Genomic DNA, 57,671 nt, shown 5'->3' with positions numbered 1-57,671 from the left:
GCCCATGGCACCCATGACGGCACCGTAGTCGACGGTCTTGTCGCCGCGAATGAAGACCTGGGTGCGTTTGCCGTTACTGTTACCGGCGTTGATGATCTTTGTCACCGCATCGGTCATCTGCGGCAAGGTCATGGCGCGGTCCTGCTGCTTCTCGGTATCGACTTCGCTGCCAAGGTTCCAGTAATAGGTCTTGTCAGCCTTGATCGAAATGGTCAGTACCTGGGTGTTGTTGTCCTGCGGCAAGGCTTCGCTGGAAACCTTGGGCAGATCAACCTTCACGCCCTGATTGAGCATCGGCGCGGTCACCATGAAGATGACCAGCAGCACCAACATCACGTCGATGTAGGGCACTACGTTCATCTCGGCGACCGGCTTGCGCTTTTTTCGGGCTCGAGCGATTAAAGCCATTGGGAAATACCTGCTTATTCTTCGCTGGTGTGCACTTTGCGGTGCAGGATCGCCTGGAATTCATCGGCGAAGGTGTAGTAGCGGCTGGTCAGCGTTTCGCTGCGGGCAGCGAAGCGGTTGTAGGCAATAACGGCCGGGATCGCCGCGAACAGGCCGATGGCCGTGGCGATCAGCGCCTCGGCGATGCCTGGGGCCACGGTGGCCAGGGTTGCCTGCTGGGCGGATGCCAGGCCACGGAAGGAGTTCATGATCCCCCACACGGTACCGAACAGGCCGATGTACGGGCTGACCGAACCGACGGTCGCCAGGAACGGCAGGCCCTGTTCGAGTTTTTCTTCTTCGCGGGAGATGGCGACTCGCATGGCACGGGCCACACCTTCCATCACCGCTTCAGGATCGACGCCCGGTTGCTGGCGCAGACGGGAAAACTCCTTGAAGCCGGCACGGAAGATCTGTTCGACACCCGAATCAGGGTCCGGGTTGCTGCCGGCCTGGCGATACAGCTTGGACAGGTCGATGCCGGACCAGAAGCGCTCCTCGAAGCTCTCCAGGGCACGGCGACCGGCGCGCAGCATGTTGCTGCGCTGAAAGATCATGATCCATGAGGTCACCGATGCGGCTACCAGGATCAGCATTACCAGTTGCACCACGACACTGGCATTGCTGACCAGGCTCCACATGGAGGAATGGTCGACGACGTTAGCTTCCACGCTTTATCTCCTGCTCTGAGTGTGTACCCGCGCCGCTCACGCCGGCAAAGGCCGCGCGTAGAGCTTCGGGAATGGCCCGGGGTTTCAAACTATGGGTGCGCACACAGGCCACCAAAAACTGCCCTTCGCAGAGCAGCACATTATCCGCAGCCCGCCTGACCTGCTGCTTGAAGCGCAGGCTGACGCGGTTCAATTCGATGACATCGGCACTTACCAGCAGCTCGTCGTCCAGTCGCGCCGGCGCGTGGTAGCGCGCTTCGCTGGAATGCACGACGAATAACAGGTCCTCCCCTGCCAGCGCGGATTGGGCGAAACCCAGTTCCCGCAGCCGTTCGGTTCGAGCCCGTTCCATAAACTTGAGGTAATTGACGTAGTAAACGATGCCGCCGGCATCGGTGTCCTCGTAATAAACGCGACAGCGATGTGCGAACGACTCCAGCCCGTTTTGCGCGCGCATACTCTAGTGCTTACTCCTCGGGTTGCCAATCCGGCCAGGCAACTGTTTTTTCATTCTCGAATGCATTGACGCTCCAGGCGTGGTCTGGGACAGCACGAACCGGAAAAAAGTCGGGATAAAGAACGCGCTCAATCGTCCACCGCATCGAGGAATTCGTCTACCACCGGCATCTCACCCATTCGTGTCGGGATGTTTAAGCCAAAGTGCAGATAGGCGTGACGCGTCACCACGCGCCCGCGCGGGGTGCGCATGATATAGCCCTGTTGGATCAGGTACGGCTCCAGCACATCTTCGATGGTATGGCGCTCTTCGCTGATGGCCGCGGCCAGGCTGTCGACGCCCACCGGGCCACCGTCGAACTTCTCGATCATGGTCAGCAGCAGACGCCGGTCCTGGTGATCGAAGCCGCGCTCGTCGATGTCCAGCAGGTTCAAGGCCAGGTCGGCAATCGGCTTGGTGATGTGGCCCTTGGCGCGAACCTCGGCAAAGTCGCGGACGCGGCGCAACAGTCGGTTGGCGATCCGCGGCGTGCCCCGGGCCCGACGGGCGATCTCGTAGGCACCGTCCGGGTCCAGCGGCAAACCGAGGATGCTGGCCGAGCGGCTGACGATGGTCGCCAGGTCGGCGTTGTTATAGAACTCCAGGCGCTGGACGATACCGAAGCGGTCTCGCAGCGGGTTGGTCAGCATGCCGGCGCGGGTGGTGGCACCCACCAGGGTGAAGGGCGGCAGGTCGAGCTTGATGGAACGCGCCGCCGGCCCCTCGCCGATCATGATGTCGAGCTGGAAATCTTCCATGGCCGGATACAGCACTTCCTCGACGATCGGCGACAGCCTGTGTATTTCGTCGATGAACAGCACGTCGTGAGGTTCTAGATTGGTCAGCAGCGCCGCCAAGTCACCCGGGCGCTCGAGGACTGGTCCGGAGGTGCTTTTGATCGACACGCCCATTTCCTGGGCGATGATATTGGCCAGGGTGGTCTTGCCCAGGCCCGGCGGACCGAAGATCAACGTGTGATCCAGGGACTCGCCGCGCCCACGGGCGGCCTGGATGAACAGCTCCATCTGCTCGCGCACGGTCGGCTGGCCGATGTAGTCGGCCAGGCTGACGGGGCGGATCGCGCGGTCCTGGATTTCCTCGCGGTCACGGGGCGCGCCCGTGGCGGCGATGAGACGGTCAGCTTCAATCACTTAAATCATTCCCTTCAGGGCACGGCGAATCATATCTTCAGTGCTCAGGCCTTTTTCCTTGATGGCGGAAATCGCCTTGCTGGCTTCCTGCGGCTTGTAGCCCAGGGAGATCAGGGCAGTGACCGCATCGCTCTCGGCGCTGACCGCTGGCGTAAGCGCGTCCGGCTCGTTCGGCTGATTCGGCACCAGGGCGAACATCGCCGGTACCGCCTCCCAGGCCTTGAAGCGGTCCTTGAGCTCGACCAACAAGCGCTCGGCGGTTTTCTTGCCCACTCCCGGCACCTTGGTCAGCGCCGAGGTGTCCTGGGATTGCACGCAACGGATCAACTCATCGACTTCCAGACTCGACATCAAGGCCAGGGCCAGCTTCGGGCCGACGCCATTGAGGCGGATCAGCTCGCGAAAGAAATCCCGCTCGCGCTTGCCGAAGAAGCCATAGAGTAACTGGGCATCTTCGCGCACGACCAAATGGGTGTGCAGGGTCAGCGGCTCGCCGACCGACGGCAAGCGATACAGCGTGGTCATGGGCACTTCCAGCTCATAGCCCAGGCCGTTTACATCCAGAATCAGGTGCGGCGGCTGTTTTTCAGCCAGGGTGCCGCGCAAGCGTCCAATCACGTTTCAGATCCTTGGGCGTTGGCCAGCCGCTGGCTGGCGAGTAACAACACGAGCATCAAGGCCGACGATACAGGCGCAATTTGCTCGGGCTCATGAATGAATGCGCTGATGCTATCAGAGACGCAGGCGCCCGCCACGACTGCGTGCGGTTCCCAGGCCATGGGGCAACAGGCTGGAACGGGTGTGGGCATGGCAAATGGCGATGGCCAGGGCGTCGGAGGCGTCGATCTGCGGCTTGCTGACCAGTTTCAGCAAATGCATGACCATCATCTGCACCTGTTCCTTGTTCGCCGCCCCGGTACCGACGACCGCCTGCTTGACCTGGGTCGCGGTGTATTCGGCGATCTCCAGGTTTTCCTCGGCACCCGCCACAATGGCCGCACCCCGGGCCTGCCCCAGCTTCAGGGCCGAATCGGCGTTGCGCGCCATGAAGACCCGTTCGATACCCATGGTCACCGGGCCGTAGGTCTGGATGACTTCGCGCACGCCGCGATAAACAATCTGCAAGCGCTCGTGCAGTTCGCCCGCCCCGGTGCGGATGCAGCCAGACGCAACGTACACACAGCCGCGCCCGGTATCGCGAACCACACCGTAGCCGGTGATGCGCGAACCGGGGTCGATACCAAGGATTAAAGTCATAACGCCTGCGAAAGGTAGTGCGGTTGCAAGAGAATACAGCTCACCGAAGGCTTGCAGTGAATCCGTGGCGAGGGAGCTTGCTCCCGCTGGGCTGCGCAGCAGACCTTTTTTGGGAGCGCTTCGCACTCCAGCGGGAGCAAGCTCCCTCGCCACAATGATTTCAAATCAAACCCGGCATTGAGCCTGTCAGCCCAGCTGTTCAGCCACCGACTCCGGGATGTCAGCGTTGGAGTAGACGTTCTGCACATCGTCCAGGTCTTCCAGCATGTCGATCAACTTGATCACTTTCTCGGCGCCTTCCAGATCCAATTCGGCACTGGTGGTTGGCTGCATGACGATTTCCGCGTCGGCCGGCGCAAAACCCGCAGCTTCCAAGGCGTTGCGCACGGCATAGAAACTGGCGAACGAGGTGAACACGTCGAACGAACCGTCCTCATGGCTGACCACGTCATCGGCGTCGGCTTCCAAGGCCGCTTCTGTCAACGCATCCTCATCGATACCCGGCGCGAAGCTGATCTGCCCCTTGCGCTCGAACAGGTAAGCCACCGAGCCATCGGTGCCCAGGTTGCCACCGCATTTGCTGAACGCATGACGCACGGCGGCAGCGGTACGGTTGCGGTTGTCGGTCATGCATTCGACCATCACCGCCACGCCGCCCGGGCCATACCCTTCGTAGGTCAGCTCTTCAACGTTGTCGGCCTCGGTCGCACCGGCGCCACGGGCGATGGCCCGGTCGATGATGTCGCGGCTCATGTTGGCACCCAAGGCCTTGTCCAGGGCCAGGCGCAGGCGCGGGTTGGAACCCGGATCGCCGCCACCCTGGCGGGCCGCGACCGTCAGCTCACGGATCCACTTGGTGAAGATCTTGCCTCTCTTGGCATCCTGACGTTCTTTGCGGTGCTTGATGTTCGCCCACTTGGAATGACCTGCCATAACTCGCTCCGTTTCTCTTTGGAACATTGCCCGCCCTGCGCTCGCGCAGCGGCCGGCAATCAGAAATATCGACCCCAATGAAAAGGCGCATCCGAAGATGCGCCCTCTCAGGTGTCAGCCTTACTCAGCCTTTGGCTGTTCACGCAGACGAATATGCAACTCGCGCAGTGCCTTGGCATCCACGACACCCGGCGCCTGGGTCATGACATCGGCCGCGCTCTGGGTTTTCGGGAACGCGATCACTTCACGGATCGACTGGGCGCCGGTCATCAGCATCACCAGGCGGTCCAGGCCGAAGGCCAGGCCACCGTGGGGTGGCGCGCCGTACTTCAGCGCATCCAGCAGGAAGCCGAATTTCTCTTCCTGCTCGGCTTCATTGATGCCCAGCAGGCGGAACACCGCCTGTTGCATTTCCTTGCGATGGATACGGATCGAACCGCCACCCAGCTCGGTGCCGTTCAGGACCATGTCGTAGGCGCGCGACAGAGCGGTGGCCGGGTTGGCCTCCAATTCTTCAGGCGAGCACTTCGGCGCGGTGAACGGGTGGTGCAACGCGGAGAAGCTGCCGTCGTCGTTTTCTTCGAACATCGGGAAGTCGACGACCCACATCGGTGCCCATTCGCAGGTCAGCAGCTTCAGGTCGTGGCCCAGCTTGATGCGCAACGCGCCCAGGGCTTCGCTGACGATCTTGGCCTTGTCGGCGCCGAAGAACACGATGTCGCCATCAACCGCGCCCACGCGATCGAGGATCACATTGAGGTTGGCTTCAGGAATGTTCTTCACGATCGGCGATTGCAGGCCTTCAACACCCGCGGCGCGCTCGTTGACCTTGATGTACGCCAGGCCCTTGGCACCGTAGATGCCGACGAACTTGGTGTAGTCGTCGATCTGCTTGCGCGGCATGCTCGCCCCGCCTGGAACACGCAGGGCCGCGATACGGCATTTAGGGTCGTTGGCCGGGCCGCTGAACACCTTGAAATCGACGTCCTTGAGCTGGTCGGCCACGTCCACCAGTTCCAGCGGGTTACGCAGGTCTGGCTTGTCGGAACCGTAGCGGCGCATGGCCTCTTCGAAGGTCATGTGCGGGAACTCGCCGAATTCCAGGCCCAGCACTTCCTTGAACAGGTTGCGGATCATGCCTTCGGTCAGGCCCATGATGTCTTTTTCGTCGAGGAAGCTGGTCTCGATGTCGATCTGAGTGAACTCAGGCTGACGGTCGGCACGCAGGTCTTCGTCGCGGAAGCACTTGGCGATCTGGTAGTAGCGATCGAACCCGGCCACCATCAGCAGTTGCTTGAACAGCTGTGGCGATTGCGGCAAGGCGAAGAAGCTGCCGGGGTGGGTACGGCTCGGGACCAGGTAGTCGCGGGCGCCTTCCGGCGTGGCGCGGGTCAGGATCGGCGTCTCGACGTCGAGGAAGCCGTTCTCGTCCAGGTAGCGACGGATGCTGGTGGTCATGCGCGAACGCAGGCGCAGCTTCTCGGCCATTTCCGGACGACGCAGGTCGATGAAGCGGTAGCGCAGACGGGTTTCCTCGCCCACGTCGGAGTATTCGTTGAGCGGGAACGGCGGGGTTTCCGACTCGTTGAGCACTTCCAACTCATAGCCCAGCACTTCGATCATACCCGACGCCATGTTGGCGTTACCGGCGCCGGCCGGACGCAGGCGCACCTTGCCGGTGATCTTGACGACGTATTCGCTGCGCACGCGGTCGGCGGTGGCGAAGGTTTCAGCGCGGTCCGGATCGAACACCACCTGGGCCAGGCCTTCACGATCACGGATATCGAGGAAAATCACCCCGCCATGGTCACGACGACGATGGACCCATCCGCAAAGAGTAACTTCCTGACCTTCCAGGCTTTCGTTCAGTTGGCCGCAATAATGGCTGCGCATCATGGTAGTGGTTTCACTTCTCGTAATTCGACATTCGGTTGGAGGCCCTGCCTGTGCAAGAACTCGCGCGTATTCAGTTCAATCGGCTTTGTCGCCACCGGCCAGGTTTTTCTTGGCGCCGGTCTTGAAGTCGGTTTCATACCAGCCGGTACCACCGAGGCGGAAACCTGGCATGGACAGCATCTTCTTCAGCTCCGGCGCCTGGCAGGCAGGGCAGTCGACCAGCGGTGCCGCGCTGATCTTTTGAATGGCTTCCATCTGATGACCACAGGAAGCACATTGATAGTCGTACATCGGCATGGGGTTGTCTCGGCGATCAGGTTATTACGCAAAGCGCGGCTTTGCGGCAAAGAGCGGGATTATATCCATTAAATGCAGCCTGTGCAGCCGTAAGACCGCACAGTCATTGCCGGCAATGTCGTTCATTCGAGGCAGGCGTACCCCACCTTGGCGAGGGGACCAGACATACACTGATCAATTTCAGCTTCCTTCAAGCTGTGCACAACGCAGACAACACGCACCAAGCCGCTGAAATTGCGCACGCCGCCGTGACGCAGATGCACTTCCCGGTCCACATGGGACAGCAAGGTGCTGACGGAGCAGCTGTTGAGCTGAGCCATGTCGCCGAGGATGTCCCAATAGATTTGTTCCAGCCGCAGACAGGTGGCGAACCCGTTGAGCCGGATAGAGCGGGCCAAGGGCCGGGCCAGTTGCATGTCAAACCCACTGACGAACGGGTCGGTGCTTACGGACAGCAAACGTCCGCGCGCACTTCCCCTGGGTTCTTTTCCTTGAATCATACCGTTGACACTCCTTTGCCATACGAGCCTCAGTCGGAACAACCGATCTGTGGCCCTATGGAAGCTCAACTGGATCGCCAGTTCCAGATGACTTTTTGACCATCGACGTAGGACAAGCCAACGGGGAGTTGGCGACAAATCATGTCTTCCTACACGCGACGGCAAGCGATGGCGCCAACGGCAGCGCCATCACCTGTACAGACTTATTGATCTTCCAGCAGCGAACGCAGCATCCAGGCGGTTTTTTCGTGGACCTGCATACGCTGGGTCAAAAGGTCGGCGGTGGGCTCGTCGCTGACCTTGTCCAGCAAAGGAAAGATGCCACGGGCGGTACGCGTCACCGCCTCCTGGCCCTCGACCAATTGTCGAATCATGTCCTCGGCACCAGGCACGCCCTCTTCTTCCTTAATAGAAGACAAGCGTGCGTACACCGAATAAGCACCGGGTGCCGGAAAGCCGAGCGCACGGATTCTTTCGGCGATCAGGTCCACCGCCAACGCCAGTTCGTTGTATTGCTCCTCGAACATCAGGTGCAGGGTTCGAAACATCGGCCCGGTGACGTTCCAGTGGAAGTTGTGGGTCTTGAGGTACAGCACGTAGGTGTCCGACAACAGGCGCGAAAGCCCGTCGACGATGGATTTGCGATCTTCTTCGCTGATACCGATATCAATTGCCATGTGGGTTGATCTCCTGACGGTGATGAATTCGACAGCGGCCATTGCACTCTAGCGGGTCTCTCTCCCTGTAGCCTGCGACAAATCGCCAGCCGTCCTGAACCGACAAGCCGGGACGCCGAGGGGTTCCGACAAACCTGGAAAATTCAACACGCATCGCCTGGCACGCTCAAGAGCCCCGCCACCCCTCCGACCGACGAACAGCGTCCCGCGCGCCCGTAACGAGTTTGAGAAGGCCCGGGCTTTGCTGTTAAATAGGCAGTGTGTCGCTACGCCTCTTTTCCCGGGCACGGCGCATAGGCTGATTCGGGTACGTGTTCCTACGCCTCTCATTGTTCTGGAGCGAACCGCCCCCGACCAGCTCTTCCTTGTGATCTGTCTTAACCGTGAGCCAATTAAAATGTTGAAAATCGTCCACTTGCTAATGGGCGCAGCTGCCCTGCTGCTGTCCTTCATCCCTAGCCTGGGTTCCGAAGCCACACCTTACCTGCAACATCCCGACGCGCTGTACCTGGCCTTTTTCGGCTTGCTCAACCTGACCCTGGCACCCGTAATTCCTTACTGGAACAAAGGTCCACGTCATCAACTGCAAAACCTCGTCAGTGCGCTGCTGGTGCTGGCTGTTGCGTTGCAAACCCTGACCCTGCTGGCGCCCATGCCGGAAATAGGCGGCCAACCCGCCATCCTGTCCAGCCTGGCCGCGGCATTGCTCGCTGTGTTGCTGCACCTGGCCGTCAGCTTCTACAAGAAGTCGTCGCCGGCCGCCGCACCGCAGAACTACGACATGTCCAACCGTGATACCGGCACCGTGAAGTGGTTCAACACCTCCAAGGGGTTCGGTTTCATTTCCCGCGATTCCGGTGATGATATTTTCGTGCATTTCCGGGCGATCCGTGGCGAAGGCCACCGCGTCCTGGTCGAAGGCCAGCGTGTCGAGTTCTCGGTCATGCACCGCGACAAGGGCCTGCAGGCCGAAGACGTGATCGCCGCGCTCCCGCGCCGCTGATCCAGGCGTAAAAAAACCGCGATGCAGCCTGGCTGCTCGCGGTTTTTTATTGCCCGTCGTTCGGGCCCAGGTCAGTAGTGCGGTGGTGGCGCGTCTTCTTCGAAGGATTCGAACTGCCCGGCCATTTCCTCTTGGCGCTTGAGAAGTGCAGCCATCTGCAGCTGCAGACGCTCGACAATTCGTTGCTGCGCCACCAGCACGTCATTCAACGCCTGGATAGTGTCATCCTGAAACGCCAGGCGGCTTTCAAGGTCGGTTACACGGTCTTCAAGGTTCATGGCTTCAGCCCTCCAGAAACTTGAAATCATCGGTCAGGACCGCTCGCAAGCGCTCACGAATGGCGCTCACCTGCTCGGCATTATAAGGCTGCGCCGGATGTTTGCCCCACACCGGCGCAGGCCACGCAGCGTCCTCTCGCTTGCGCACGATCACATGCATGTGCAATTGACTGACAACGTTACCCAAGGTTGCAACGTTCAGTTTGTCGGCATCGAACGAGTCCTTGAGCGTTTCGGCCAGTGCCGTGGTTTCCTTCCACAGCTGCAATTGATCAGCGTCATCTAATTGAAACAATTCGCTGATATTTTCCCGTCGCGGCACGAGGATGAACCACGGGTAGTTCGAGTCGTTGGACAAGAGCAAGCGGCACAGCGGGAAATCGCCGATGGGCAATGTGTCTTGTTGCAATCGTGGATCTAAGGCAAACACCGTGCGTACTCCTTACATGATCGATTGAGGCCGATTCGGCCCGCAGGCCTGCACCGGACGCAGAGGTTCAGCATACCTGTGAACGGCAGCGGGTTCACCGCGAATGATGAACCGCCCCGGCGCCTGCTATCGACGCCGCGCACCAATACAGCGCAGCGAATACTCGGCGATGCCAAAACAGCTCTATAGACGCCGCATCGAGAATTCGCACTGTAAGTTTTTCGTACAACCAGAAGATTTTCTGCACCAAAATCGCACAGCGCGTCTACGCTCAGTGCACGAAGCATCCGTGATCTACTCACTCGTGGGGTGAACCGGTAACGTTTTTGGTTGTCGCGCGGCCTTTCCGAGCGGCAATCACGGCACTGGCCTCGTAGTCAACCTTAATTAAAACAAGGCCTTTGGAGCCCGGTTTCATGAGGTTTCGCTACGAGCAAATGGGAAATGTGAAAAAAACGTGAACAGAAATGGAATTTGAGCATGCTTGTTGCATTCATCCCCACATCGCCTACAGGGGATCGCCGGACGCGCGAACCTGAAGGCTCATAAATAAAGTGGCAAGGTTGCCCTCAAGGAGCTTCAAGCGCAGTTACCAAGGACTCTTTACGCCGACGCCGGAGAAAAAAAGCAACATACAAGTTGCGGATCCGATTGCGCCGCAGTAGCTGAAATACGACATGGATCGAGCCATTGGCGACAGGGTCGTAAAGAAGCTGAAAGGTTGAATGGGCAAGTATCGCCAAAGAATGTTGGCGTGATATAAGTTTGCGCCGACACAAAAAGAAAGAGCCGCCCAGATAAAAAAACAGGTGGGACGGCAGTACTCTTCTAAAAACCAAAGGAGCAAATCACGATGCGCGTGATGAAGTGGAGCATGATTGCACTGGCTGTATCGGCCAGTACCTCGCAGTTCGCAGTGGCGTCCTCTCAGGAGGAGTCCAAGGGCTTTTTTGAAGATCAGAGCCTGACTGTTAAAAGTCGCATGCTGTACATGAACCGTGATTTCAAACACGGCGCCTCCAACAACCAGAATACCGGTGGTAAAGCACGTAGCACCGGCTACCGCGAAGAAACCGGTCTGGGCGTACAGGCTGTTTATGAGTCTGGCTTCACTCAAGGCACCGTTGGTGTCGGCGTGGACGCTCTGTTCAACGGCCAGGTCAAACTGGATAGCGGCGCGGGTCGCACCGGTAACAGCATCTTCGGCACAGGTGACGACGGCAGCCCAGAAGACACCCAATCCGAAGTTGGCGGCGCGGTCAAGTTCCGCTTGTCCGACACCGTCCTGAAATACGGTAACCAATACACCGCCAGCCCAGTGTTCTCCACGGACGACAGCCGTCTGAATCCGGAAGTTGCTACCGGTACGTTGATCACCAGCAAGGAAATCAAGGGTCTGGAGCTGACCGCTGGCCGCTTCACCGCTATGAACGCACAGAACTACACCGGCCGTGACAGCATCAATGGTCGGCACAGCCCAGGTCTGACGTCCGCCAATATTGCTGGCGCAACCTACCAGTTCACTGACAATTTCGTAGCAGGCGTAGCAGCTTCCGACGTTGAAGACTACTTCAAGAAGAAGTACCTCAATGTGAACTACACCCTGCCAATCAACGAAGATCAGTCTCTGAACTTCGACTTCAACGGCTACGACAGCAAGAGCCAGGGTCAAGAGCTGAGCGGTGATATTGACAACCGCATCTGGTCGCTCGCAGCAGCCTACAGCGTTGGTGCACACAAATTCACCTTGGCTCACCAGCGCTCCTCCGGTGACAGCGGCTACGCTTACGGCGTTGACGGTGGCGGTACTATCTACCTCGCCAACTCCGTGCAGTATTCCGACTTCAACGGTCAAGACGAGACCTCTTGGCAGGCTCGCTACGACCTGAACATGAAGACCTACGGCATTCCTGGCCTGAGCTTCATGACTCGTTACATCACCAGCGATAACATCGCTACCGCTACAAGCGATGCCAAAGCCCACGAGTGGGACTTCGAGACCAAATACGTTCTGCAAAGCGGTCCAGCCAAAGACCTGTCTCTGCGTTTGCGTAGCGCGGTTTATCGGACGAGCAACTCTAACCCGGATTACACCGACAACAACGACTTCCGCCTGATCGCCGAATACCCACTGAGCATCTTGTAATTCAGTGCTAATTCGATAGCTGCACCGCGACAAACAAAAACCGCTCACCTGATCCAGGTGAGCGGTTTTTTTATGCCTAGTGCAATGTCAGCGTTAACACAACTTGTTAAATAGCAAGCTAGCTAAACATAACCCGACCCCAGCGCAGAGTTACATTCAAATCGTTATTGCGCTGGCCCTTCCTGAACAACCCGAATAACCCGTTGCGGAAACGGAATATCAATGCCCGCATCCTTCAAGCGGTCCCGCGCCTGTTCGTTAAGCATGAACATCACGTTCCAGTAGTCCGCCGTTTTCACCCAGATACGCAGCGACACCGTGATCGAGCTATCGCCCAGGGTGGAAATCACCGCTTCTGGTGCAGGATCGGCCAATACGCGCTCGTCCTTGGCCAGCTCCAGTAACACTTCCCGCGCTTTTTGCAGGTCGGCCTGGTAATCCACGCCCACGTCGAATACTACTTTGCGGGTTGGCTGGCGGTTGGTGTTGGTGATGATGCCGTTGGACAGGTTGCCGTTCGGCACGATGACGGTCTTGTTGTCACCGGTACGAATGATCGTGTGGAAGATCTGGATGCTGTCGACCGTACCGGCCACGCCTTGGGCCTCGATCCAGTCACCGATGCGAAATGGACGGAACAGCAGGATCAGCACGCCACCGGCGAAATTCGCCAGGCTGCCCTGCAAGGCCAGGCCGATCGCCAAGCCTGCCGCACCGATGGCCGCGACGAACGAGGTGGTTTCCACGCCGATCATCGACGCGACGCTGACGATCAGTAGAATCTTGAGGATGACGTTAGCCAGGGTGCTGATAAACCCTTGCAATGCCAAGTCGGCATTACGCAAGGCCAGCAGTGCGCCCAGTTTGCGGGTCAACTTGTTGATCAGCCACCAGCCGATAGCCAGGGTGACGACCGCCAGCAGCACGCGGCTGCCGTACTCCATGATCATCGGTATCCAGGCCTGGGAAGCCTTGACCAGGTGGTCCACTTCAGCGTTCAAGTCCATCGTGTTCTCCTTGTTCCCGTTGCACGAAACACCCGTGCAACACTGTGTAGCCGACGATGCCCCGCACCGGGAGCACATCGGCCACGGTAATTGCGAACAGCCTGGTGTCAGTCGCGGAAGTTATTGAACTGTAGCGGCATGCCGAATTCTTTGCCGCGCAGCGCGGCGATGGCTTCCTGCAGGTCGTCACGCTTCTTGCCGGTCACGCGCACCTGCTCACCCTGGATGGCGGCCTGGACCTTGAGCTTGGCGTCCTTGATGTGGGCAACGATCTTCTTCGCCAATTCCTTGTCGATGCCTTCCTTGAGCACGGCTTCCTGCTTCATCAGCTTGCCCGAGGCGTAGGCGTCCTTGACCTCGAGGCATTGCACATCGATCTTGCGCTTGACCAGCGCCAGCTTGAGGATCTCGATCATCGCCTCGAGCTGGAACTCGGCCTCGGCGGTCAGGTTGACGGTCAAGTCCTTTTCCTTGAACTCGAAACTGCCCTTGCCCTTGAGGTCATACCGACGGTCGAGTTCCTTGACGGCGTTTTCAACGGCGTTGGTGACTTCGTGTTTGTCCAGTTCGGATACCACGTCGAATGACGGCATGTAGTGTTCTCCAAATAAAAAGGCGCGCCCGTGACAAAGGCGCGCACTTGGCTTGTGGTTAAAATCGGGCTCATTATAACGGGTCTTTTCCCGTCGTTACCGCGAGCCCCTCAGATGCCAGCGCCAAAGCGAGTAAAAAACTGATGTCCACCACCTGGCATGTCCTGGGAGCCGGCAGTCTCGGCACGTTGTGGGCGACGCGCCTGGCCCGGGCCGGCCTGCCGGTGCGGCTGGTGCTGCGCAATGAGCAGCGGTTGCAGGCTTACCGGGCAAGCGGTGGCCTGACGCTGGTGGAACAGGGGCAGGCGCAATGTTACCCGGTGCCCGGCGAAACCGCGCAAAGCCCCGAACCCATCAAGCGCTTGCTGCTGGCTTGCAAGGCCTATGACGCGGAAGCGGCGGTGGCTTCGGTCGCCCATCGACTGAGTGCCGAGACAGAACTGATCCTGCTGCAGAACGGCCTCGGCAGCCAGGATGCGGTGGCGAACCGCGTCCCCCTGGCTCGCTGCATCTGCGCCTCCAGCACCGAAGGCGCGTTCCGCGACGGTGACTGGCGCGTGGTGTTCGCCGGCCATGGCTACACCTGGCTGGGCGACCCCGCGCACCCGGTGGCGCCAGTCTGGCTGGATGACCTGGGCGCTGCCGGCATCCCACATGAATGGAGCGCCGATATTCTCACTCGCCTGTGGCGCAAACTGGCCCTCAACTGTGCGATCAATCCCCTCACCGTGCTGCACCATTGCAAGAACGGCGGCTTGCAGGAACACCGCTGCGAAGTGGCGACCTTGTGCGCGGAACTCAGCGACCTGCTTGAGCGCTGCGGCCAGCCCGCGGCGGCCGAAGACTTACCGGCCGAAGTCGAACGGGTCATCCAGGCCACCGCTCACAACTATTCGTCGATGTATCAGGATGTCGCCAACCAGCGCCGCACCGAAATCAGCTACCTGCTCGGCCATGCCTGCGCGGTCGCACAACGTCATGGGGTGGCCGCGCCGCATCTTGAACAAATGCGCCAACGCCTGATTGTCCACTTGGACAACCTCGGATTGCCCAGCGACTGAGCAGCGGCTACGCTGGCCCACGTGTTCCTTTTTAGCGACGAGTCAGATGCCATTGCGCCAGCGCCTTGAAAACCTCCCGGTCGGCCAGAAACTGCTGGCGGCCCTGTTGGTATTGTTGACCACCGTTTTGCTGGTGGCGAACCTGACCTTCATCAGCGCGGCCTACTACATTTCCCAGGAAAGCATGGCCCCGCAGGCCTTGCAGACCATCGGCCGGCTGGTGGCCAACCCGAGCCTGATCTCCGACGCGCTGCAGTCGCCGCAAAGCGCCCAGCGCCTGCTCGATGAACTCAACAGCTATGCGCCCCTGCGGGCAGCGGCGCTGTATGACGGTCGGGGTGAACGCCTGGCCGAGTTGCAACAGGGCGAAAAGCTCAGGTTGCCGGAGCATTTTCGCCATATGCAAACCTGGCAGGCCGGGGAATTTCGCAGCAACCAAGTCATCACCCTGCCCCGTCCCGGTACCCAATCCGGCCATTTGTTGCTGGTCGCCAGCAGCGAATTGCCCACCGCCTTCTACACCGGCACGCTGACCGCCAGCCTCGGCATACTGATTTTCAGCGTGCTGCTGTGGTTGATCATTGCCCAGCAGATCAAGCGACTGATTACCCAGCCGATTCACCAACTCGAAGAACTGTCGCGCCAGGTTACCCGCGAGGAAAACTATTCCCTGCGTGCCGGCCGTGGCAACCATGACGAGATCGGCAGCCTGGCCGAGGCGTTCAACACCATGCTGTCGCGGATCGAAGCTCGGGAGCAGCAGCTCAAGCGCGCGCGGGACGATTCCCAGGCGGCCTACGACCAGGCCCAGGGCCTGGCGGAAGAAACCCGCCACACCAACCGCAAGCTGGAGCTGGAAGTCCAGGTGCGCAGCAAGATCGAGAAAAAGCTCACGGGCTTCCAGAACTACCTCAACAGCATCATCGACTCCATGCCGTCGGCGCTGATCGCCCTCGACGAACAACTCTACGTCACCCAATGGAACCAGGAAGCCAGCGCCCTTTCCGGTACCCGGCTGGACGAGGCGTTGAACCAGCCGATCTTCCTCGCCTTCGAACCGCTCAAGCCCTATCTGCCACAGCTCAAGCAGACGGTCGAGCAGCACACGGTCGCCAAGATCGAACGCGTCACCTGGACCAAGGACGATGAAGCCAAGCACTACGCCCTGACTTTCTATCCGTTGATGGGCGGCGCCGGACGGGGCGTGGTGATCCGCATCGACGACATCACCCAGCGCCTGTCGCTGGAGGAAATGATGGTGCAGTCGGAAAAAATGCTCTCGGTGGGTGGCCTCGCAGCGGGCATGGCCCATGAGATCAACAACCCGCTGGGGGCGATCCTGCACAACGTGCAGAACATTCGCCGGCGCCTGTCGGCGGAACTGCCCAAGAACCTCGATCAGGCCGAGCAATTGGGGATCGAGTTGCCGGTGGTCAATCGCTACCTGGAAAGCCGGGAGATCCCGCAGTTGCTCGACGGCATCCAGCAGGCCGGCGCTCGCGCCGCCAAAATCGTCACCCACATGCTCAGCTTCAGCCGACGCAGTACCCGGCAGATGGCGCCCTGCGACCTGCCGGCGCTGATCGACCAGGCGGTGGAGATCGCCGGCAACGACTTCGACCTGGCGATTGGTTTCGACTTCAAGGGCCAGGCGATCATCCGCCAGTTCGACCCGAACCTGGGCCCGGTCCCCGGCACGGCCAACGAATTGGAGCAGGTGCTGCTGAACCTGTTGAAGAACGCCGCCCAGGCCATTCACCAGCGCCAGGACGACGGCGAGCCCGGCCGCATCATCTTGCGTACCCGCCTGAACCCGCCGTGGGCGGAAATCCAGGTCGAGGACAATGGCATCGGCATGAGCGAAAACGTGCGCAAACGCACCTTCGAACCTTTCTTCACCACCAAGGAAATCGGCCAGGGTACGGGGCTCGGGCTGTCGGTGTCGTATTTCATCATTACCAACAACCACAAGGGCCAGATGGAAGTGCAATCAGCGCCGGGCCAAGGCACTTGCTTCACCTTGCGCCTGCCCCTGGCGGGCACTTCGATGGTGGCGCAAGAACACAAGCAAGTGGAGCGCTGAACATGGGTTTTCGCCTGTCGAAAATTTACACCCGCACCGGTGACAAAGGTGAAACCGGGTTGGGCGATGGCCGCCGCGTAGCGAAGGACCATCCACGGGTCGAGGCCATCGGCGAAGTGGATACGTTGAACAGCCAGCTGGGGTTGCTGCTGGCCGGGCTGGCCAATGAAATGGGCCAGTATCCGGCACTGGAGGAAGTCGTCGAGGTGCTGGCGCCCTGTCAGCACCGGTTGTTCGACCTGGGTGGCGAGCTGGCGATGCCGGCTTATCAGGCACTGAACATGGCGGAAGTCGAACGCCTGGAAGCGGCCATCGACGTATGGAACGAAGAACTGGGGCCGTTGGAGAATTTCATCCTGCCCGGTGGCTCGACCTTGATAGCCCAGGCCCATGTGTGCCGGAGCCTGGCCCGCGGCGCCGAGCGCCGCTGCCAACAGTTGAACGCCGTGGAGCCGTTGGCAGGGCCGGGGCTTGCCTATATCAATCGGTTATCGGACCTGCTGTTCGTAGCGGCGCGGATCATTGCCCGTCGCCAGGCAATTGCAGAAGTGCTTTGGCAGGCGGCAGCCAAGCCTGCGGACTGATCGCTCAAGCCTCAGGGCCAGAACGCCCGAATCCCCGCCACGCCCTGGGCCCCGGCCGCCCAGGCTTTCTGTTGCTCGCCAGGCCCGACCCCGCCCAGCAAATAAACTGGCTTATCGAAACCATCGATCAACCGCGCCGCTTCTTCCCACCCCAACGGCTGTGCATCCGGATGGGTCTGGGTCGGCTGTACGGGCGACAGTGTCACGAAGTCCACGTCCATCTGCTGCGCCAGGGATAATTCCTCGGCGTTGTGACAAGAAGCCGCCAGCCAGCGATCCTTGCCGAACGGTCGGCCGGCCGCTGCGTGCTTGCGCAGTTGCGCGGCGGTGATGTGCCAGCCCGCGGAAGGGAAATCGCCCAACCATTCAAACGGCCCCTTGAGCATCAACTGGGCCTTGCCCGCGCAAAGCCCTGCGGCATCCACCGCCAGATCGCGATATTTCGGATCATAGCCGTTAGGGGCGCGCAGCTGGATCAGCTTGATCCCGCCGGCGATAGCTTTCTGCATCCCCCGTAGCAGAGCCGGGGTTTCCAGGCCTTCAGGGGTAATCAGGTACTCGCCCGGCAATCGGGCCGCCGCGACGATTGGCTGATTGGCCGCCGGAAACTCGTAGTTCGCAAGCTCCCGAGTGGTCACCCAGGCCAGCGGTTGTCCTTCGGCACCATGGGGCTCGCCAGTGAAGGTCGAGACTTCCCAGACATCCAGCAACACCTGTTTGTCCGGATAATCGTGACGCACCTTGATCAGCGGTCGGGCAGCGCCGACGACGATGCCCAACTCTTCATGCAGTTCGCGGGCCAGGGCAGTTTCAACGGATTCATCCGCCTCGACCTTGCCGCCAGGAAATTCCCACAGGCCACCTTGATGCTGGGAATCGGCCCGTCGGGCGATGAGGATCTTGCCGGTGGCGTCACGAATGACCGCCGCCGCTACGTGTACTCGTTTCACCGCGAAATTTCCTCCAGGCCAGCCTGTTGCCAGGTCTTGAATGCCGGCCATTGATAAAGGGTTTCGACATAGGCCGCGTCGACTTCCGGCCATTGCACTTGATACGTGCGCAAGCGCACGGCAACCGGGGCGAAAAATAGCAGCTCGGTCCCGAGCGGTTTAAGTCCGATACTCAGCGTTGATCTTCACGTACTCGTGGGACAGGTCGGTGGTCCAGATCGTTTCGCTGCAATCGCCACGCCCCAATTCGATGCGGATGGTGATTTCTTCCTGCTGCATCACCGCCGCGCCTTGGGCTTCGGTATAGGTGGAGGCGCGGGCGCCTTTGCTGGCGATGCAGACGTCGCCGAGGAACACGTCGATCTTGCTCACGTCCAGCTCCGGCACGCCAGCCCGGCCGACGGCGGCAAGGATCCGGCCCCAGTTCGGGTCGGAGGCAAACAATGCAGTCTTGATCAGCGGTGAATGCGCAACGGTGTAGCCGACGTCCAGGCATTCCTGGTGATTGCCACCGCCGTTGACCTGCACGGTCACGAACTTGGTCGCGCCTTCGCCGTCACGGACGATCGCCTGGGCCACTTCCATGCACACCTCGAACACGGCCTGCTTCAGGGCGGCGAACAGTGGACCGCTGGCTTCGGTGATTTCCGGCAGGTTGGCCTTGCCCGTGGCGATCAGCATGCAGCAGTCATTGGTGGAGGTGTCGCCGTCGATGGTGATGCGGTTGAACGACTTGTTCGCGCCGTCGAGCATCAGGTCTTGCAGCACCTGGCGCGAGACCTTGGCGTCGGTGGCGATGTAGCCGAGCATGGTCGCCATGTTCGGGCGGATCATGCCCGCGCCTTTGCTGATGCCAGTCACGGTAACGGTCACGCCGTCGTGCTGGAACTGGCGGCTCGCACCCTTGGGCAGGGTGTCGGTGGTCATGATGCCGGTGGCGGCCGCCGCCCAGTTGTTTTCCGAGAGGTCATCGAGGGCGGCCTGCAACGCGCCTTCGATCTTCTCGACTGGCAGCGGTTCGCCAATCACGCCGGTGGAATACGGCAGCACCTGGCTGGCGTCGACGCCGGTCAGTTCCGCCAGCCTGGCGCAGGTGCGCTCGGCGGCGGCCAGGCCTGGCGCGCCCGTGCCGGCGTTGGCGTTGCCGGTGTTGGTCAGCAGATAACGCACCGACCCTTGCACGCGCTGCTTGGCCAGGATGACCGGCGCGGCGCAAAAGGCATTGAGCGTGAACACGCCAGCCACCGTCGAGCCTTCGGCACAACGCATGACCACGACATCCTTGCGCCCGGGGCGCTTGATGCCCGCCGAGGCAATGCCGAGTTCAAAACCGGCAACCGGGTGCAACGTTGGCAACGGACCAAGACCAACAGCCATGAATGCGCTCCTAAATTAGATGTAATCGACGCCGTCCTCATTGAGACGGCGAATCAAAATGGCAAAACGCCGCGACGGATGGAGTCCGGTCGCGGCGTGGGTCGTTCAGCGTTGGAACGGGGTTACTGGATCTGCCCGTGGCAATGCTTGTATTTCTTGCCCGAACCGCAATAGCACAGTTCGTTGCGGCCCAACTTCTGTTCGTTGCGTACCGGCGTGGTTGCCAAGGCGACATCCACATCGACACCCTCTTCCATCGCCTGGACGACTTCCAGGCCTGGGGCTTCGGCGTGTTCGAACTGCATGCGCGCGGCCAAGGCTTCGGCTTCCTGGCGCAGGCGGGCTTCTTCTTCGACCGGGTCTTCGCGACGAACCTGGACGTGGGAGAGGACCCGGATCGAGTCGCGCTTGATCGAATCCAGCAGCTCGGAGAACAGCGTGAAGGACTCGCGCTTGTACTCCTGCTTCGGATTCTTCTGGGCGTAGCCGCGCAGGTGGATACCGTGACGCAGGTGGTCCATGGTCGACAGGTGGTCTTTCCACAGGTCGTCGAGGACGCGCAGCACAATCTGCTTCTCGAAGGAACGCAGTGCCTCGGCGCCGGCCTGGTCTTCTTTTTCGTTGTACGCAACGATCAGCTCGGCAAGCAGCTTCTCGCGCAGGGTTTCTTCGTACAGCTTGTCGTCTTCATCGAGCCACTGCTGGATCGGCAACGACACGCCAAAATCGCTGCGCAGGGAGGCTTCCAGGCCCGCGACGTCCCACTGTTCCGGCAACGATTGCGGTGGAATGTGTGCACTGACGGTAGCGTCGAGCACTTCCCGACGGAAATCGGCGATGGTTTCGCCAATGTCGTCGGCGGCCAGCAGGCTGTTGCGCATGTGATAGATCACTTTGCGCTGCTCGTTGTTGACGTCGTCGAACTCCAGCAATTGCTTGCGGATATCGAAGTTGCGGCCTTCAACCTTGCGCTGCGCCTTCTCGATGGCGTTGGTCACCATGCGGTGTTCGATCGCCTCGCCCGGCTGCATGCCCAGGGCCTTCATGAAATTCTTCACCCGGTCAGAGGCGAAGATGCGCATCAGGCTGTCTTCCAGCGACAGGTAGAAACGGCTGGAGCCGGCGTCACCCTGGCGACCGGCACGGCCACGCAGCTGGTTGTCGATACGGCGCGATTCGTGACGCTCGGAAGCGATCACCTGCAAACCGCCGGATTCGAGCACCTGTTGGTGGCGCTTCTGCCAGTCGGCCTTGATCTGCGCGATTTGCTCGGGGGTCGGGTTTTCCAGGGAAGCCACTTCCACTTCCCAGTTGCCGCCCAGCAGGATGTCGGTACCACGGCCGGCCATGTTGGTAGCGATGGTCAACGCACCCGGGCGACCGGCCTGGGCAATGATCTCGGCTTCCTTCTCGTGGAACTTGGCGTTGAGGACCTTGTGCTCGATGCCTTCCTTGTTGAGCAACGCGGACATGTGCTCGGAGGTCTCGATGGTGGCGGTACCCACCAGGATCGGACGGCCCTGGGCCATGCATTCCTTGATGTCGGCGATGATCGCCGCGTACTTCTCATCGGCGGTGAGGAACACCAGGTCGTTGTAGTCTTTACGCGCCAGCGGCTTGTTAGGCGGGATCACCATCACTTGCAGGCCGTAGATCTGATGGAATTCGAACGCTTCGGTGTCGGCGGTACCGGTCATGCCGGACAGCTTGTTGTAGAGGCGGAAGTAGTTCTGGAAGGTGGTCGAGGCCAGGGTCTGGCTCTCGGCCTGGATGTTCAGGCCTTCCTTGGCTTCGATGGCCTGGTGCAGGCCTTCGGACAGGCGACGGCCCGGCATGGTACGACCGGTGTGTTCATCCACCAGCACGACCTGGCCGTCCTGCACGATGTACTCGACATTGCGATGGAACAGCTTGTGGGCACGCAGGCCGGCGTATACGTGGGTCAGCAGGCCCAGGTTGTGCGCCGAATACAGGCTCTCCCCTTCTGCCAGCAGGCCGACGCGGGTCAGCATTTCCTCGACGAACTGGTGACCGGCTTCGTTGAGCTCGACCTGACGGGTCTTCTCGTCAACGGTGTAGTGCCCGGCCTGGGTCACTTCGCCTTCGACTTCCTCGACGTGCAAGGTGAGCTGCGGGATCAGCTTGTTGATCTCGATGTACAGCTTGGAGCTGTCCTCGGCCTGACCGGAAATGATCAGCGGGGTACGGGCTTCGTCGATGAGGATGGAGTCGACTTCATCGATCACGGCAAAGTTGAGTTCACGCTGGAATTTTTCATCCATGCTGAACGCCATGTTGTCGCGCAGGTAGTCGAAACCGAATTCGTTGTTGGTGCCGTAGGTGATGTCCGAGGCGTAGGCGGCACGCTTCTCTTCTGGCGGCTGGAACGGTGTGACCACGCCAACGGTCAGGCCGAGGAATTCGTAGAGCGGGCGCATCCAGTTGGCGTCGCGGCGGGCCAGGTAGTCGTTGACCGTCACCACGTGCACGCCTTTGCCGGACAATGCGTTGAGGTACACCGCCAAGGTAGCCACGAGGGTCTTGCCTTCACCGGTGCGCATTTCGGCGATCTTGCCTTCGTGCAAGGTCATGCCGCCGATCAACTGGACGTCGAAGTGGCGCATGCCCATGACCCGCTTGCCGGCTTCGCGGCAGACCGCAAAGGCTTCGGGCAGGAGTTGGTCGAGGGTCTCGCCCTTGGCGAAGCGGTCCTTGAGTTCGGCAGTCTTGGCGCGTAACTGATCGTCCGAAAGGGCCACCATTTGCTCTTCGAAGGCATTGACGATCTGTACCGTCTTGAGCATGCGTTTGACTTCACGCTCGTTCTTGCTTCCAAAAAGTTTCTTTAACAAAGGCGCAAACATATCGGCAGGATCTTCCACACTAAAGGGATGGAGGGCGGCCCCATGAGTCGCCCGTGCAGCCCTCATGGCCGCATGCGAACGAGCATTCTACCCGGAAACGATGGTGAGGAAAGTGGCGTTATTCCACGATGCTGGCACAGCGCTGTGACGGGGCTTCCCTAAAATAAGGGCTTTTGCGCGAACTTCAACCCACAAAACGCAGAAGTTAATGATTGATTGTGCAGGTTAAATGCCGCTCGGCAGCTGCGCCCGGAGCGCATCGGACGCTTTCTGCTACCATGGCGCCTCTGTCACTTGCGGTATTCATTCATGGCCTTCCGCCCTCTTCCAGCCAAGGCGCCCGCCGTGCTTCTGCGCGAAGCCAAACCGCTGAAAGCGATCTTCGGCCACGCCAAGCGCCTGGGCCACCTGCAACGGCTGCTGGACAGTCAGTTGCAGCCGGCCGCACGCGAGCATTGCCACGTGGCGTCATGGCGCGAAGGCAGTTTGCTGCTGATCGTCACCGACGGCCACTGGGCCACGCGCTTGCGCTACCAGCAAAAGCGCCTGCTGCGTCAATTGCAGGTTTTCGATGAGTTCGCCAACCTGACGCGGATCCTGTTCAAGGTTCAGCCGCCCACCGTACAGGCCGCCGTCAAGGGCCATACGCTGGACCTGTCCACCGATGCGGCCGCGACTATCCAGGCCACGGCCGAAGGCATCAGCGATCCCAAGCTGCGGGCGGCGCTGGAGCGATTGGCGGCGCACGCCAAACCCAAGGACTGAGTATCTTGGGCGCCTGTCCCTCAGCTTGCGCCGTGATTAGCGGCGCTTGCTGCCTCCCAGCAACGACCCCATCAACCCACGTACCAGTTGCCGACCCAGTTGGTTGGCCGCCTGGCGCATCGCCGATTTCAATGCCTGGCCGGCGGCGGTGCCGAGGAACTCACCGGCCTTTTCAGTAAAGCTCGGCTCTTGCGCGGTCGGTTTTTCCGGCGCCGCTTCAGCCTGCGGCTCCAACCCCTTGCGCCCCATCAGCACTTCATAGGCAGACTCGCGGTCGATGGGTTTGTCATAGCGCCCCTGCAACGCTGAGCCGGCGATCAGTGCGGCGCGCTCGGCCTCGGTCAGCGGCCCGATGCGCGACTGCGGCGGCGCCACCAGCACGCGCTGGACCATTTCCGGCGTGCCTTTTTCTTGCAAGGTGCCCACCAGGGCCTCGCCGATGCCCAGTTCGGTCAGCACCGACAAGGCATCGAATTGTGGGTTCGGTCGAAAACCGTCCGCCACCGCCCGCAGGGATTTCTGCTCCTTGGCGGTAAACGCCCGCAAGCCGTGCTGGATGCGCAGCCCCAACTGCGCCAGCACATCGTCCGGCAAGTCGCCCGGCGACTGGGTCACGAAATACACCCCGACGCCCTTGGAGCGAATCAGCCGCACCACTTGCTCCAGCCGCTCCTGCAACGCCTTGGGCGTACCGGCAAATAACAAATGCGCCTCGTCGAAAAACAGCGCCAGCAGGGGTTTGTCCGCGTCGCCGCGCTCGGGCAGTTGCTCGAACAGCTCGGCCAACAGCCACAACAGGAACGTCGCGTAGACCTTGGGTGCCTCATGGACCAGGCGACTGGCGTCCAGCAGATGAATCCGGCCGCGGCCATCACTGGCCGGTTGCAAGATGTCTTCGAGCTGCAACGCCGGCTCGCCAAACAGCGCATCCGCGCCTTGCTGCTCCAGTGTCGACAAGCGTCGCATCAAGGCCTGGCTGGAACCGGTGGTCATCAGGGCCGCATCGTCCCCCAGCAGCTCAGGATTGTCCTTGAGGTGGTTGAGCAGCGCCTTCAAATCCTTGAGGTCCAGCAGCAACAGCCCCTCGCGGTCAGCCACCTTGAACGCCGCGTACAACGCCGATTGCTGGCTGTCCGTCAGCTCCAGCAGGCTACCGAGCAGCAACGGCCCCATTTCACTCAAGGTCGTGCGCAGCGGATGACCGGATTGGCCGTGGATATCCCACAAGGTAACCGGATAGGCCTGGGGCGTGTGGCCAAGCCAGGGCATGCCAGCGATGCGCTCGGCGATCTTGCCTTGGGGATTGCCGGCGGCACCGAGGCCACAGAGATCGCCCTTGATGTCCGCCGCGAACACCGCCACGCCGGCATCGCTGAACATCTCGGCCAGGCGTTGCAAGGTGACGGTCTTGCCCGTGCCGGTGGCACCCGCCACCAAGCCATGTCGGTTCGCCAGGCGCATGGCCTGGGCCACTGGTTGGCCGGCGAGGTCGGCGCCGATGATGAGTTGCGATGAGTCAGGCATTTGGTCACCCGTGATGTTTGCGATATGACGCCATTTTGCACGCTTATATAAAAGCATGCCTGGGACATTAAGACCCTGGCGCTGGAAACAAAAACAACGCCATGTCGCGTGCCGTATCGCTACGTCACCATAACCCAACCGAACATCTATTCTTACTAAAGGTCAACAAGGGAGAACACAGACCGGAGGGACGTTCATCGTGCATATAGCGGACATCACCATGTTCTACGCCCCCGCCAGCGGCGGCGTGCGCACTTATCTGGATGCCAAGCACCGGCGCCTGGGCAATCGGCCCGGCATACGCCATAGCCTCTTGATTCCCGGCGCGCATTTGAGCGAGCAGGACGGCATCTACAAGGTTCCAGCGCCTCCCCTGCCCTTCGGCAAGGGCTACCGCTTCCCGCTTCGCCTGGCCCCCTGGCGTAATGTCCTGCGCGATCTGCAACCGGATCTGATTGAAGTCGGCGACCCCTATCTCACCGCCTGGGCTGCCCTGGATGCCCGGCGACAGCTGGACGTCCCGGTGATCGGTTTCTATCACTCCGACCTGCCCCTGCTGGTGAGCAACCGCATGGGCAACTGGTTCACGCCCAACATCGAAGCCTATGTCAGCAAGTTGTACGGCAACTTCGACCGGGTATTGGCGCCGAGCCAGGTCATGGCCGATAAGTTGACCGGGCTGGGCGTCAGGAATGTCCATGTGCAGCCTCTGGGTGTCGACCTGCAAACCTTCAACCCCGCCGCGCGAGACCCGGAGCTTAGGGCCGAGCTGGGCATCGCCGAAGACGCGCGATTGTTGATTTTCGCCGGTCGCGGCTCCAAGGAAAAAAACCTGCCGGTGCTGCTCAAGTGCATGCAACGCCTGGGCGAGCGCTATCACCTGTTGCTGGTGGGCTCTTCGATGCCAGCCCTGGTGCCGGACAATGTCACCGTGATCGACGAGTTCTGCCCGGCGCCGCAAGTCGCCCGGCTGATGGCCAGCGCCGACGCGCTGCTGCATGCCGGCGACCAGGAGACGTTCGGCCTGGTCATCCTCGAAGCCATGGCCAGCGGCATTCCGGTGGTGGCGGTCGCGGCGGGCGCGTTCAGCGAAATCGTCCAGGAAGAGTGCGGCCTGTTATGCACGCCCAACAACCCGCAGGCCATGGCCAATGCGGTGCGCCAACTGTTCGCCGAGGGCTGTCAGCAGCGCGGCGCAAGGGCACGCCGCCACGTAGAACGTCATTACGCCTGGGATTCGGTGGTCAACAGCCTGTTGGGCCACTATTACAGCGTGCTGGGCGCAGAGATGCCGCTGCTGGCCAATGGTTGAGGCGAAACCCATGGCGATGACCCGTTCACCCAGCCTGCTGGTGGTGCTTCATGACGTCGCGCCGCAGACCTGGCCCGACTACCAGCCCTTCGTCGAAGCCGTCGACGCCCTCGGCCAAGTGCCAATGACCTGGCTGGTGGTGCCGGATTTCCACCATGCCAACGCTCTGGACGATCATCCGGACTTCAGGCGCTTGCTCGACAGCCGTGTCGAACGCGGCGATGAACTGGTCCTGCATGGTTACTACCATTGCGACGACGGCCCGCCCGCCGTTCATCCCAAGGACTGGTTCATGCGCCGGGTCTATACCCATGAAGGCGAGTTCTACCACTTGTCCGAGGAAGCCGCCCTCACCCGCCTGCACGCAGGCGTTGAACTCTTCCAGCGCTATCAATGGCCGCTGGAAGGCTTTGTCGCGCCGGCCTGGCTGATGAGTGAGGGCACCCGTCGCGCCTTGCGCCAATTGCCCCTGAGTTATACCAGCGACACCCAGCACCTTTACCACTTGCCGGACTTCACCAAGGTCGATGCCCCCGGCCTGGTCTGGAGTGCCCGGAGTGCCTGGCGCCGGGGCCTGTCGAAAATCATCAGCGATCAGCGTCAACAGCGTTGGCGCCAGGCACCGGTGATTCGGCTGGGCCTGCACCCGGTGGATATGCGCCACGACTTTTCCCGAGACTATTGGCTGCAGACGCTGGAGCGTCTGCTTGAGGATGGCCGGGTGCCGATGACCAAGGCCGGCTGGCTGGCAACCCAGGGCCTGCGGGTCAGCAGCGCCGCATGAAACGATTGTTATGGCTGGGCGCCGCCCTGCTCACGGCGTTGCTGGTTCCGATGTTGTTGGGCGGCGGCGAGATGTGGTCACGCGTGCAGCGCTTTCCGCTGTCGTTGTTGCTGATCATGCTCGGCATGATCGTGCTCTGCTGGGGCCTGAACTCGGTGCGCCTGCGCTTGTTGCTGGGTGAACATCGAGGACGCATTGGCGGGCTCAAAAGCATGGGCGTGGTGATGTCCACCGAGTTCGCCATGTGCGCGACACCCGGCGGCAGTGGCGGCCCGTTGACGCTGATGGCGCTGCTGGCGCGCAACGGCGTGCGCCCGGCCCACGGCAGCGCGGTGTTTGCGATGGATCAGTTGAGCGACCTGCTGTTCTTCCTCTGCGCCTTGCTGGGCATTCTGTTCTACGCACTCTTCCAGAATCTCAGCCAACGCATGGAATGGATGCTCGCCCTGAGCGCGATTTCGTTGTTCGGCGGGCTTCTCTGCTGCGCGCTGGTAGCCCGCTATCATCGCCGGCTGATTCTGCTGGGTGCGCGGCTGCTGCGTCATCTAAGGGTGAAATCCACGACCCGTCGGCGCTGGGGCCGCAAGATCCTGAACTTCCTCGCAGCCTTTACCGACACCCTGAAATTGCCCCGGCAGACGCTTTTCCAGGTGTTCGGCCTGACGTGCCTGCACTGGGCCTTGCGCTACAGCGTGTTGTACCTGGCATTGAGAGGGTTGGGAGCGGACTTGCAGTGGGCCTGGAGTTTTCTCATCCAGATGCTCTCCCTCAGCGCCGGGCAGTTCAGCCTGTTACCAGGCGGCGCCGGGGCGGCAGAGCTGACCTCAGCGGCGTTGCTGGCGCCCATGGTGGGCAAATCCACCGCAGCGGCGGCAATCCTGATCTGGCGAGCAGTGACCTATTACTTTTATCTGGTGGCCGGCGGTCCGGTGTTCTTTTTGATGGTCGGACGCCCTCTGATCAAGAAGCTGATCAGGGCCCGACAAGCCTGAGCGCTCAACGCTTGCGTTCGGGATCGTCTGGCGGCGACTGCTTTTGCAGTGTTTCCCACAGCTGGGCAGCGTCGGGAAATTCCGTGCCGTCCTCCGGCCCCAGCGCTTCGGGATCGTAGCGACTCAAGCACCCCTCGCCCATCGTAGGCGGGGCCTTGGCGGTGGCTTTGTCCAAGGGATCGGTCATGGCGTTATGTGTTCCCTCAAGTTTTCCAACAGTCATCGTGGCGAGGGAGCTTGCTCCCTCGCCACGGCGTCAGAACACCACGGTCTTGTTGCCGTGCACCAACACGCGGTCTTCCAAGTGATAACGCAAGCCACGCGCCAGCACCATTTTTTCCACGTCACGACCGAATCGAACCATGTCTTCGATGCTGTCGCTATGGCTGACACGCACCACGTCCTGCTCGATGATCGGGCCGGCGTCGAGCTCTTCGGTCACGTAGTGGCACGTCGCGCCAATCAGCTTCACACCGCGCATCGAAGCCTGGTGGTAGGGCTTGGCACCGACGAACGACGGCAGGAAACTGTGGTGGATATTGATGACCTTATGGGCGTATTCGCTGCACAGCGACGGCGGCAGGATTTGCATGTAGCGCGCCAGCACCACCACCTCGGCATCGTGCTGCTTGACCAGCCGCGAGACTTCGGCGAACGCCGGCTGCTTATCCTGCGGATTGACCGGTACGTGGTAATAAGGAATGCCGTGCCACTCCACCATGCTGCGCAAGTCGTCATGGTTGGAAATCACACAGGCGATGTCGCAATCGAGCTCATCGCTGTGCCAGCGGTGCAACAGGTCAGCCAGGCAATGGGACTCACGGCTGGCCATCAGCACCACGCGTTTTTTCTGCGCGGTATCGGTGATACGCCAGTCCATCGAAAACTCTTCGGCAATCGGGGCAAACGCCTCGCGAAACGCTTCGATGCCAAAGGGCAGCGAGTCGGCGCGGATCTCGTGGCGCATGAAGAACCAGCCACTTTGATTGTCCGAATGGTGGCTTGCTTCAGTGATCCAGCCGTTATGGGACGCCAGAAAGTTACTGACTTTAGCAACGATGCCGACGCGGTCCGGGCAAGCGATCACCAGCCGAAAAGTGCGCATGAGGAAACTCCAGAACTTCGCAAAAGGCGGCCATTCTAGCCATTGCGCAGCAAAACTGCAGTACCCATGAGGCGCCGAGCCCTTCTTGACGCCCGCCGCGTGCAGCTTGCCCCATCACCGAAGGCTATTTGTGTGAACAGCTGCACAGACTGCCTCACATATTAATTCGCAATGCCCGTTTTTGTGGCATTGCACTATTTAATTAAATAAACACGGGTTAAATGTTTACTTGATGAAACTGTCTGATTACTATTGCTTCACTGTCTCCTTGTCACCAGCGTCCTACATAAGGTAGTCCAAATGTCCCTGATCACCGAATACAACGCCACAAAACAAGCAATTGAAGAACTGCAACAACGTCTGGCCGACCTGTCTAAAGACGACAAACTGCAAAAAGAACTGGAATTCGAAGGCAAGCTGCGCACGCTGATGGGCGAGTACTCCAAGTCCCTGCGCGACATCATTGCCCTGCTGGATCCAGAAGCCAAGTCGAGCAAAGCCCCCCGTGGCGCGGTAAAAACCACCGGCACCAAACGCGCTCGCAAAGTTAAGCAGTACAAAAACCCGCACAACGGCGAAGTCATCGAAACCAAAGGTGGCAACCACAAGACTCTGAAAGAGTGGAAAGCCAAGTGGGGCGGTGACGTCGTTGAAGGCTGGGCAACCCTACTGGGCTAAGCCTCGCCGGTCAGCGCTGCTCTTTGCGGGCGACGCTTACGGACCCGAAAACGCCAGTCATTACTGGCGTTTTTTTATGCCCTCATTTCAAGTCCTGACTTCAATCGCCGCATGGCCGCTCAAAGGCTTAAACGTTTACGCAATTGTCGGCTATAACCCTGCCATTGCAGGAGTATCTCTTGCTGCAACGGCGTTGAGAGCCCCATCCACTCAGCCATTGCTTCATCAAAACTTTCCAGAGTATTAGGCGCCCCCCATTCAGGGGACGACAGACGTTGCTGGCAAAATAGTTTCCAGCGTTCCTGTTCGTTCGGATCCAAGCTGTCCGGGAAGTTGCGCGCACGGTATCGAAACAATAATTCCGGCAGGCGTTCGTCGTCGAACGGCCAATGCTCTTGCGCCAGTTGAGCGGGATCGGCCATGCGTACTTGTTCACATAATCGACGATCACGATCACCCAGGAAGCCTGTGTATAACTGCTGCTCGGGATCTTCGCTGGCAGCAAAGTCTTCCTGGCCATAAATGTGTTGGAGTTTATCTTGCCAGAGCTGTTGTGCGTCACTTAGCCGCAGCGCCCGCTCCTGAAAACCGTCCATATCCAGCTGCAACCGATGCTGGTCTTCGGCGCGCAAGACAGTCAGCGGTGCGATGACCGGGCACTTGTTGATATGAATCAGCTTGAGCGGTACCGGGAGTTCCCCATCGAGCAGTTCTTCGCGACGGGTATACAGGCGTTGACGGAGCAACTGCGCATCATGGTCCAGCAACCCCTGGGGATCGAGGTGCAGGTCGCAGACGATCAGGGCGTTGCGGTTCTTCGGATGCCAGGCCAGCGGCAGCACCACACCGATGTAGTTGCGCGCCGCCGAGAAACGCCCGGATATATGCACCATCGGCTGCAACAGGCGGATCTGGTCCAGCACCTTTTGTTTACTGCGCAACTGGAACAGCCAGTCATAGAGCCGTGGTTGCTTCTGGCGGATCAATCGGGCCAGGGCAATCGTCGCGCGCACGTCCGACAACGCGTCATGCGCCTGGCCATGGTCGATGCCGTTGGCGGCGGTCAGGCGTTCCAGCTTGAGGGTGACGCGACCCTCCTCCTGCGGCCAGATAATGCCATCGGGTCGCAACGCGTAGGCAGCGCGCACCAGGTCGATCAAATCCCAGCGACTGTTGCCGCCCTGCCACTCCCGCGCATACGGGTCGAAAAAATTCCGATACAGGCTGTAGCGCGTCATTTCATCGTCGAAGCGCAAGGTGTTGTAGCCGGCGCCACAGGTTCCGGGAGCGGCCAGTTGCGCGTGGACACGGGTCATGAAATCGGCTTCGCTCAAGCCCTTTTCGGACAGGCATGCCGGGGTGATACCGGTAATCGCGCAGGCCGCCGGATGAGGCAGGATATCGTCGCTGGGCCGGCAATAGAGGTTTACCGGTTCGTCGATTTCATTGAGTTCGAAATCGGTACGGATCCCCGCCACCTGCAAGGGTCGGTCGCAACGCGGATTGATGCCGGTGGTTTCGTAGTCGTACCAGAAGATGGAAGTCACGGGGGGTTCCTGAGCTGAGGACTGGCGAAGTCTAGGCGTTCGAACCCGGCGCCCGCCAGCATTGCCGTCGTTGAATCATGTTGCAGGCGGTTAAATGACCCACACACTGTATCGTGTGCCCGCCAGAAGACTGCTAGCATCTGGGCCGAGATCGAACGTCCGAACCGGTCCATCACAGGTAGCCCATGCCCGAGACACCAGCACTGCAAAGGAACGCGCCGCTGCCGCCGCCACTGGACACGCGCTACCAGGTAGAAACGCCCGAAGGCATTGACCTGCCGCTGCGCCCGGCGGGGCTGATGCCTCGCGCGCTGGCCTTCGCCATCGACCTGGGCATACGCGGGCTGGTGCTGGGCCTTTTCTTTATCGTCCTGGCATTCTTCGGTGAACTGGGGATCGGCCTGGGTTCGATCCTGCTGTTTGTCGTCAGCTGGTGGTACATGGTGCTGTTCGAAGTGCTGAACCAAGGCCGTTCTCCCGGCAAGCAGATGATGGGGTTGCGCGTTGTGCAGGACGACGGCAGGCCGATCGGCTGGTCCGCATCGCTGATTCGCAACCTGCTGCGCTTCGTCGACATGCTGCCCTTCGGCTACACCTTCGGGGCAATCTGTTGCCTGCAGAACCCTACCTTCAAACGCCTGGGGGACTTGGCGGCCGGCACTTTGGTGGTCTATCGCGAGCAACCGGTCAAACGCCCCGTACTGCCTTCCGCCCGTTCGATACGGCCGCCTTTTGCCTTGGGCCTGGCTGAACAACGCGCCGTGCTGGGTTTCGCCGAGCGCCAGGCAGAACTGTCCGAGGCACGAGTCACCGAACTGGCAACGATCCTCGCCACGCCGCTCAAAGTGCATCCGACAGGCGCCGTGGCCGAACTCAACGGCATTGCCCGCGGCCTGCTGGGGCCAATATGAAGCAAAGCCTGTTCGAAAGTCGCCACCAAGCGCAATGGGACCAGTTGTCCCGGCTGCTCGACCAGTTGGAACGCAGCCGTAGCGTTGCCCACAGCAGCGACTTTCCTCACGCTTATCGACGACTCTGCCATCATCTGGCGCTGGCACAGACGCGCGGTTACAGCAGCCTGCTGGTGGATGCGTTGCAGCAACTGGCGCTGCGCGGCCACCAGCAACTCTATCGGGATCGCAGCCACCCCTCGACCAGCGTGTCGGCCTTTATCCTGGCCGGTTTCCCCCAACTGGTGCGCGCACAATGGCGGTTCGTCCTGGCGGCTGGCCTGATGTTCCTGGGTAGCCTGATCGGCATCGGGGTATTGGTCTATCTGTTTCCCGAACTGGTCTATAGCCTCCTGAGCGTCGAGGAAATCAGCGGGATGCGCGCCATGTACGATCCGGCGGCGGGGCACCTGGGACGCTCGATCGAGCGAGCCGCCAGCGAGGATTGGGCCATGTTCGGTTATTACATCATGCACAACATCGGCATTGCCTTTCAGACCTTTGCCAGTGGCTTGCTGTTTGGCCTGGGCAGCGCGTTTTTCCTGTTTTTCAACGGCCTGACTATCGGGGCGGTGGCCGGGCACCTCACCCAGATCGGCTCCGGCGCAACGTTCTGGTCCTTCGTGATCGGCCACGGCGCCTTCGAACTCACTGCCATCGTGCTGGCCGGCGCCGCGGGCCTGCATTTGGGCTGGGCGTTGATCGCGCCGGGGCGCCTCACCCGCGGTGAAGCCTTGCGGCTCGCCGCGGGCAAAAGCGTGCTGATGATCGGCGGCGTGATATTGCTGTTGCTGATCGCCGCATTCGTCGAGGCCTACTGGTCCTCCAGCGCGGTGACACCGGCCACCAAATACACCGTCGGCGCATTGTTGTGGCTGCTGGTGCTCGGTTACCTGCTGTTTGCCGGACGAGGCCACCATGCGCCTGAGTGACGCCACCGTCGTCATCCGTCCACGTACCACTTGGGAAGCCATGGACCTGGGTGTGCTGATGAGCCAGCGGCATCGGCGACTACTGATGACCAGCTGGGCGCTTGTCACGCTGCCGGTCTATGCGCTGCTGGCATTGTTGCTGTGGGATTCGCCGTCCCTGGTAATGTTTATATTCTGGTGGCTGAAACCAGCCTTCGACCGGCTGCCCTTGTACATCTTGTCCAAGGCGCTGTTTGGCGAGACGCCCACCTTGAAGCAGGCCTTGCGCCAATGGCCGGCTTTGCTCAAGCCCCAATTGCTGGCCAGCCTGACCTGGCGCCGGCTGAGCCCGAGCCGCAGCTTCCTGATGCCCGTCGTGCAACTCGAAGGGCTTGCCGGCGAAGCGCGGGAGCAGCGTTTGCGGGTGTTACTTCAACGCAACGGCGGTGCGGCGCAATGGCTGACCATCATCGGCGTGCACCTGGAAATGGCCCTGTGGTTCGGCCTGATGGCGCTGTTCTATTTGTTCATACCGCAGCAGGTCGAGTTGGAATGGGACTGGCAGACATTGATCGCCGTTGCCGAGCACGACTGGTTATGGCTCGAACACCTGATCAACTTGCTCTATCCGCTGCTGCTGATTCTTTGGGAGCCGGTGTACGTCGCCTGCGGCTTCAGCCTCTACCTGAACCGGCGCACCATGCTTGAGGCCTGGGACATCGAATTGGTATTCCGCCGACTGCGCCAGCGCCTGAGCGCCGTAGCGCCGATGCTGATACTGCTGGCATTGACCCTGCTACCGCTGGCGCCACCGGCCTGGGCCGCCGAAGACAGCAACGCGCCCGACAGTCCCCGACTGCTCAACCAACCGCTTACCAGCGAGGCCTCCCGGGACAGCATCAAGACGATCCTCGAAGCCCCACCGTTCAAGAATCCGGAAACAGTCACCCGTTATCGTTTCGGTGAAGAGCAAACCAGCGAGTCAACCGAGGCTGGCCAAGCCCCGGGCTGGCTCAAATCGATGTTCGAATGGAGCGCCAAACGCTTCGACACCATCGCCACGCTGATCCAAGTAGTGCTCTGGGCCGCGCTGGTGGGCGCGGTCGTCTGGCTGGGCTGGCATTATCGCGAGCGACTCAAGGCCCTGGTGAACCTGCGCCCGACGAAGCGCCTGAGCGCAGAGCGGCCCACGCCCGCCCGAATGTTCGGCCTGGATATTCGTGAGGAAAGCCTGCCGGACGACGTCGCGACCAGCGCCGAGCAGCTATGGTCCGGTGCTCCCCGAGAGGCGCTGGGCTTGCTGTATCGAGCATTGCTGAGCCGTTTGCACCATGAGTTCGACGTTCCTCTGAAACCCGCCGATACCGAAGGCCAAGTGTTGCAACGTGTCGAACAGCTCCAGCACGAGCACTTGTTGGTCTTCAGCAATAACCTGACGCTGCACTGGCAGAACATTGCCTATGGGCACCGTGCCCCGCCGCCCCATCTGCAACAGGAACTGTGCAATGGATGGCGTCAGCTGTTCGGCCCGGGGGCGTCCCGATGAGCCGGCGCACAGGGTTGCTGATCGGGGTCGGGGTCGCCGCGTTGACCGGTGCCTTGGCCATTTACCTGTACCTCAAGGCCGTGCCTTATCAGGAAGTCATCGAGCATGGCCCCTCCCCCGAGGCTCAGGCCAATCCCTACCTGGCCGCCGAACACTTCTTGCGCAAGCACGGCATCAACGTCGAGCATGCCAACAGCCTGGACGTCCTGCCGACCCTGGAGCCGCACCAGCGCAGCCTGTTGCTGCTGGGCGAACGCAGCAACATGACCCCACGGGACGTCGACCAGTTGATGAATTGGACCCGCGCCGGAGGGCGTCTGCTGTTCGTTGCCGAGGCCCTGTGGGATGACAGCACCGGCAGCAGCGGCGATCTACTGCTGGACCGCGTGCGCCTGCGCCAGTTGCTGAGCAAGGACCTCAAGGAGCCCGATCCGGAGCTCATCAAGGACCCCTACCCGAAACTGACCAAGCTGTACCTGGAGGACGAAGAGGCGCCGGCCTATCTCGGCTTCGACACCGACTTCCACCTTGAAGACCCGCTGAACCTTGTCCAGGCCTGGGCCAACAGTGCGCAGGCGACCCACTTGATGCAACTGAACCACGGCCTGGGCACGATCACCGTGCTCACCGACGCCGAGCTGTGGAAGAACGACCAGATCGACCAATACGACAACGCCTGGCTGCTCTGGTACCTGAGCGCCGACACGGACGTCACGCTGCTATTCAATACCGACCATGACAATCTGCTGACCTTGCTGCTGCGCTATTTCCCCCAGGCCTTGGTGGCGCTGCTGGCCCTGGTTGCCCTGTGGTTCTGGCGTTCGGCGGTGCGCCATGGTCCGCTGCAACAACCGGCGCCCAAGGCGCGCCGCCAACTGCAAGAACACCTGCAAGCCAGCGCCGCGTTCCATCTGCGTCATAACGGTCAACAACAGCTGCTGCAGACCTTGCAGCAGGACGTGCTGCGTCGGGCTCGCCAGCTTCATCCGGGCTTCGAGCAATTGGTCGTCGCCGATCAATGGCAGGTGCTTGCGCGCCTGACTCGCCAACCCACCCGAACCATCAGCCAGGCCCTCAGCCCCCGGCCGAAACAGCGCTTGTCCAGCGCCGAGTTCTGCCGCCAGGTCACCCTTTTGCAAACCCTTAGGAATGCCTTATAGATTTTTCCGCAGAAAGATCCGCAAAAACACTGGAGATAACCTATCGTACGGTATCCCTATAGCTAGTAATAACAGGCGTTATAGGACGTTTTATTTTCCGCAAAAATTTCCGCAGGCATTACCCAAAAAATAGCCGTTTGTGTTCGCTGGAAGCAAAACGATGATCACTTCGAAAACGTACCTTGATCCCGTACTGCCAGAAAATCTGCCCGACTCGATCATTCAGGCCGCGGATCAGTTGCCGCGCAAGGCAGAATTTCTTGCCGGACGGCTGGCCGATGAGACATCCAGGCAATTGGCGGGCCTGTTGCGCATCACCAATACCTATTATTCGAACCTGATCGAAGGACATCGCACCGAGATTGCCGAGCTGCAGGCTGCTCGCACGACTCCGAAACGGAAAAGAAAGGCACTCAAAGAGCTGGCCGTGCAACACATGACGCAGCAGGAGGTGATGGAGCGGCTGCTTCGCATGCGACCAACGGAGAGTTTCTCCGCCCTGTTCGATCCGAAGTTAATCACGGCCATCCATCGTCGATTGTTCAAGGACGCTTCCACGCAGGAACTGACCCTGAGCGATGGGCGCCTGATGGAACCCGGCAGGCTGCGGGCCGAAGAGAATGAACAGGTCCAGGTCGGCGCACATGTCGCTCCAGCGGCGGTCGTTGTATTACCCATGCTTGAACATCTGCAGTTGCACTACGGACGAATCAGGGATCCGCGGCGCCAATTGATCGCAGCCCTGGCCGGCCATCACCGGGTGGCGCTTGTTCACCCCTTCCTGGACGGCAATGGTCGAGTGATTCGGATGCTCACCCACCTGCAACTGGTTCACCTGGGGCTAAAACCTTTCCTCTGGTCGCTGTCTCGCGGACTGGCTCGCAGGCAAGAAGACTACTATCGCTTCCTGGCCTTGGCTGATCGCCCTCGTGAAGGTGACTGTGACGGGCGCGGCCAACTTTCACAGCGTCATTACTTCAATTTCATCGAATTCATGCTCGATGTCTGCCACGACCAGATTGAATACATGACCACCTCGCTAAACCCAGCCAGGTTGCGCGAGCAGGTTGTTCATGTGTTTTCAACGGACCCTGAGCTTCGCCGTGTCGGCATCCGGCCCACCAGTGCTGCTGCCGTGCTGGCGCTACTCACCCAAGGGGCTATGCCGCGTGCGGAGTTCAAGGTGTTCACAGGCTTGAAGGACCGGCTGGCAACGGAAGAACTGGGGCGCCTGATCGAAGCGGGGATCGTGGTCAGCGGCACCCCCCGGTCCCGGACGGTGGAAGCGGGCTTGCCGGCACGCTTCGCCGGGTTGATCTTTCCAAACCTGCATTTGCAAATGGGCTAAGGTGTGCCGGCGACTCAGCTATCACCGCCCGGCACTGAAGGATGAAAGCGTTAGATCACGAGTAAATAGGATTTAACCGTTAGGAGAACGCAAGAATTGACGACTGAACAGAACGAACCTGCCGCCGGCCAGACCCACGCCGCCCAACAGCGCCAGCGTGCCAGTCAGTTGGCCCAGGCCATCCGCACCGAATTGCACAAGGCGGTGGTCGGCCAGGGCGCGGTGATCGACGATGTGCTCACGGCGCTGATCGCCGGTGGTCATGTCCTGCTCGAAGGCGTTCCCGGCCTGGGCAAGACCTTGCTGGTGCGGGCCCTGGCTCGCTGTTTTGGCGGCGAGTTCGCGCGCATACAGTTCACCCCGGACCTGATGCCCAGCGACGTTACCGGCCACGCGGTATACGACTTGCAGACCGAGCAGTTCAAACTGCGCAAGGGGCCGGTGTTCACCAACCTGCTGCTGGCCGACGAGATCAACCGCGCGCCGGCCAAGACCCAGGCCGCACTGCTCGAAGCCATGCAGGAACGCCAGGTCACCCTCGAAGGCCGCGCCTTGCCCATCGCTCAACCGTTCATGGTGCTTGCCACCCAGAACCCTATCGAACAGGAAGGCACCTACCCACTGCCGGAGGCCGAGCTCGACCGCTTCATGCTCAAGGTGCGCATGGATTACCCCGACGCCGACCAGGAATTGAACATGGTGCGCCAGGTCAGTCGCTCGACCCGCGCCGACATGCTCGACGTGCAACCATTGCGCACGGTGTTGCAGGCCAAGGATGTGCAAGCGCTGCAACGCATTGCCAGCGACCTGCCGATGGACGACCAGGTGCTCGACTACGCCGTGCGCCTGGCCCGCAGCACCCGCACCTGGCCAGGCCTGACCCTGGGCGCCGGGCCTCGGGCTTCGATTGCACTGGTGCGTTGCGCCCGCGCCCGGGCGTTGTTGCGTGGGGGTGAATTCGTGGTGCCGGACGACATCAAGGGCTGCGCCCTGGCCGTGCTGCGCCATCGTGTGCGGCTGGCGCCGGAGCTGGACATCGAAGGGCTGTCGGTGGACCAGGTGCTGGGGCAACTGCTCGACCAAGTGCCGGCGCCACGGTTGTGAGCATCGATAGAGTGATGAACATACTTATTGGGGGAAAGGAAACTCCTGTGGCAAGGGGATATATCTGTGGCGAGGGGATTTATCCCCGTTGGGCTGCGAAGCAGCCCCAAAACAATCAGCTCAATCGGCCTGACACACCGAGTTGCCTGGCTTTAGGGCCGCTTCGCGCCCCAGCGGGGATAAATCCCCTCGCCACAAAAGCCCGCTCTGCATCTCCTCTAAAGGGAATGTGTCGATGAAACCCTCGCGCCTGCTGCTGACCTGGCTGGCGATTCTGCTGGCCGTCGGCATCGTGCTGGGTGCATTGCGTGCGCTGGGTGTCGCGGTGCCTGAAACGCTGCTGTCGATCCATTGGGGGTTGCTGCTGGCCTTGCTGGCCTTGGCGATACTCGACGCGGTGCGCCTGCGACGCTTGCCCTCGCCACGCGTACAACGGCAAATGCCTGGCAGCCTGGCGCTGGGCCGCTGGAGCGAAGTGCGCCTGACGATCAGCCACGACTTTACCCAGCCGCTGGAAACGGTGGTTTTCGATCACTTGCCCGACGGCCTGAGCTTTGAACACTTGCCTCTGTCCGCTGAGCTACAGCCCGGTCAGCTCACCCAACTCGGCTACCGCGTTCGCCCACTCAAACGCGGTCACTTCACCTTCGAACACTGCGAGATCAACCTGCCCAGCCCGCTAGGCCTGTGGAGCGACAAACGCCTGATCAAGGTGCTCGACAACACCCGCGTCTACCCGGATTTCGCCCGGTTGTACGATGGCCAACTGTTGGCCGTGGACAACTGGCTCAGCCAACTCGGCATCCGTCAGCGCCAACGCCGCGGCCAGGGCCAGGAATTCCATCAGCTACGTGAATTTCGCGAAGGCGACAGCCTGCGCCAGATCGACTGGAAAGCCACCGCACGCCACCGCACGCCCATCGCCCGGGAATACGAAGACGAGCGCGATCAGCAGATCATCTTCATGCTCGATTGCGGCCGGCGCATGCGCAGCCAGGACGGCGAGCTGGCGCATTTCGATCACGCCCTCAACGCCTGCCTGCTGCTCAGCTACACCGCGCTGCGCCAGGGCGACGCCGTGGGCCTGAGTACGTTCGCCAGCGAACAGCCACGCTATCTCGCGCCGGTCAAAGGCACCGGCCAGCTCAACGTATTGCTCAATACTGTCTACGACCTCGACAGCAGCCAACGTCCCGCCGACTACCAGGCTGCCGTCACCCAACTGCTCGCCCGGCAGAAACGCCGCGCCCTGGTGGTGCTGGTGACCAACCTGCGGGATGAAGACGATGAAGAACTGCTGACCGCCGTGAAACGGCTGGGCCAACGGCACCGGGTATTGGTGGCGAGCCTGCGGGAAGAGGCACTCGACCGGCTGCGCCAGGCGCCGGTCCAGACACTGCCCGAGGCGCTGGCCTATTGCGGGACGGTGGAGTATTCGAATGCCCGGGCCACGCTGCATGAACGGCTGAGCGCCCATGGGATGACGGTGCTGCAAGCCCGGCCCGGGGAGTTGGGGGCCGAGCTGGTGACGTTGTATCTGGGGTGGAAGAAGGCGGGGGATTTGTAAGAGGATCATGCCTATGGTTTCACCTCCGTCCGGACCTCCCGCATGGGCAGATCTGGACTGCGTAACTCCACCATGAAGCTCCCGTGATGCGCTTCCTTGGTCAATATGGACCAACTCAAGGGGGTCGCCGTCACCGGTTGCTGTAGGTACAACGGCGGATCGAATTCCACTCCAGGATTTCCTGCTCCCGCTCCCAAAGCAACGCTGGTTGTGTCAATCAAACTGCTGCCTTCCTTGATTCTCAACTCCCAAGTGTTATTGGTTCCATCTATAAGGTGGAGGTCCCTATACTCCAGCTCGAACAGCTGGCCGTTCAGGTAGAACGTGAACTCCTCCAGCCAGCTATCTTCGTCGCGTGTAATCCCTGACACGGGGGGTGACGTTGGCATGTCATTCATCAAGGGCATGGCGAACTGCAACACAAAAGCCCTGTTGTGTGCTTGGTCGGTAGATATGGACCAGCTCAAGGAACGACTCCCTTGTTCCATCGCAACCGGCTGCCCCAACGGCGGATCGACAACAAGGTCTTGTGCCTCTTCGCCAGGCTTGTATTCCAGAAGAATCCGGGCATTCGGATCGCCGATCAGCCAACTATCCTTATAGTCGAGCTTCAATGTACAAAGCTGTCCGGCGAATACGTTCAGTTTTATTTCAGGCCACTGTACTCGAGTGTTGTTGACGTAAGGCGTGAACTCACTCAACCACGTCGTCTCATCGGGCACCAACTCAAATTCAATATGCTCAACCTCCCACCCAACGTACCCGCCCCGTACCGTGGCCTCTAAAAGTCCCCGTCTCACGCCAGGCAAATTGAACGCCACGCGGGCTTGCCCATGATCGTCCGTGCTCGTCGGAGCGAGCGTCAGGCTGGGGTAATCCCACATTACCTCGACACCCTGCAACGGTTCGCCGGTCAAGGCCGACACTACCGTTACCACCGCTGAAACCAACTCCCCTAGATGCCCATTTGGCTTAGGGCTAGTGAGCGACTGGATTTCCCGGGGCTCGTTCAGGAAATAGGACAACGTCACCGATTCCGAATACGCCTCATCGCCTACCGTCGCAGTCAGTTGGGCCGCGCCCGGCGTAACAGGAACAAAACATACCTTCGCCACCCCATACCAGTTGGTCACTGAGGTCAATTCACCAAGATCGGGGCTGCGCCAGGTCACTGTCCACCCGGCCATTGGCTTACCATTGATCGCCGAGAGCAATTTGACCTCGGCGTAAAGCTCGCTTTCCCAATCCAGAACCTGAAGGGCGCTGCCACTCAAGATCAACTTCAGCGCCTGCGAACCTGACCCCACGGACATCGCATTGGCAGGTGATAAATGCGCCAGTCTCGTTGCCGACAAACGCAAGGCGAAACTGCCGTCTTTAAGGTCATTCACCTTGAATGCGTAATCCAATCCTTCACGCGGGAATTTTCTCGCCACGCCAAGAGCGGACGGTAAAAACTCCAGGCCCAGCTCAGCAGGTCCGCTCCCGGTCAGGCCCAATGTCACCTCATGATTGAACAAGGGGCTGTTCTCCGGCGCTTGCAGCATCAAGTTATGGCTGCCTTTACGACGAGGAAAATAAGTCTTTTCGCCCCAACGCTGCGGCGGTTTACCATCAAATTGGACAGTCAGCGCTGCCCAGGGATCATCGGCCAATGGGGTGACAGTCAGCACCTGAGGGTTCTCGAAGTCGTCATACGGGCTGCTGACCGATGCCGTCACTTCATGGGGCTGGGCGTCGGACGGCGCCAACGCAAACCCGGACCAACCATCGGCGTCGGTGGATACGTCAGTTGGCGCTCCCCCTGCCCTCCAACTCACCGGCACCTGATCGACAGCAAGTTCGGTGAAATGAGAAAAAACCTGTACCCACAGCCACGCAGGGGCCTGCCCCACAACCGGGTCTACCGGCGAATCGCGCCTGTCCTGAATTCGGACTTTGTTATGCCCCAGCATCATTGGCTTGGCGGTTGCGGCGAAGTCCAGCTGTGGCAGTCCCCAAGCAAGGGCAAACTGCCCCGATTGCTCACTGACGGTAAAATCCAGCGTCCAGATTGCACCGCCGTCATTGACAGGTTGCGCATTGGCGAGGGGCGGTTCAACGGTTGCGTTCAACTGCTCGGCAGAAGTCCCGGACCATACCAATATTGATGCCAGCCCAACCAAAGGACTCAATGCATTAGGCAAAACACTGAAACGGTGGAGAGCCCCCAGGCACGGATAAAGTGCTTGGTCATTCAACTGCGCCGGTATCTGGTCGAGTCTCAGGCTGACTTCTTCCGCCAGACTCTCGGAGACCAAGCGCCCAGCCAATTCCCGGAAGGCAGAGACACTTTCAAGGCGTAGCTCCAATTCAAACAGGCTGCTGGTACTGCCATTGACCTGCGATGACAGCGTCCATTGCGCACCGTCTGCCACCAGCGGCTTGGGTGTTCCAAGATCGGCGGGCTCCAGTCCAATGTCTGGTGCGGCCCCTCGCCAATGCAAGCTAATGTTTTTTCCGATCCAGCTACTACCGCTATTCGGCACTACCTTCAACGTATGGGTCCGACCACGCCTGCAGAGCACGCCGAGGGCATTACGCTCGACTTCTAGCTCATCGAGGAGAATCGTGACCTCGTTTTTCCAAGGGCTGGTCGCGATCGCTTTCACATCGAATGGATGCTCCACCGCAACGGCCTCGGCGTGGGCCTTGATGCTAGCGGTGACAACTTTGTCCCCTGCGGTTCGCGGCTGGTATAGCACGCTCGCCCAACCACCGGCCCCCGTGGGAACGCTGGAAATCGGTCCATCCGTATCCTTCCATTCGACCCGCGCGTTGACGACCGGATCACCGTCACCAGCAGCTATAACGTGCACCACTTGCACCCGCAACAACACGCTTTCGTTTTCGTCCACGATTGGAAACTTATTGGCCCCGCGGACTTCGCCAACCCTGACCAGATTACGCGCCAGCGACATGGTTTTTTTCGGCGAAGGCAGCAACAGTTTCGAGCAGGCCAACTCCAGGTAGAATCGGCCATCGAGCTCATCTTCGCAGATCAAGGTCCAAATGATCCTGTCCTCGAGTACAGGTACCGCAACTTCGAGGGCAGGTTCGACAACAACGCGCAACTGCTCATGGGGATCACCGCTCCAATGCAAGGACAAATCCGTACCCAACAACGGACTGGCCGCCGGCAACTTCAAGTCCAACGCATAATCCGTGCCCCGATTGGGATAGCCGGTCTTTTCGTCCCAGCGCGCCTCCTCCCCCTCAACGACCACCAATACGTCGTTCCACGGATCCGTCTCAAGGACCCGAACCGCTAAGGCTTGCGTCACGACACCGGTAGCGTAATAGAGGCTTTCGACCGACGCCTCGATCTCAAACTGGCCGGCCCGGGTTGGCTGGTAATCGAAATAGGCCCAGCCTTGGTCGTCAGTCAGGGCAACCGTTTTGACCTGGCCAGGCGTGACGGTCCAATTCACCGTCCGCCCACTCAGAGTCTGATGGGTGTAATACGAACCGACCTGAACCCCCAGGCGAACACTTTGTTCGTACTCGAGCACCGGGTAATAGGCCGCTTCACGCACGTCGAGGAAGGCCAACCGGTGGTGCCCCAACGAAACCTCCAGCGGATAAGGGTCGGCGGTGTACTGGTTGAGCAGATCCATCGAAAACAGGTAGGGTTCGTCCTCTCCGATCAATGGGCAGTCGAGTGTCCAAGGCAAATCCAGAGGTTGATTCTCGCCCCAGGCCGGCGTGGCGACAATCGCCTCCAGTGGATTGTCGTGGTCGGTCAGCGCTGCCTGTGTGCCCAACCAGATGCTGTCCGGCTCGGGTATAAACTCAAGTTGATGGGACTGGGACTCCGTTGCCCCCAGGCACATATATAAGGGACCGGTTGGCGCGAGGGATTGCTCGTCGAGCTTGAGCACTTGCATGACAACAGGCTCCAGATGCAAGTGGAGCTGGATGCGGGCGATACAGACCGCCGATATGTAGTCCCCGGGTGCGTTGGGGGGGCTGAATACGCTGACAATCAGCGTATCCTGCCCGTTGAAGGACAGATCCAGCTCGACTTGATATTCCTTCGGCAAGAACTCCAGTAGCTCTCCGCTCTTCAGTCGAGCCTGATCCTCCCTTGCATTGCGGGTTTGGCCAGGCGACAACGGGATATCCAACTGCTCCTCCCGCCCATCAACTTCAATCCTCAACGTACCTGCTTCGGCGTGTCGCATCTCGCAAAGAAAAGTGAGGATGTAGCGAGCCTGAATGCCTGGGTCCTTCGGAGCCGTCAACGGCTGACTGACTGATGAGCTATTGCCAGCAGATAGCAGACGAATCATCTCTCCGTTATACATTTCGCTATCTATACCCAGCCAGCTCGGATTGGTTGGCCCCTTCCTCCAGTGACTGAACGATTGTGCAAAATCTCCATTAATCACCAGGCTGTCGTTGGCCCTGATCGAGCTATTCATAAGCGTCTACTCCTTCGAAGCTTGCTTGAACCCATCGGGGATTTCCGACGCTCTTACCCGGTCCTCGACGGCCCGTGTGAAGGTCGGCTCGCCGGCTTTCGCCGTGTAGCGAATGCGCACGATAATGTCGGTCAAAGACGCAAGCACTTGTTGTTGCGGGGCCTTCGTCGGCCATGGGAACTTCACCATCCAGCGCGAGACAACGCCGGTATTTTCAAAGGGGTTGAGCAATCCCTCATCCGGTTTCATCGCCGTCATGCCGTTATCACCCAGCCCCATTGACAAGGCTATTTGCTGACCACTGCGCAGGTTTATCTGGATATCTGAAGGCGCCACGAACTCTCCCGGACTGTGCAGATAACGCACCGATTGCACCGACGCCTTGGTGGCGATCATGCTGCCGATCTGCAGCAAGGTGGCTCGCACATTTTCGAAGGGCCCGGTCACCACTGGCAGATCGACCTCGACTGCACTGATTTGCCGGCAGTAATGCCCGGGATGATCGCGATCGAAAAGCAGTTGGGTGAGTGCGAACTCCAGCGTCCCATGGGTCTGTAACTGGAGCAGCGCAGCCTCCCAACTATCAACGCCGGCTTGACGCTCGACCGGATCATCAAAAAGCCGACGCAGGGAAACGGTCTTGACCAGCTCCATCCGTCGCTCATGGCGTTGCAGATACTCACGCTCCATGCGCAACAAATGTCCGTGTAAATGTTCGCCGGCGGTCAAGCCGTGGCGGTTGTCCAGCCAGACTTGTGGCAAAGGGATCTGGGCATCGTAATCGCCGGTCTCGGCAGTCAATGCGGCCTGGGCATTGAGGCACAGGCTGACGACCGCGTCATAAGCCTGATAATGCAACGCTTTGAGCTGGCCCAGTAGCCAGCCGAACAGTTCGGCATTGCTCGCGCGTTTTTTAATGAAGTTGTAAACCGTCAAGGCCTGGCTGTTGGCTGTCAGCGTTTGCGCCAGGGTCGTTTGCGCGGCCTGCAAGGCGTGGGTCTGTGCGGTGATTTGGGCGTCGATGGCCCGTACCTCCGCCAGCGCCTGATCGCGTTGCAGTTGCCACTCTTCACGGCGCCGGCGATAGCCCTCGGTGGTCGCCTGCTTATCCGCGTCGATCTGCATCGCCGACGCAGCGACACTCAATACAAAACTCACCGCGTCGAAGGCTTTGTCCAGACGATGCCCGCCGTTGGCCAAGCCGAAGATTGTGGGCACCGCCGCCACGACCGCTCCCGCCGGTTTGATACTCGACGAGGCCAATTCGAGCTTTTTCGACAGTTGCAGGTTTTCCATGACCTGGTATTCAACCCCCGAGACGTTTTCGTCGTAGCGTCGCGCGTACGCCTCGGCCCTCTCCTGGGCCATGGCACGACTTTGCTCCAACGCGGCCGTGCTCGCTTGCAATTGGGTAATGCTCTGTTCTTGAACGGTCTGGGCGTAGCTTCCCAGTTCCACCAGGTGGTTTTGTTGCATTTCCTCCTGCTCGGCCCGGTCGCGCTGCTCGAGCAAACGCAGGACCTGGTTCCCGTGGTCCTGCAAGCTCTGCACGGCGCGCAACGCCGTCTCGTAGGTCACGCGCCAGCGGAACGCACCGACCACCAGACGCCCGCCCATAGGCCTTGCCCCCCCACTCCCAGCCGCCAGGTCCCGTAGCAATTGATTGGGATCGGTGGGTGGGCTGAACAGTGGGATGTCCAGCGGCTTGCCATCGAGCGTGAGGTTATTGCGCAGGTTATACAGGCGCTGGTCGGGCAAATCGTAGAGCGCCAGCAATTGCTCATTGATTGGTGCTTTGAACGGCTCGTTTGCCAGCAGTCCCAACAGAGGTGGCGCCTCGGCGGTGGCCGGAAAGTCCGCCAGACTGAACACCAGCTCTTTCTCGAACTGTTCAAGCGCCGGCCGCGACAAACTTTTGTTCATCAGGCTTCCCACCGTGTCCGTCTCCCAACGGTTCACCGTCCGGACCTCAGGCGCCTTGCCCATCAGGAACTCGGCCTGGACGTAACACAGCTTGGCCGCCACCAAGCTGTCGCGGGTGAGCTGGCGGTAATACCAGTCGCCCCAGGCGATCAGGTTTTTAACGTATTCAGTGAACACCACAATCTGGAAGTGCCGGGGCGCCGAATACCCGATGGCATCGGGATCGGTGGGGGCATCGGCTTCACAACCCAGGTTACCTGGACCATTCAAGGGCCGGCAGCGCCAATATAGAGGCTTTGGATTCGCAACAGCAGACTGTCCGGGATCGGCCGGCGCTTGTGGATCGAACAGGTAGTGCAGCCAATTCTGCGCTTCGAGAAAACGGTCCTCAGCACGCAAGCGTGCAGCCACCAAGTGGGGCAGATGAAAAAACAGCTCCCAAAAAAATAAACCGTTGGCGCCGTTGAAAGCACCGTTGGGTTCCGAAAAACCAGGCACGCCCAGGGGAGGTGGTTCCGACAGGAATTGTGTATCCCAATCCAGTACCGCATTGACGGAAATATTGGAACGTTGCACCAGTTCCGGACCAAACAGCGAATTCAGGCGGGTGTATTTGAGTGCAAGCCCCGACTGGTTGAGGGAAAGGAACTGCGCCGCATCGAGCGTGTTCTTGGACAGAGTGACGGGCGTGAAGTCCGTTAGGTCTTTGACCGTCAGTTGAAATCGTTTGCGCCCGTGGCCGCCTGTTTCAGCGCCGAACAAAAAGACCGGATCTTGCCACGAGCCCTTCAGCCGCTTGAACTCCAGCCATTGCGTACTCCAGCCACCCGCAACGGGGAACGCTTTATCGATCGGGGCCGGATCGCCCGATGCGGGGTGTTGCAGTTCCAGTTTCAGAGTTACATCATTCCCAGTCAGCCCCGTTGGCCTACAGAAACCCTGCACGAACAACTTATCGTCATTACCCACACGAAACGCCACCGCCTGCAAACCCAAGTACGGCGTCAAGGAGCCTGACACAGCATCGGAAATAACCATCGTCGGCTGATTCGTCAGCGGATGTTGAACGGTCTCGGCAGTGGTAAAACGAATGAGTGCAGCCTTTTCCAACCAACCGCCGTCGTCCCAATCCACGGGACGGAACAGCACATCACGCACCGCAAATACCTTCAAGTCCTCGCCGATCAGCATAACCCCCAGCCTGCCCTTGGGATGACTTTGATCGGCCCAAACGGTCGCGATCAGCCGGGCGCTTTGGGGAGGATTATCCTCGTCCCGCGCGGAACTGTGCAGGCTCAGCGGTGCCGACCAGTTGCCGTTCTGGGCCATGAAAGAGACATTGATATCCAACCTGGGCGGCAAGCCTTCACTGCCTTCCTGCCCCTCCACCTTCGCTTGCCACTGCGCCCATACCAGGCAAAGTCGACCGCTCCAGAACACCGGACGCATGTCCAGGACCATTGCGCCGGCCGGGATATCCACGGGTTGCCATTCGCTCCATGCCGCCGGATTGATCGCGACGCAAGCAGAAGAGAGTTCAACTTCTGCCTTGCGCCAGAAGTATTGGAAAGGCGGCACCCGCTGCCGACCGACAAAATAATAATCGGCATGGTCGGGCGTGGCGCCATCCATATAGCCGCTGATCACGTCCAGGTTGCAGATTTGTTCGAAGGATTGCAGATAATCTTGCAGAGCCGCCTGAACGGAGTCGGCGTTCAAGCGTGTCTGGTTGAGGTTGTTTTCCAGGGTTTTGAACAGGCTGGTCTTGCGGCGCCGCACAAACGGATTGATGAAGTTTTCCGGGTAGAGGGCGATCAATTGCAGTGCCGCCCAGTCCGGATAATTGTTATACAGTTCCCACGTGGCCAGATCGCGCTTGTCGAATTCGATTTTTTCGTAGCCGGGCTCCAGTTTACGGTAAGCGGCATGAATGAACTGCTGAGCGCAGCTGGTCGCTTCGGCGACCCAGGAGCTTTGCACCGGGTAGCTGTCCAGCGGATCCATGCGCAGCAGTTCGAACAGGTCCGCCGGGGTTCGCAAAAAGTTGTATTTCCCGCCAGCTGTTTTGACCTGACCGAGGCAGTATTCCACCAGGGCAGTACGACGCTTTTCGAGAAGTTCAGCGAGATTATTAAGCGCCATGCTCCTTACTCCTGGCTAGCAAACGTAATGGGCTCGAAGTGGGATCTGCGCTCACTGCCCTCGGCCAAAATGCTGATTTCGAATGTTCCACCCGTCGGGCTGGAAACAAACGACCGTGCCTGCCCCTCCTGGTTGGCGAATGCCTGCCTGGGGCGAAAAACCAGTTGTCCATCTGCGGGTTCTGACGTTTCGATGAGCCATTGCACAAGGCTGTTTTTTCCCAGGTTTCCACAATCGTCCATCAACGTGCCGTAGAGTTCGATTTCCTGGCCGTACGTCACCTCACCCAACGGCACCGGTGACCGCAGCGGTACCGGAACTCGAAGGGATAGAACGTCGGCGGTGACATGAATGCTGGGCGCGTACTGCGGTTCGAACAGGTCCAGCCAATACAGTGGGGTGTCCGTGCCCATCACCTTGCCCGGTATGAACTCCACCGCAACTTTCCCGTCGACACCAGTCGCCTTCGCTTCGATAGTCCCCAGTGTGGCGCTCCACCGAACGAAGACACCGCTCAACGGTGCCCCGGCGCGGTCGCGAAGCGTGACGGTGAAAGTGATTTTCTCGTTGGGTTTATTAGCCACGACCTCAGTGTTATCCACGGCAACGGTGATCTTGACGAGCTGCTTCAGATCCTCGGGGGAGGAGGTAAACGCAGACGCACCGGATTCGGTTTCGTTCAGCAAGGCGTGCTCAGCGGCTTCCTTATAGGCCGGTTTGTCTATTCCTTCCGGCAAAATGCCGATCAGGAAAATCGTCAGGGCATCCATGCCGGTGTGTGTAGCCAACTCGCGAACGCGCATCAACAGATCCAGCTGGGTAAGATTCTTCAGGACCTGAGATGTCGGATCGATGTGCCTGAGGCATTCACGCACCTCTTGTACGCTCCAGTTAAAAAACTCGGCGAGCCTGACCCACGATGCTTGTTGGACCAACCCCAGAGCGTCTACCGACAAACTGGGATCCAACGCGTCGACCTCACGCAGATAATCAAGCAGTTTCTGCGCGGGTTGTTCACTGAGCTCAAAGGCATGGGTGAGCGACGTCAGGTAATAAAGCGTGCGCGTCGTGAATGCGTGCTTGTCGTCCTGCCCCAGCCAAGCCCGATAGCCGTAATCCAGGTAGTCCTGCAACAACCCGGCGCCAAGCGCCAGCTTCGCCACCACGGCGCCACGACGGCGCACATCCGTCAGCAGCGCAAGGAGCGGATCAGGCTCTTCGTTGCGTCCCCTGGCAGGCTCCTGGCTATCGGGGGGTAGAGGTGCCCGTTCCAGCACTTGACGCAACAACCGATGCACCGTTGCATTGGCCCAGGTCAAGACATGTAACGCTTGTTCCGAATCGACACCGGCGTAAACCGCAAGGCATTCCTTGGCCACCGATGCTTGGGCGGCCCTGACCTGTAACAAAACGCTGAGCATTATCTCGACAATGGCTGGACGCTCGGGCTCGAACGCTTCGCCCAGACCATCCTTTACCGCATCGTCGAGTTTTTCCCGCGCGAAGATCAGGTACTCGAGTTCAGTTCCCGGATAGGCAATGACCAGCCCATCGGGATCAACCAGCACCGTCAGCAAATCCAGCCAGTTGCCCCCCGCCAAGGGAGGTACACCGGCCATCAGTAACGCCGTCTCGGTGAAAAGCGCGCCAGGTAGGAGATTGAGCACCTGCTCTAAAAATTGGCGCTCAGCATCGGTGGCGGCCTGAGCTTGCGGTGGCGACACCTGTTGCAACATCCAAAGCACCGGAAGGTTGCGGTCCGCGCACCACTGCGTACAGGCCTGCATGGCATGTAGCAGGTTGAGCACATCCGGTGACTCGCCCGGGGTTGGATTGACGCGAGGAGCCCCCGCCACGCCGTTGAGCCAAGGCTCTCCACCGAGCAACGTCAACATCAGAACGCCTTCGACCGGTGTGATTCCCAGCAGCCTGGGCAACCTGACCAAACGGTAAAAACTGGAGATGATCGCCGCGCTGCGCTGAAAGCTGCCGTTCTGGACACTATGAGCACCAGCAACCACTTGAGCCAGATAGGCATAGGTTTTCAGATCGATATTCAATGCGCTGCATAGCCTGGCGACTGTCAGGTCGGACTGCCCGGGCTCGGGCATGACTGGAAAGGTTCCTTCATCAAGCACCAAGGGCTCGCTATAGTCGCCCTGACCATTGAAAATCTGATCGAATTGCGAAGGCGCTTCGCCGCGACCATAAATCGAAAACGTGTCGATAAATACCGCAAAGTCGGGCGCGGTGCAGCCGTATCGCTCGCGTAGCGACTGAAACAATCCAAGTGCACGCACGACACTTTCGCTAATCCACCATTTACCGGCCTGTGCGCCTCCGCGCACTTCAGCATTCATGGCGGCCACCAACAGCGCGTCAACCTGCTCGCAAGGCAGCGCCAGCCATTGGTCCAAGCGCACTTTGCGGTTCATCCGGTCGTACCGATCCAGCCCTATGGACTCGTCAGGAGCGACCGAAAGTTTATGGAGGAAAGACGGGGCGCTGCCGCTATCCGTAATGTGCACAGCCGGATGGGCATTGGCATTGAGGTACACGGAACCGGAGCGGCCGCTTTCCGGTTCTACGGGCTGCGGTTCCGGGTACGTCTGGACGTTGGCAGAGCGCACGGGCGCGAAGCCGCGCACCGACAACAAGGCCTCGAGCCCAAGTGTGCCGAGTTTGGTTCGCTCACCGAAAAACGGTACTTGGTTGAGGTTCTGCCACGACAGCCCCTCACCACCGTAATTCTGCAAATAGAATTCGTCGCGGTCGTCCTCTTTTATAGCTGGCTCAGTCAGTAACTTTCGCTGAAAAGGCCCCAGCCGCGACGCGTGGGCCAAGGCACGACCCGCATCGTTACCCCAGGCTTGAGGCTGCAGAAAATAAGGGAACGAGAGGTCAACCCTGTGGGCAAAATCGCCCACGGACAAATCATGCTGGCGCGCGACCGTATCCAGCGTGACCCAATGTTGGTAGTAAGGAAGCCCGTTGGGGTACCGAGCCTCGATCAAGGCCTGTTCAATATCCGCTGGAGGTTCATGGGAATTGATAAAGGTTTCCAGCACAGGGACGATGATGTCCACCGCCGACACCGACTGATGCACCGCATTGAAATCGACAGCCAGCGGTTTCAAGTCTTTACGCCGATCATGCAACGGCAACTTGAGCGAATCGCCCGAGACCGCCTCGATACGCTGCTCTATCCACCTCAACAGCTCAATCAAATAGGCCACCGGCGAAGTGAGGGACTCCAACGCCTGCGGTGGGCATAACCTATCGAAGCTATCCCCACGCATGAACAGCTGCTCGAAGTTGGGCCCTTGAACCATCGACAACAAACCACCGCCCGCCCCGACCGGCCTGGTGTCAGATCGTTTTGCGTACAAGCTGTGCTCGATGAACTGGCGCCGCACATAAAGCGCCATGCTATTGGCCCGGCGCAGGAACCGATGAGCATCATCCGGCGTCACGCCATAGTCCCTGACCAGCCCCCGCACGCCCTTTTCCACCAGCGGGAAGATGGAGCCGTCTGCCTCAATGTATGTTCGAAGCGCGGGGTATTCGCCGAGTTGCTTTTGGCTGAACAACTGATTCATCAGCTGTACAACAGGCCTGGAGTCCGCCATGACGGGTTTCCTTGAGTCGACATAAACCTAAGTGACCTGACGATGCGGCCAGGCCATGAGTTTGCTGGGATAGATTGGCGTCAGCGAAGGCTTCTCGGCTACTGTCAGATATGACAGTTCATAAAACCGTCCGTCGGCGGCCCAGCGTCAGGGTTGCGAAGAGGGAGGCAGGACGTCGAAGCGCTCGCTTTCAACCCAATCGGAAACCGTGCCGTCCCCCGCGCTGTCCGTGAGGGTTTGCTTGAACCGGCACCAATGACCGCCACTAGGTAACGACAGCACCGCCTCGCCGCGCCAAGCGCCGGCATCGACTGCAAGATTGGCCGCCCAGGCCCGATCGGGGTTGTACCAACTCACGACCTGCCCGACACCCGGCCTGCCCTGGCCTTCGAACCCGACCGGGTTATCGATCCAACGTCCTGTCGTCGGTACATCAATAGAAGGCAGATAAGTCCCCAACACCACCGCTCGCGGCTGCGAATCATCTGATTCGAACTCGTCATACTCCGCCACGGCCACAAGGCCATGGGCACCGCCGGGCTGATCGAGCGTCACGGTGACTGACCAGGTGCGATCTTCCAGCACCGGGCTGCGCCCCAGTATTTTCAGCTCGGAATCGTCCAACCTCACCGTCACGGTGTCCCCGGGTACACCGAAGCCGGATACCACGACCCGTCGTCCGATGTGCTCAGCCGCCGCCGGGGTTTCGATGAACGGCGCGGCAGGGACAACGTTATAAGCCAGCCATGGACCGTACTCGGATTCCTGGTCTTTACCTTTCTCGTCTTTAAAGAACTGCTTGGCCCGGATCGTGGTCTGGCCAACCGGCAACGTCACTATGCGTTTCCAGTTGCCGCCGGAATTCACGGGGACTTCTTCCAGCAGTGGTTCAGCTTGGCCCTGTAGCCAGACATTGACCCGCCCATTCGGCATGCCGTTGCCCGACAGTTCAGCAGTGCGCGGCAGCTTCCCACCGGGCTGTGGCACGTCGAATTGTGGTGGCAACAGCACCACCGTCAGCACCAAATGGGCACTGCGCTCGGATGGCCGGCCATCGAGCGTCTGCTGCGCATCGAGGGTGTACTCGCGAAAGTCCAGTCCCGCAAGGTTGATAAACCATTCGCCATCGGTGGTGAGTAACTTTGGCGCGCCCAGCAGCCTGCCGAATTGAGCGTCGCGCAGTTGCATCGAAGCGCCGCTCATGCCGTTCCGCCCTCGGATGGTCACATCGCGCCCCACCTCACCAGGGCTCGGGTGGGTAATTTCCGGTTTGCGCATGGGCACGGAAACCGTGAACGTCCTGGATGCCGGTGGTGAGTCTTGGCTCGCGGCATGCTGGATAAGTGTCGCGGTGTGGGTGATGTCTGGGGCGAATGGCGTCTCGCGTCGGAACGTCCATCTGCCATTGTTATTGGTAACCGGGTGCTCAGTGTTGCTGTCGCTGTATTTGAGCTTGAGGGAAGCGCCCGGCCAGCAAGTGCCACTCAGATTTGGCGAGAGGCCGTTTTCCACGGGGGAGTCCATGACCGGAGCCAAAGGCGCAATGGTGATTTCCAGCTTGTACCTGTCCGGTGACGACTGACCGTTCAAGGACTGCTGGATGTGGACCTCACGCTTGAATGTCGGGCCCCAAACCTCTTTTACCTGGCTCGACCACGCGCCATTGCGCACATCCACAGGCGGGGCGGCCTCGGAGGCGCCGCCAGGGTCGGCCAGTTTCACTCGTGCTCCGGTGACACCTTTACCCGAGATCGTTGGTTGATAATGCTGCGTGTAGATCACATCGCTTACATCGGGCAGCCCGCGATCAAGAGCAAAGGTGTACGGCTGTGACTCAATCCAGCCGTTGGCATTGTCAGATACTTTCTGAATCGCCTTCAGGCTGTAGGTGCCAAACGGCCAATTCGTCGCCGTCGTTTCCCAGTTGCCGTTCTGTTGTACCGGTGCGTCGGACGGCGGCGTGACGGTCGGGCCACTCAGCACGGTGATTTGGACCGTTGCGCCGAAATAACCGCTGCCTGAGAACTTGATGGAGGTTTCGGTTGGGTTGGTAACGGTGACGCTGGTCAACGCCGGGGGACGGATTCTGAATGACTGAGGGAGGCTGGGCTTCGACTCCTCCAGACTATCAATCTGGATGGCGACCAGCGATATCGGACCAGGAGGGACCTCGACAGGACAGGTCCAAAGAAGTGAAGTCACCGGCTTGCGGCCAAACTCGACGTCCCGATCCCCATCCCTGAAGAATAGAATGTCGTTGTTTGTACGGAGAGTTCCGCCCGCCAGCGTAAAGGACGTTTCTTGTTCCGTACCGGGTCGGGGGGAAGTGATTGTTGGTGGGCTGGGTTGAACTACTGTTACATCTATGTCGTTCGCATAGCTTGACGTTATGCCACCTAATGTCTGCGTGGCTGTAAACCCATGCGATCCTAGCGATAATCCATCACTCAGAGACAGGCTCCACGAGCCCAACTCCGAGACATAAGTAAGTGGATGAGGTACATCCACACCCGATCCACTTTTATGGATCTGTATGCTTGCCAGTGCTACTCCCCTGCCTGAAAAACGCGGTTTAGCTCCAACATAACCCGAAACTGGTTGAAGGATTTCCGGCTTGGGAACGTCCACCATTACACTCACATTCACTGCCCAGTCCGAGGTCCTATCGCCAAGGTGCTGCTGAGCGGTCAATGAATAACTTCCTTTAGGTAACGGATTAAGTAGCGTCGTCTGCCAGCCGTTTGCCTGTACAACAGTCGGAGCGGATAAGATGGTGCCTGTGCCGACCTGATGCACATAAACCGTCGCGCCTATAACACCGCCACCGGCGACCCTTAAATTAGGCAGCACTTGTTGATACTCAGTAGGTGAAGAAATATCTGGAGGCGGAAAAGGCACAAAAATTACCGCTTTCTCGGCGGTAAGGTCCCGTGGATCAGCGACAGGAAAGTGGTAATAAAAACTTAAGTGTATCGTTGCGTTAGTAGCATTTGCCCGGATGGTTTTCGTGTAACTCAAATCGTGCCAGTTGCCATCCTGTGGAGCTCGGCTTTCAAGCCTCTCCCATTCGGGCTGCGCAGCGGGGCTAGTAACTCTCAGATTTAACACTCCAAATTGACCCGAGTAGTAACTTTTGCTAGCCCTATACCTAACGGTCGTTACGTTAAACGAGTCACCGCTATCTGACCATTCATATCTCAGATGCAGTTCGGCCCAAAGGCTTCCGGACTCCCCCTTCAGGTAGATGTCGGTAGCGGCCATTTCGGAATATAAAACGTTCTGCTGGCCATCGACCGGGTCATTTTCCGCCGGTTCGTTTTTTTCAAGATCATCATCCGTGCTCATCAACCACCTCATGGGTATAGGAAGAATGGATTTAAAAATCTGACCAGGTTGTGCTAGTTAAAAACATCATGGGGTGCTCGACACCTGTCAAACCTGACAGTCCCGACCAGCGGCAACACTCGGTGTAAGAGGGTGCCCAACTGACTACAACGCCTTGCGCAACGGACTACAACTCCGCCAGAATCCGCCGGCTTGTGCGCCTTGGCCTTGCCCCGTAACGTGATCCGCGTCGCTGACAACTCAGCGATCGGGTTTAGTCGCTCGGAGGTATAACGGAGTGCATAAGCGTCATCTCAGTAGGGGGGCCACTCTCCCTGCTCAATGGTGGCTGTGCGCAGGGCGCCCTCGGGCGCGCCGGTTTTATCGTTATCCTCCCGGTCGACTAACCTGCGTACAGCCGCCACCCCTCGTTTAGTCGCGAGTCGGTGGTAGCCCATTAAAAGGATGACGATGATGATCAAGCCAACACCCAATCCCCCGAAAAAAGCCTCACGTCCCACCGCAAAAACCCCCGAAGAAATCAACCTCGACAAAGCCGCGCAAAAAGCCCTGGACCATTACCTCAAGCCCAAGGCCGACAAACCGGCCAAGAACCAACGGCAACTGGACTACTTCATCGTCGCCCCCAACGCCGACGCCGAAGGTTTGCTCGCACACACCTACGAAACCTTCTGCTCGGTGAGCACGCTGATCCTGGATTTATCGGAAGACCTGGAAGGCGCCCCGCGCAACCTGGCCTTGGCGATTCACCAGATGGGCGAGATGGGGGTGTTGTTGCTGGAGAAATTGCTCGATAGCGAGGCGAAGGTGCAGCGTTGAGGTCGGCGTGAGTGTCGCACTTACCTTATAAACCGTAATCGCGCACCCGTGGCGAGGCAGCTTGCTCCCGCTGGACGCAGCGTTCCCATGCGCGCGTCAGGGAATACCGGGGCTGCTCCAACGTCGGACCGGTCCAGAGGGGGGAAAGGAGCTCCCCTCACCACGGGTTTACCGAACTTTTAGAGCTTCCACAGCTTACCTGCCCAACGGATTATTGACCTGCAGAACTCGCCGGATTGCGGCCACCCCCACCAGACTTCCCAAACCTGACTTCCTGTCGTCCTGTCATATTCAGATCGGTTAAAAAATTGTCATATATCCAATTGAAATGTACCGTTGCCAAGCGAGCATCTGCCGCCACTGAAAGCGACCGCTCAAAGGCGTGCCACTCACCGTCTTGTATTCCGTCGTCGTTGTTCAACTCGATCCAGCCGGTGTCGCCTTGTGAAACAAGGCCCATTTTTATATTACCCTTGCGGCGATTATTATCTCGGGCGCGATAGCGCAGCGTCTTCGCCGTAAATGTCGTCCCGCCTAGCGACCAAGTACATTCCACCTCCAGGTCTGCCCATTCAGGAAACATGGCAGCCCTTATTACAATAGTTTGTGTTGATGCAACAGCTGACTTGTTCATTTAATGTCTCCCTTCAACCTTCCGACAAACTCTCGATTGTGCGTGTGTTCGATAAATCACCATCCCTTGCTGCCCTTATTGTTACCGTAGGTTCCTTTCCGCTTTCGCTACTTTCCATAACCGCGTCCTGAACATGAAGATGAGTCCGAGGACAACTCAATTGACCCTTGCTCAGTTGAGATTAAAACGCTCCGCGCGACACCTGTAACTTCTGACAGTCCGGACCAATGGCAGCCTCCGGTGTAAGAAAGCTGCAAATTGACTACAACGTCTTGCGCAACGGACTACAGCTGCGCCAGAATCCGCCGGCTTGTGCGCCTTGGCCTTGCCCCGTAACGTGATCCGCGTCGCTGACAACTCAGCGATCGGGTTTAGTCGCCCGGTGGCTAAAACGATGCGCACAAGCGTCATCCAGTCGGGCTCCCTGCCCGCACTTGATGGTGGCTGTTCGCAGGGCGCCCTCGGGCGCGCCGGGCTTCGTTTTTCCACCGGTCGACTAACCTGCGTCCAGCCGCCACCCCTCGTTTAGTCGCGAACCGGGTAGCAGCGTCAATCACGGAAAAACGAAAATGATCAAGCCAACACCCAATCCCCCGAAAAAAGCCTCACGCCCCACCGCAAAAACCCCCGAAGAAATCAACCTCGACAAAGCCGCGCAAAAAGCCCTGGACCATTACCTCAAGCCCAAGGCCGACAAACCGGCCAAGAACCAACGGCAACTG

General features: G+C 59.8%; 45 protein-coding genes and 1 pseudogene (1 of these 46 running past the window's edge). 18 read left to right on the top strand and 28 right to left on the bottom strand.

Translation table 11 applies throughout. The features are described 5' to 3' along the window. The 11 genes from tolR to HU762_RS08950 form a co-directional block, all read right to left on the bottom strand. Nucleotides 1-399: the 5' portion of a protein TolR gene (gene tolR, locus HU762_RS09000; RefSeq protein WP_162277330.1), read on the bottom strand. 54 nt of this gene lie to the left of the window's left edge; only the first 399 of its 453 coding nucleotides appear in the window; it begins with the start codon at nt 397-399; the stop codon falls past the left edge of the window. Nucleotides 400-422: 23 nt separating this feature from the next. Further along, nucleotides 423-1,118, bottom strand: a complete 696-nt coding sequence (tolQ, locus tag HU762_RS08995) for a protein TolQ (protein ID WP_039591698.1) — start codon at nt 1,116-1,118, stop codon at nt 423-425. Next, nucleotides 1,108-1,575: a tol-pal system-associated acyl-CoA thioesterase gene (ybgC, locus tag HU762_RS08990; RefSeq protein WP_186611665.1), complete on the bottom strand. Its 468-nt coding sequence runs from the start codon at nt 1,573-1,575 to the stop codon at nt 1,108-1,110. Before ybgC ends, tolQ begins: the two co-directional genes overlap by 11 nt. Nucleotides 1,576-1,703: 128 nt before the next feature. Beyond that, on the bottom strand, nt 1,704-2,765 hold the full coding sequence (gene ruvB / locus HU762_RS08985; RefSeq protein ID WP_186635607.1) for a Holliday junction branch migration DNA helicase RuvB: 1,062 nt from the start codon (nt 2,763-2,765) through the stop codon (nt 1,704-1,706). After that, on the bottom strand, nt 2,766-3,383 hold the full coding sequence (gene ruvA, locus HU762_RS08980) for a Holliday junction branch migration protein RuvA (protein WP_186635605.1): 618 nt from the start codon (nt 3,381-3,383) through the stop codon (nt 2,766-2,768). 114 nt (nt 3,384-3,497) lie between these two features. Continuing rightward, nucleotides 3,498-4,022, bottom strand: coding sequence for a crossover junction endodeoxyribonuclease RuvC (gene ruvC / locus HU762_RS08975; RefSeq protein ID WP_014339919.1), 525 nt, complete (start codon nt 4,020-4,022; stop codon nt 3,498-3,500). Nucleotides 4,023-4,208: 186 nt separating this feature from the next. After that, on the bottom strand, nt 4,209-4,955 hold the full coding sequence (locus HU762_RS08970) for a YebC/PmpR family DNA-binding transcriptional regulator (protein WP_186635602.1): 747 nt from the start codon (nt 4,953-4,955) through the stop codon (nt 4,209-4,211). 120 nt (nt 4,956-5,075) lie between these two features. Then, complete coding sequence (aspS, locus tag HU762_RS08965) at nt 5,076-6,851, bottom strand: aspartate--tRNA ligase (protein WP_186635599.1); 1,776 nt, start codon at nt 6,849-6,851, stop codon at nt 5,076-5,078. Nucleotides 6,852-6,926: 75 nt separating this feature from the next. Then, nucleotides 6,927-7,148, bottom strand: coding sequence for a zinc ribbon domain-containing protein (locus tag HU762_RS08960; RefSeq protein ID WP_003178589.1), 222 nt, complete (start codon nt 7,146-7,148; stop codon nt 6,927-6,929). Nucleotides 7,149-7,270: 122 nt separating this feature from the next. Further along, a complete protein-coding gene (locus HU762_RS08955; RefSeq protein WP_186635596.1) occupies nt 7,271-7,648 on the bottom strand; it encodes a ribbon-helix-helix domain-containing protein in 378 nt (125 codons plus the stop codon). A gap of 203 nt (nt 7,649-7,851) precedes the next feature. Further along, nucleotides 7,852-8,325, bottom strand: coding sequence for a Dps family protein (locus tag HU762_RS08950; RefSeq protein ID WP_186611669.1), 474 nt, complete (start codon nt 8,323-8,325; stop codon nt 7,852-7,854). A gap of 397 nt (nt 8,326-8,722) precedes the next feature. On the opposite strand from HU762_RS08950, the gene HU762_RS26895 reads away from it, so the two are divergent. Further along, a complete protein-coding gene (locus HU762_RS26895; RefSeq protein WP_186611670.1) occupies nt 8,723-9,328 on the top strand; it encodes a cold-shock protein in 606 nt (201 codons plus the stop codon). A gap of 71 nt (nt 9,329-9,399) precedes the next feature. On the opposite strand, the gene HU762_RS08940 is transcribed toward HU762_RS26895, so the two are convergent. After that, the gene (locus HU762_RS08940; protein WP_186635593.1) at nt 9,400-9,606 is read right to left on the bottom strand and encodes a SlyX family protein; all 207 of its coding nucleotides are present in this window, start codon (nt 9,604-9,606) and stop codon (nt 9,400-9,402) included. A 4-nt stretch (nt 9,607-9,610) separates the two neighbouring features. Then, nucleotides 9,611-10,036, bottom strand: coding sequence for an HIT domain-containing protein (locus HU762_RS08935; RefSeq protein ID WP_186635590.1), 426 nt, complete (start codon nt 10,034-10,036; stop codon nt 9,611-9,613). 853 nt (nt 10,037-10,889) lie between these two features. Here HU762_RS08935 and HU762_RS08930 point away from each other — a divergent pair. Next, on the top strand, nt 10,890-12,182 hold the full coding sequence (locus tag HU762_RS08930; protein ID WP_186635588.1) for an OprD family porin: 1,293 nt from the start codon (nt 10,890-10,892) through the stop codon (nt 12,180-12,182). A gap of 164 nt (nt 12,183-12,346) precedes the next feature. Here HU762_RS08930 and HU762_RS08925 read toward each other — a convergent pair whose 3' ends face one another. Further along, nucleotides 12,347-13,189 (bottom strand): mechanosensitive ion channel family protein, encoded by an 843-nt coding sequence (locus HU762_RS08925; RefSeq protein WP_186635585.1) that lies wholly within the window; start codon nt 13,187-13,189, stop codon nt 12,347-12,349. 107 nt (nt 13,190-13,296) lie between these two features. Beyond that, the gene (locus HU762_RS08920) at nt 13,297-13,782 is read right to left on the bottom strand and encodes a YajQ family cyclic di-GMP-binding protein (RefSeq protein WP_060740892.1); all 486 of its coding nucleotides are present in this window, start codon (nt 13,780-13,782) and stop codon (nt 13,297-13,299) included. 143 nt (nt 13,783-13,925) lie between these two features. Between HU762_RS08920 and HU762_RS08915 the strand changes: the two genes are divergently transcribed. From HU762_RS08915 to HU762_RS08905, 3 genes are read left to right on the top strand one after another with little or no spacing between them, the layout of a single operon-like run. Continuing rightward, nucleotides 13,926-14,843, top strand: a complete 918-nt coding sequence (locus HU762_RS08915; RefSeq protein ID WP_186635582.1) for a putative 2-dehydropantoate 2-reductase — start codon at nt 13,926-13,928, stop codon at nt 14,841-14,843. Between the two features lie 46 nt (nt 14,844-14,889). Continuing rightward, complete coding sequence (locus HU762_RS08910; RefSeq protein WP_186635579.1) at nt 14,890-16,926, top strand: HAMP domain-containing sensor histidine kinase; 2,037 nt, start codon at nt 14,890-14,892, stop codon at nt 16,924-16,926. Nucleotides 16,927-16,928: 2 nt separating this feature from the next. Beyond that, nucleotides 16,929-17,510 (top strand): cob(I)yrinic acid a,c-diamide adenosyltransferase, encoded by a 582-nt coding sequence (locus HU762_RS08905; protein WP_186635576.1) that lies wholly within the window; start codon nt 16,929-16,931, stop codon nt 17,508-17,510. 11 nt (nt 17,511-17,521) lie between these two features. Here the strand turns inward: HU762_RS08905 and HU762_RS08900 are convergent, their stop codons facing one another. From HU762_RS08900 to secA, 4 genes and pseudogenes are all read right to left on the bottom strand, one after another. After that, a complete protein-coding gene (locus HU762_RS08900; protein WP_186635573.1) occupies nt 17,522-18,460 on the bottom strand; it encodes a Nudix family hydrolase in 939 nt (312 codons plus the stop codon). Beyond that, a pseudogene (locus HU762_RS08895) lies at nt 18,457-18,597 on the bottom strand (glutathione S-transferase); the annotation flags it as partial. The gene HU762_RS08900 and the pseudogene HU762_RS08895, both read right to left, overlap by 4 nt. Nucleotides 18,598-18,619: 22 nt before the next feature. Further along, nucleotides 18,620-19,837, bottom strand: a complete 1,218-nt coding sequence (gene argJ / locus HU762_RS08890; protein ID WP_186635570.1) for a bifunctional glutamate N-acetyltransferase/amino-acid acetyltransferase ArgJ — start codon at nt 19,835-19,837, stop codon at nt 18,620-18,622. A 122-nt stretch (nt 19,838-19,959) separates the two neighbouring features. Then, nucleotides 19,960-22,701, bottom strand: a complete 2,742-nt coding sequence (gene secA, locus HU762_RS08885; RefSeq protein ID WP_186635567.1) for a preprotein translocase subunit SecA — start codon at nt 22,699-22,701, stop codon at nt 19,960-19,962. A gap of 309 nt (nt 22,702-23,010) precedes the next feature. On the opposite strand from secA, the gene HU762_RS08880 reads away from it, so the two are divergent. Continuing rightward, nucleotides 23,011-23,466, top strand: a complete 456-nt coding sequence (locus HU762_RS08880; protein WP_186611682.1) for a DciA family protein — start codon at nt 23,011-23,013, stop codon at nt 23,464-23,466. A gap of 36 nt (nt 23,467-23,502) precedes the next feature. On the opposite strand, the gene HU762_RS08875 is transcribed toward HU762_RS08880, so the two are convergent. After that, nucleotides 23,503-24,990 (bottom strand): helicase HerA-like domain-containing protein, encoded by a 1,488-nt coding sequence (locus HU762_RS08875; RefSeq protein WP_186635564.1) that lies wholly within the window; start codon nt 24,988-24,990, stop codon nt 23,503-23,505. Nucleotides 24,991-25,210: 220 nt separating this feature from the next. Here HU762_RS08875 and HU762_RS08870 point away from each other — a divergent pair, with 220 nt between their 5' ends. The 3 genes from HU762_RS08870 to HU762_RS08860 are packed head-to-tail and all read left to right on the top strand — an operon-like array spanning nt 25,211 to nt 28,078. Then, nucleotides 25,211-26,302, top strand: coding sequence for a glycosyltransferase family 1 protein (locus HU762_RS08870; protein WP_186611684.1), 1,092 nt, complete (start codon nt 25,211-25,213; stop codon nt 26,300-26,302). Beyond that, complete coding sequence (locus HU762_RS08865) at nt 26,295-27,086, top strand: DUF2334 domain-containing protein (RefSeq protein ID WP_186635561.1); 792 nt, start codon at nt 26,295-26,297, stop codon at nt 27,084-27,086. Before HU762_RS08870 ends, HU762_RS08865 begins: the two co-directional genes overlap by 8 nt. After that, entirely contained in the window at nt 27,083-28,078 is a 996-nt protein-coding gene (locus HU762_RS08860; protein ID WP_186635558.1) for a lysylphosphatidylglycerol synthase transmembrane domain-containing protein, read from the top strand. Before HU762_RS08865 ends, HU762_RS08860 begins: the two co-directional genes overlap by 4 nt. A 4-nt stretch (nt 28,079-28,082) precedes the next feature. Here the strand turns inward: HU762_RS08860 and HU762_RS08855 are convergent, their stop codons facing one another. Both HU762_RS08855 and purU read right to left on the bottom strand, forming a co-directional pair. Then, entirely contained in the window at nt 28,083-28,265 is a 183-nt protein-coding gene (locus HU762_RS08855; protein WP_186635555.1) for a hypothetical protein, read from the bottom strand. A 69-nt stretch (nt 28,266-28,334) separates the two neighbouring features. Next, complete coding sequence (purU, locus tag HU762_RS08850) at nt 28,335-29,183, bottom strand: formyltetrahydrofolate deformylase (RefSeq protein WP_039591673.1); 849 nt, start codon at nt 29,181-29,183, stop codon at nt 28,335-28,337. A gap of 300 nt (nt 29,184-29,483) precedes the next feature. Here purU and mvaT point away from each other — a divergent pair, with 300 nt between their 5' ends. After that, the gene (mvaT, locus tag HU762_RS08845) at nt 29,484-29,861 is read left to right on the top strand and encodes a histone-like nucleoid-structuring protein MvaT (RefSeq protein WP_186611687.1); all 378 of its coding nucleotides are present in this window, start codon (nt 29,484-29,486) and stop codon (nt 29,859-29,861) included. Between the two features lie 119 nt (nt 29,862-29,980). Here mvaT and sbcB read toward each other — a convergent pair whose 3' ends face one another. Continuing rightward, nucleotides 29,981-31,408, bottom strand: a complete 1,428-nt coding sequence (gene sbcB, locus HU762_RS08840; RefSeq protein ID WP_186635552.1) for an exodeoxyribonuclease I — start codon at nt 31,406-31,408, stop codon at nt 29,981-29,983. A 185-nt stretch (nt 31,409-31,593) separates the two neighbouring features. On the opposite strand from sbcB, the gene HU762_RS08835 reads away from it, so the two are divergent. From HU762_RS08835 to HU762_RS08805, 7 genes are all read left to right on the top strand, one after another. Next, entirely contained in the window at nt 31,594-32,319 is a 726-nt protein-coding gene (locus HU762_RS08835) for an RDD family protein (protein WP_186635549.1), read from the top strand. Beyond that, nucleotides 32,316-33,290 (top strand): stage II sporulation protein M, encoded by a 975-nt coding sequence (locus HU762_RS08830; RefSeq protein WP_186635546.1) that lies wholly within the window; start codon nt 32,316-32,318, stop codon nt 33,288-33,290. The genes HU762_RS08835 and HU762_RS08830 overlap by 4 nt, the downstream gene beginning before the upstream one ends. Beyond that, entirely contained in the window at nt 33,277-34,815 is a 1,539-nt protein-coding gene (locus HU762_RS08825) for a DUF4129 domain-containing protein (RefSeq protein WP_186635543.1), read from the top strand. Before HU762_RS08830 ends, HU762_RS08825 begins: the two co-directional genes overlap by 14 nt. After that, entirely contained in the window at nt 34,812-35,975 is a 1,164-nt protein-coding gene (locus tag HU762_RS08820) for a DUF4350 domain-containing protein (protein WP_186635540.1), read from the top strand. Before HU762_RS08825 ends, HU762_RS08820 begins: the two co-directional genes overlap by 4 nt. A 160-nt stretch (nt 35,976-36,135) precedes the next feature. Further along, a complete protein-coding gene (locus HU762_RS08815) occupies nt 36,136-37,323 on the top strand; it encodes a Fic family protein (RefSeq protein ID WP_186635537.1) in 1,188 nt (395 codons plus the stop codon). A 96-nt stretch (nt 37,324-37,419) separates the two neighbouring features. After that, on the top strand, nt 37,420-38,427 hold the full coding sequence (locus HU762_RS08810) for a MoxR family ATPase (protein WP_186635534.1): 1,008 nt from the start codon (nt 37,420-37,422) through the stop codon (nt 38,425-38,427). A 235-nt stretch (nt 38,428-38,662) separates the two neighbouring features. Then, a complete protein-coding gene (locus tag HU762_RS08805; RefSeq protein ID WP_186635531.1) occupies nt 38,663-39,994 on the top strand; it encodes a DUF58 domain-containing protein in 1,332 nt (443 codons plus the stop codon). 11 nt (nt 39,995-40,005) lie between these two features. Here HU762_RS08805 and HU762_RS08800 read toward each other — a convergent pair whose 3' ends face one another. The 4 genes from HU762_RS08800 to HU762_RS26715 all read right to left on the bottom strand — a co-directional run bounded on the left by HU762_RS08800 (nt 40,006) and on the right by HU762_RS26715 (nt 55,496). After that, a complete protein-coding gene (locus HU762_RS08800) occupies nt 40,006-44,457 on the bottom strand; it encodes a hypothetical protein (RefSeq protein ID WP_186635528.1) in 4,452 nt (1,483 codons plus the stop codon). A 6-nt stretch (nt 44,458-44,463) separates the two neighbouring features. Then, on the bottom strand, nt 44,464-48,522 hold the full coding sequence (locus tag HU762_RS08795; protein WP_186635525.1) for a neuraminidase-like domain-containing protein: 4,059 nt from the start codon (nt 48,520-48,522) through the stop codon (nt 44,464-44,466). 5 nt (nt 48,523-48,527) lie between these two features. Then, nucleotides 48,528-52,151 carry a Tc toxin subunit A gene (locus HU762_RS08790; RefSeq protein ID WP_186635522.1) on the bottom strand — a complete coding sequence of 1,208 codons (3,624 nt, stop codon included), beginning with the start codon at nt 52,149-52,151 and terminating at the stop codon, nt 48,528-48,530. 147 nt (nt 52,152-52,298) lie between these two features. After that, the gene (locus HU762_RS26715; RefSeq protein ID WP_238340370.1) at nt 52,299-55,496 is read right to left on the bottom strand and encodes a hypothetical protein; all 3,198 of its coding nucleotides are present in this window, start codon (nt 55,494-55,496) and stop codon (nt 52,299-52,301) included. Between the two features lie 453 nt (nt 55,497-55,949). Here HU762_RS26715 and HU762_RS08780 point away from each other — a divergent pair, with 453 nt between their 5' ends. After that, on the top strand, nt 55,950-56,315 hold the full coding sequence (locus tag HU762_RS08780) for a DUF6124 family protein (protein ID WP_186635518.1): 366 nt from the start codon (nt 55,950-55,952) through the stop codon (nt 56,313-56,315). Between the two features lie 211 nt (nt 56,316-56,526). Here HU762_RS08780 and HU762_RS08775 read toward each other — a convergent pair whose 3' ends face one another. Then, nucleotides 56,527-56,949 carry a hypothetical protein gene (locus HU762_RS08775; RefSeq protein ID WP_186635515.1) on the bottom strand — a complete coding sequence of 141 codons (423 nt, stop codon included), beginning with the start codon at nt 56,947-56,949 and terminating at the stop codon, nt 56,527-56,529. Nucleotides 56,950-57,671: the final 722 nt, after the last annotated feature.

The organism is Pseudomonas sp. SWRI92 (assembly GCF_014268685.1).
GTDB lineage: Bacteria > Pseudomonadota > Gammaproteobacteria > Pseudomonadales > Pseudomonadaceae > Aquipseudomonas > Aquipseudomonas marvdashtae.
Note: the sequence above shows the minus strand (reverse complement) of the source record. Positions and strands in the feature narration are given on the sequence as shown.

Coding starts and splice junctions, on each gene's coding strand:
- HU762_RS08790 (WP_186635522.1), bottom strand. CDS start 52,151: ATGGCGGACTCCAGGCCTGTTGTACAGCTGATGAATCAGTTGTTCAGC.
- HU762_RS08795 (WP_186635525.1), bottom strand. CDS start 48,522: ATGGCGCTTAATAATCTCGCTGAACTTCTCGAAAAGCGTCGTACTGCC.
- HU762_RS08865 (WP_186635561.1), top strand. CDS start 26,295: ATGGTTGAGGCGAAACCCATGGCGATGACCCGTTCACCCAGCCTGCTG.
- HU762_RS08870 (WP_186611684.1), top strand. CDS start 25,211: ATGTTCTACGCCCCCGCCAGCGGCGGCGTGCGCACTTATCTGGATGCC.
- HU762_RS08905 (WP_186635576.1), top strand. CDS start 16,929: ATGGGTTTTCGCCTGTCGAAAATTTACACCCGCACCGGTGACAAAGGT.
- HU762_RS08955 (WP_186635596.1), bottom strand. CDS start 7,648: ATGATTCAAGGAAAAGAACCCAGGGGAAGTGCGCGCGGACGTTTGCTG.
- HU762_RS26715 (WP_238340370.1), bottom strand. CDS start 55,496: ATGAGCACGGATGATGATCTTGAAAAAAACGAACCGGCGGAAAATGAC.
- HU762_RS08815 (WP_186635537.1), top strand. CDS start 36,136: ATGATCACTTCGAAAACGTACCTTGATCCCGTACTGCCAGAAAATCTG.
- HU762_RS08825 (WP_186635543.1), top strand. CDS start 33,277: ATGCGCCTGAGTGACGCCACCGTCGTCATCCGTCCACGTACCACTTGG.
- HU762_RS26895 (WP_186611670.1), top strand. CDS start 8,723: ATGTTGAAAATCGTCCACTTGCTAATGGGCGCAGCTGCCCTGCTGCTG.
- HU762_RS08960 (WP_003178589.1), bottom strand. CDS start 7,148: ATGCCGATGTACGACTATCAATGTGCTTCCTGTGGTCATCAGATGGAA.
- HU762_RS08910 (WP_186635579.1), top strand. CDS start 14,890: ATGCCATTGCGCCAGCGCCTTGAAAACCTCCCGGTCGGCCAGAAACTG.
- HU762_RS08855 (WP_186635555.1), bottom strand. CDS start 28,265: ATGACCGATCCCTTGGACAAAGCCACCGCCAAGGCCCCGCCTACGATG.
- HU762_RS08780 (WP_186635518.1), top strand. CDS start 55,950: ATGATCAAGCCAACACCCAATCCCCCGAAAAAAGCCTCACGTCCCACC.
- HU762_RS08820 (WP_186635540.1), top strand. CDS start 34,812: ATGAGCCGGCGCACAGGGTTGCTGATCGGGGTCGGGGTCGCCGCGTTG.
- ybgC (WP_186611665.1), bottom strand. CDS start 1,575: ATGCGCGCGCAAAACGGGCTGGAGTCGTTCGCACATCGCTGTCGCGTT.
- secA (WP_186635567.1), bottom strand. CDS start 22,701: ATGTTTGCGCCTTTGTTAAAGAAACTTTTTGGAAGCAAGAACGAGCGT.
- HU762_RS08830 (WP_186635546.1), top strand. CDS start 32,316: ATGAAGCAAAGCCTGTTCGAAAGTCGCCACCAAGCGCAATGGGACCAG.
- HU762_RS08915 (WP_186635582.1), top strand. CDS start 13,926: ATGTCCACCACCTGGCATGTCCTGGGAGCCGGCAGTCTCGGCACGTTG.
- HU762_RS08930 (WP_186635588.1), top strand. CDS start 10,890: ATGCGCGTGATGAAGTGGAGCATGATTGCACTGGCTGTATCGGCCAGT.
- ruvC (WP_014339919.1), bottom strand. CDS start 4,022: ATGACTTTAATCCTTGGTATCGACCCCGGTTCGCGCATCACCGGCTAC.
- HU762_RS08925 (WP_186635585.1), bottom strand. CDS start 13,189: ATGGACTTGAACGCTGAAGTGGACCACCTGGTCAAGGCTTCCCAGGCC.
- purU (WP_039591673.1), bottom strand. CDS start 29,183: ATGCGCACTTTTCGGCTGGTGATCGCTTGCCCGGACCGCGTCGGCATC.
- argJ (WP_186635570.1), bottom strand. CDS start 19,837: ATGGCTGTTGGTCTTGGTCCGTTGCCAACGTTGCACCCGGTTGCCGGT.
- HU762_RS08875 (WP_186635564.1), bottom strand. CDS start 24,990: ATGCCTGACTCATCGCAACTCATCATCGGCGCCGACCTCGCCGGCCAA.
- HU762_RS08880 (WP_186611682.1), top strand. CDS start 23,011: ATGGCCTTCCGCCCTCTTCCAGCCAAGGCGCCCGCCGTGCTTCTGCGC.
- HU762_RS08970 (WP_186635602.1), bottom strand. CDS start 4,955: ATGGCAGGTCATTCCAAGTGGGCGAACATCAAGCACCGCAAAGAACGT.
- aspS (WP_186635599.1), bottom strand. CDS start 6,851: ATGATGCGCAGCCATTATTGCGGCCAACTGAACGAAAGCCTGGAAGGT.
- HU762_RS08835 (WP_186635549.1), top strand. CDS start 31,594: ATGCCCGAGACACCAGCACTGCAAAGGAACGCGCCGCTGCCGCCGCCA.
- HU762_RS08800 (WP_186635528.1), bottom strand. CDS start 44,457: ATGAATAGCTCGATCAGGGCCAACGACAGCCTGGTGATTAATGGAGAT.
- HU762_RS08860 (WP_186635558.1), top strand. CDS start 27,083: ATGAAACGATTGTTATGGCTGGGCGCCGCCCTGCTCACGGCGTTGCTG.
- HU762_RS08940 (WP_186635593.1), bottom strand. CDS start 9,606: ATGAACCTTGAAGACCGTGTAACCGACCTTGAAAGCCGCCTGGCGTTT.
- mvaT (WP_186611687.1), top strand. CDS start 29,484: ATGTCCCTGATCACCGAATACAACGCCACAAAACAAGCAATTGAAGAA.
- HU762_RS08805 (WP_186635531.1), top strand. CDS start 38,663: ATGAAACCCTCGCGCCTGCTGCTGACCTGGCTGGCGATTCTGCTGGCC.
- HU762_RS08920 (WP_060740892.1), bottom strand. CDS start 13,782: ATGCCGTCATTCGACGTGGTATCCGAACTGGACAAACACGAAGTCACC.
- HU762_RS08950 (WP_186611669.1), bottom strand. CDS start 8,325: ATGGCAATTGATATCGGTATCAGCGAAGAAGATCGCAAATCCATCGTC.
- HU762_RS08775 (WP_186635515.1), bottom strand. CDS start 56,949: ATGAACAAGTCAGCTGTTGCATCAACACAAACTATTGTAATAAGGGCT.